General features: G+C 69.3%; 52 protein-coding genes. 26 read left to right on the forward strand and 26 right to left on the reverse strand.

Features of this window, described 5'->3' with window-relative positions:
- The first annotated feature begins 59 nt into the window (after positions 1-59).
- Together CHC08_RS52545 and CHC08_RS33685 are read left to right on the forward strand one after the other, a co-directional pair.
- Positions 60-1,646, forward strand: a complete 1,587-nt coding sequence (locus CHC08_RS52545; protein ID WP_089211429.1) for a sensor histidine kinase — start codon at positions 60-62, stop codon at positions 1,644-1,646.
- 52 nt (positions 1,647-1,698) lie between these two features.
- Positions 1,699-2,175, forward strand: coding sequence for an ATP-binding protein (locus CHC08_RS33685; protein ID WP_179282359.1), 477 nt, complete (start codon positions 1,699-1,701; stop codon positions 2,173-2,175).
- 18 nt (positions 2,176-2,193) lie between these two features.
- Here CHC08_RS33685 and CHC08_RS52550 read toward each other — a convergent pair whose 3' ends face one another.
- The 5 genes from CHC08_RS52550 to CHC08_RS33710 form a co-directional block, all read right to left on the reverse strand.
- Positions 2,194-2,565: a ClpX C4-type zinc finger protein gene (locus CHC08_RS52550; protein ID WP_089211431.1), complete on the reverse strand. Its 372-nt coding sequence runs from the start codon at positions 2,563-2,565 to the stop codon at positions 2,194-2,196.
- 358 nt (positions 2,566-2,923) lie between these two features.
- A complete protein-coding gene (locus tag CHC08_RS33695; protein WP_089211432.1) occupies positions 2,924-4,096 on the reverse strand; it encodes a LysR family transcriptional regulator in 1,173 nt (390 codons plus the stop codon).
- 171 nt (positions 4,097-4,267) lie between these two features.
- Entirely contained in the window at positions 4,268-5,440 is a 1,173-nt protein-coding gene (locus CHC08_RS33700; RefSeq protein ID WP_089211481.1) for a glycine C-acetyltransferase, read from the reverse strand.
- A complete protein-coding gene (tdh, locus tag CHC08_RS33705) occupies positions 5,440-6,468 on the reverse strand; it encodes an L-threonine 3-dehydrogenase (protein WP_089211433.1) in 1,029 nt (342 codons plus the stop codon). Before tdh ends, CHC08_RS33700 begins: the two co-directional genes overlap by 1 nt.
- A 438-nt stretch (positions 6,469-6,906) precedes the next feature.
- Positions 6,907-7,794, reverse strand: coding sequence for a pirin family protein (locus CHC08_RS33710; protein ID WP_089211434.1), 888 nt, complete (start codon positions 7,792-7,794; stop codon positions 6,907-6,909).
- A gap of 75 nt (positions 7,795-7,869) precedes the next feature.
- On the opposite strand from CHC08_RS33710, the gene CHC08_RS48665 reads away from it, so the two are divergent.
- On the forward strand, positions 7,870-8,100 hold the full coding sequence (locus tag CHC08_RS48665; protein ID WP_143653439.1) for a hypothetical protein: 231 nt from the start codon (positions 7,870-7,872) through the stop codon (positions 8,098-8,100).
- A gap of 28 nt (positions 8,101-8,128) precedes the next feature.
- Here CHC08_RS48665 and CHC08_RS33720 read toward each other — a convergent pair whose 3' ends face one another.
- From CHC08_RS33720 to CHC08_RS33755, 6 genes are all read right to left on the reverse strand, one after another.
- Positions 8,129-9,211: an SPFH domain-containing protein gene (locus CHC08_RS33720; protein WP_089211436.1), complete on the reverse strand. Its 1,083-nt coding sequence runs from the start codon at positions 9,209-9,211 to the stop codon at positions 8,129-8,131.
- 4 nt (positions 9,212-9,215) lie between these two features.
- On the reverse strand, positions 9,216-9,650 hold the full coding sequence (locus CHC08_RS33725) for an NfeD family protein (RefSeq protein ID WP_089211437.1): 435 nt from the start codon (positions 9,648-9,650) through the stop codon (positions 9,216-9,218).
- A 318-nt stretch (positions 9,651-9,968) separates the two neighbouring features.
- On the reverse strand, positions 9,969-11,105 hold the full coding sequence (fahA, locus tag CHC08_RS33730; protein WP_089211438.1) for a fumarylacetoacetase: 1,137 nt from the start codon (positions 11,103-11,105) through the stop codon (positions 9,969-9,971).
- On the reverse strand, positions 11,105-12,064 hold the full coding sequence (locus CHC08_RS49930; protein ID WP_179282361.1) for a hypothetical protein: 960 nt from the start codon (positions 12,062-12,064) through the stop codon (positions 11,105-11,107). Before CHC08_RS49930 ends, fahA begins: the two co-directional genes overlap by 1 nt.
- Positions 12,046-13,215, reverse strand: coding sequence for a homogentisate 1,2-dioxygenase (locus CHC08_RS33745; RefSeq protein WP_089211439.1), 1,170 nt, complete (start codon positions 13,213-13,215; stop codon positions 12,046-12,048). The genes CHC08_RS49930 and CHC08_RS33745 overlap by 19 nt, the downstream gene beginning before the upstream one ends.
- 348 nt (positions 13,216-13,563) lie before the next feature.
- Complete coding sequence (locus CHC08_RS33755) at positions 13,564-14,358, reverse strand: alpha/beta fold hydrolase (RefSeq protein ID WP_089211441.1); 795 nt, start codon at positions 14,356-14,358, stop codon at positions 13,564-13,566.
- A gap of 85 nt (positions 14,359-14,443) precedes the next feature.
- On the opposite strand from CHC08_RS33755, the gene CHC08_RS33760 reads away from it, so the two are divergent.
- Complete coding sequence (locus tag CHC08_RS33760) at positions 14,444-15,172, forward strand: TetR/AcrR family transcriptional regulator C-terminal domain-containing protein (RefSeq protein ID WP_089211442.1); 729 nt, start codon at positions 14,444-14,446, stop codon at positions 15,170-15,172.
- Positions 15,173-15,270: 98 nt separating this feature from the next.
- Here the strand turns inward: CHC08_RS33760 and CHC08_RS33765 are convergent, their stop codons facing one another.
- The 4 genes from CHC08_RS33765 to CHC08_RS33780 all read right to left on the reverse strand — a co-directional run bounded on the left by CHC08_RS33765 (position 15,271) and on the right by CHC08_RS33780 (position 19,227).
- Positions 15,271-16,503: a cytochrome P450 gene (locus CHC08_RS33765; protein WP_089211443.1), complete on the reverse strand. Its 1,233-nt coding sequence runs from the start codon at positions 16,501-16,503 to the stop codon at positions 15,271-15,273.
- Between the two features lie 93 nt (positions 16,504-16,596).
- The gene (locus CHC08_RS33770; protein ID WP_089211444.1) at positions 16,597-17,991 is read right to left on the reverse strand and encodes an NAD(P)/FAD-dependent oxidoreductase; all 1,395 of its coding nucleotides are present in this window, start codon (positions 17,989-17,991) and stop codon (positions 16,597-16,599) included.
- Positions 17,981-18,262, reverse strand: a complete 282-nt coding sequence (locus CHC08_RS33775; RefSeq protein WP_245878720.1) for a ferredoxin — start codon at positions 18,260-18,262, stop codon at positions 17,981-17,983. The genes CHC08_RS33770 and CHC08_RS33775 overlap by 11 nt, the downstream gene beginning before the upstream one ends.
- Positions 18,263-18,381: 119 nt before the next feature.
- Complete coding sequence (locus CHC08_RS33780) at positions 18,382-19,227, reverse strand: SAM-dependent methyltransferase (RefSeq protein WP_089211445.1); 846 nt, start codon at positions 19,225-19,227, stop codon at positions 18,382-18,384.
- A gap of 28 nt (positions 19,228-19,255) precedes the next feature.
- On the opposite strand from CHC08_RS33780, the gene CHC08_RS48670 reads away from it, so the two are divergent.
- From CHC08_RS48670 to CHC08_RS33795, 4 genes are all read left to right on the forward strand, one after another.
- Positions 19,256-19,492: a hypothetical protein gene (locus tag CHC08_RS48670; protein ID WP_143653440.1), complete on the forward strand. Its 237-nt coding sequence runs from the start codon at positions 19,256-19,258 to the stop codon at positions 19,490-19,492.
- A 104-nt stretch (positions 19,493-19,596) separates the two neighbouring features.
- Complete coding sequence (locus CHC08_RS33785; protein WP_089211446.1) at positions 19,597-20,502, forward strand: helix-turn-helix domain-containing protein; 906 nt, start codon at positions 19,597-19,599, stop codon at positions 20,500-20,502.
- 277 nt (positions 20,503-20,779) lie between these two features.
- Complete coding sequence (gene sigJ / locus CHC08_RS33790) at positions 20,780-21,724, forward strand: RNA polymerase sigma factor SigJ (RefSeq protein ID WP_089211447.1); 945 nt, start codon at positions 20,780-20,782, stop codon at positions 21,722-21,724.
- A 209-nt stretch (positions 21,725-21,933) separates the two neighbouring features.
- Positions 21,934-22,347 carry a hypothetical protein gene (locus CHC08_RS33795; RefSeq protein WP_218825617.1) on the forward strand — a complete coding sequence of 138 codons (414 nt, stop codon included), beginning with the start codon at positions 21,934-21,936 and terminating at the stop codon, positions 22,345-22,347.
- Positions 22,348-22,400: 53 nt separating this feature from the next.
- Here CHC08_RS33795 and CHC08_RS33800 read toward each other — a convergent pair whose 3' ends face one another.
- Entirely contained in the window at positions 22,401-23,033 is a 633-nt protein-coding gene (locus CHC08_RS33800; RefSeq protein WP_089211448.1) for an IclR family transcriptional regulator, read from the reverse strand.
- A gap of 106 nt (positions 23,034-23,139) precedes the next feature.
- On the opposite strand from CHC08_RS33800, the gene CHC08_RS33805 reads away from it, so the two are divergent.
- The 4 genes from CHC08_RS33805 (at position 23,140) to CHC08_RS33820 (ending at position 28,379) form a co-directional block, all read left to right on the forward strand.
- The gene (locus CHC08_RS33805) at positions 23,140-24,246 is read left to right on the forward strand and encodes an NAD(P)/FAD-dependent oxidoreductase (RefSeq protein WP_089211449.1); all 1,107 of its coding nucleotides are present in this window, start codon (positions 23,140-23,142) and stop codon (positions 24,244-24,246) included.
- A 167-nt stretch (positions 24,247-24,413) separates the two neighbouring features.
- Entirely contained in the window at positions 24,414-25,754 is a 1,341-nt protein-coding gene (locus CHC08_RS33810) for a hypothetical protein (RefSeq protein ID WP_089211450.1), read from the forward strand.
- 621 nt (positions 25,755-26,375) lie between these two features.
- A complete protein-coding gene (locus CHC08_RS33815) occupies positions 26,376-27,491 on the forward strand; it encodes an FAD-dependent oxidoreductase (RefSeq protein ID WP_089211451.1) in 1,116 nt (371 codons plus the stop codon).
- A 171-nt stretch (positions 27,492-27,662) separates the two neighbouring features.
- Positions 27,663-28,379 (forward strand): L,D-transpeptidase family protein, encoded by a 717-nt coding sequence (locus CHC08_RS33820; protein WP_179282362.1) that lies wholly within the window; start codon positions 27,663-27,665, stop codon positions 28,377-28,379.
- 447 nt (positions 28,380-28,826) lie between these two features.
- On the opposite strand, the gene CHC08_RS33825 is transcribed toward CHC08_RS33820, so the two are convergent.
- A complete protein-coding gene (locus CHC08_RS33825) occupies positions 28,827-29,027 on the reverse strand; it encodes an EF-hand domain-containing protein (protein ID WP_089211453.1) in 201 nt (66 codons plus the stop codon).
- 189 nt (positions 29,028-29,216) lie between these two features.
- The gene (gene secD / locus CHC08_RS33830) at positions 29,217-31,487 is read right to left on the reverse strand and encodes a protein translocase subunit SecD (protein ID WP_089211454.1); all 2,271 of its coding nucleotides are present in this window, start codon (positions 31,485-31,487) and stop codon (positions 29,217-29,219) included.
- 134 nt (positions 31,488-31,621) lie between these two features.
- Here secD and CHC08_RS33835 point away from each other — a divergent pair, with 134 nt between their 5' ends.
- Positions 31,622-33,283, forward strand: coding sequence for an alpha-amylase family protein (locus tag CHC08_RS33835; protein WP_089211455.1), 1,662 nt, complete (start codon positions 31,622-31,624; stop codon positions 33,281-33,283).
- Positions 33,284-33,653: 370 nt separating this feature from the next.
- Here the strand turns inward: CHC08_RS33835 and CHC08_RS33840 are convergent, their stop codons facing one another.
- Complete coding sequence (locus CHC08_RS33840) at positions 33,654-35,519, reverse strand: CASTOR/POLLUX-related putative ion channel (RefSeq protein ID WP_089211456.1); 1,866 nt, start codon at positions 35,517-35,519, stop codon at positions 33,654-33,656.
- Positions 35,520-35,897: 378 nt separating this feature from the next.
- Here CHC08_RS33840 and CHC08_RS33845 point away from each other — a divergent pair, with 378 nt between their 5' ends.
- From CHC08_RS33845 to CHC08_RS33875, 7 genes are read left to right on the forward strand one after another with little or no spacing between them, the layout of a single operon-like run.
- The gene (locus tag CHC08_RS33845; RefSeq protein WP_089211457.1) at positions 35,898-36,452 is read left to right on the forward strand and encodes a Rossmann-fold NAD(P)-binding domain-containing protein; all 555 of its coding nucleotides are present in this window, start codon (positions 35,898-35,900) and stop codon (positions 36,450-36,452) included.
- On the forward strand, positions 36,446-37,606 hold the full coding sequence (locus CHC08_RS33850; protein WP_089211458.1) for an adenosylhomocysteinase: 1,161 nt from the start codon (positions 36,446-36,448) through the stop codon (positions 37,604-37,606). The genes CHC08_RS33845 and CHC08_RS33850 overlap by 7 nt, the downstream gene beginning before the upstream one ends.
- Positions 37,603-39,297, forward strand: coding sequence for an ABC transporter ATP-binding protein (locus CHC08_RS33855; RefSeq protein WP_089211459.1), 1,695 nt, complete (start codon positions 37,603-37,605; stop codon positions 39,295-39,297). Before CHC08_RS33850 ends, CHC08_RS33855 begins: the two co-directional genes overlap by 4 nt.
- Positions 39,294-39,860, forward strand: coding sequence for an ECF transporter S component (locus CHC08_RS33860; protein WP_089211460.1), 567 nt, complete (start codon positions 39,294-39,296; stop codon positions 39,858-39,860). The genes CHC08_RS33855 and CHC08_RS33860 overlap by 4 nt, the downstream gene beginning before the upstream one ends.
- A 3-nt stretch (positions 39,861-39,863) precedes the next feature.
- Positions 39,864-40,682, forward strand: coding sequence for an energy-coupling factor transporter transmembrane component T family protein (locus CHC08_RS33865; protein ID WP_089211461.1), 819 nt, complete (start codon positions 39,864-39,866; stop codon positions 40,680-40,682).
- Positions 40,679-41,959 (forward strand): amidohydrolase family protein, encoded by a 1,281-nt coding sequence (locus CHC08_RS33870; RefSeq protein ID WP_089211483.1) that lies wholly within the window; start codon positions 40,679-40,681, stop codon positions 41,957-41,959. Before CHC08_RS33865 ends, CHC08_RS33870 begins: the two co-directional genes overlap by 4 nt.
- Before the next feature lie 18 nt (positions 41,960-41,977).
- Complete coding sequence (locus tag CHC08_RS33875; protein ID WP_089211462.1) at positions 41,978-43,885, forward strand: sensor histidine kinase; 1,908 nt, start codon at positions 41,978-41,980, stop codon at positions 43,883-43,885.
- Here the strand turns inward: CHC08_RS33875 and CHC08_RS33880 are convergent.
- From CHC08_RS33880 to CHC08_RS33890, 3 genes are all read right to left on the reverse strand, one after another.
- Entirely contained in the window at positions 43,842-45,269 is a 1,428-nt protein-coding gene (locus tag CHC08_RS33880; protein ID WP_245878722.1) for a hypothetical protein, read from the reverse strand. The two genes, CHC08_RS33875 and CHC08_RS33880, sit on opposite strands and share 44 nt — an antisense overlap.
- Before the next feature lie 313 nt (positions 45,270-45,582).
- Entirely contained in the window at positions 45,583-46,542 is a 960-nt protein-coding gene (locus tag CHC08_RS33885; protein WP_179282363.1) for a hypothetical protein, read from the reverse strand.
- Complete coding sequence (locus tag CHC08_RS33890) at positions 46,542-47,093, reverse strand: RNA polymerase sigma factor (RefSeq protein ID WP_089211463.1); 552 nt, start codon at positions 47,091-47,093, stop codon at positions 46,542-46,544. Before CHC08_RS33890 ends, CHC08_RS33885 begins: the two co-directional genes overlap by 1 nt.
- A 353-nt stretch (positions 47,094-47,446) precedes the next feature.
- Between CHC08_RS33890 and CHC08_RS33895 the strand changes: the two genes are divergently transcribed.
- Together CHC08_RS33895 and CHC08_RS33900 are read left to right on the forward strand one after the other, a co-directional pair.
- Positions 47,447-47,902: a DUF6220 domain-containing protein gene (locus CHC08_RS33895; protein WP_089211464.1), complete on the forward strand. Its 456-nt coding sequence runs from the start codon at positions 47,447-47,449 to the stop codon at positions 47,900-47,902.
- A 4-nt stretch (positions 47,903-47,906) separates the two neighbouring features.
- On the forward strand, positions 47,907-49,925 hold the full coding sequence (locus tag CHC08_RS33900; RefSeq protein WP_089211465.1) for a multicopper oxidase family protein: 2,019 nt from the start codon (positions 47,907-47,909) through the stop codon (positions 49,923-49,925).
- Positions 49,926-49,974: 49 nt separating this feature from the next.
- Here CHC08_RS33900 and CHC08_RS33905 read toward each other — a convergent pair whose 3' ends face one another.
- Entirely contained in the window at positions 49,975-50,289 is a 315-nt protein-coding gene (locus CHC08_RS33905; protein WP_089211485.1) for an ArsR/SmtB family transcription factor, read from the reverse strand.
- Positions 50,290-50,393: 104 nt separating this feature from the next.
- On the opposite strand from CHC08_RS33905, the gene CHC08_RS33910 reads away from it, so the two are divergent.
- Entirely contained in the window at positions 50,394-51,824 is a 1,431-nt protein-coding gene (locus CHC08_RS33910; RefSeq protein WP_089211486.1) for an MFS transporter, read from the forward strand.
- A gap of 155 nt (positions 51,825-51,979) precedes the next feature.
- On the opposite strand, the gene CHC08_RS33915 is transcribed toward CHC08_RS33910, so the two are convergent.
- Entirely contained in the window at positions 51,980-52,519 is a 540-nt protein-coding gene (locus tag CHC08_RS33915; RefSeq protein ID WP_089211466.1) for a DUF4262 domain-containing protein, read from the reverse strand.
- 233 nt (positions 52,520-52,752) lie between these two features.
- On the opposite strand from CHC08_RS33915, the gene CHC08_RS33920 reads away from it, so the two are divergent.
- Positions 52,753-53,163 carry a DUF3592 domain-containing protein gene (locus CHC08_RS33920; RefSeq protein ID WP_179282364.1) on the forward strand — a complete coding sequence of 137 codons (411 nt, stop codon included), beginning with the start codon at positions 52,753-52,755 and terminating at the stop codon, positions 53,161-53,163.
- A 22-nt stretch (positions 53,164-53,185) separates the two neighbouring features.
- Here the strand turns inward: CHC08_RS33920 and CHC08_RS33925 are convergent, their stop codons facing one another.
- Both CHC08_RS33925 and CHC08_RS33930 read right to left on the reverse strand, forming a co-directional pair.
- The gene (locus CHC08_RS33925) at positions 53,186-53,971 is read right to left on the reverse strand and encodes an oxidoreductase (protein ID WP_089211468.1); all 786 of its coding nucleotides are present in this window, start codon (positions 53,969-53,971) and stop codon (positions 53,186-53,188) included.
- A 63-nt stretch (positions 53,972-54,034) separates the two neighbouring features.
- Entirely contained in the window at positions 54,035-54,787 is a 753-nt protein-coding gene (locus tag CHC08_RS33930; protein ID WP_089211469.1) for an alpha/beta fold hydrolase, read from the reverse strand.
- Between the two features lie 184 nt (positions 54,788-54,971).
- Between CHC08_RS33930 and CHC08_RS33935 the strand changes: the two genes are divergently transcribed.
- A complete protein-coding gene (locus CHC08_RS33935) occupies positions 54,972-55,457 on the forward strand; it encodes a cupin domain-containing protein (RefSeq protein WP_089211470.1) in 486 nt (161 codons plus the stop codon).
- Positions 55,458-55,767: 310 nt separating this feature from the next.
- Positions 55,768-56,808 carry an alpha/beta fold hydrolase gene (locus tag CHC08_RS33940; protein ID WP_089211487.1) on the forward strand — a complete coding sequence of 347 codons (1,041 nt, stop codon included), beginning with the start codon at positions 55,768-55,770 and terminating at the stop codon, positions 56,806-56,808.
- Positions 56,809-56,897 lie beyond the last annotated feature (89 nt).

Raw genomic sequence — 56,897 nt, forward strand, 5'->3', positions numbered from 1 at the left:
GGGCTTCTGCGGCGTGATGGCCCGGTCGTCGGTAGGTACCCATCCTGGAAGGAGACACGGTGAGGTTGGTATCGCGTTTGCGTTCGATCCTGCGCCTGCGTTCGATCCAGGGGCGATACACCACGGCGGCGACGGCGTTGTTGCTGGTGGTGCTGGTCGTGGTGGGGGTGAGCTGCGATCTGGTGATCCGCTATCGCATCGAGGACGACGTGTTCAAAAGCGCCGAGCGGGTGGCCAGCCAGTGGAGTGCGGCGGCTCGAACCGGAGGAATGCCCGAGATGATTCCGGCTTCGGGCGGGGTGGATCTGGTGCAGCTGGTCGACGCCCAGGGGGCGGTGGTACGGGCGAGCCGGCGCGCGCGGGGGCGCGCGCCGTTGAGTGCCATCAGGCCGCCGTCCAACGACCGTTTCCAGCGGTTGCATGACAACGGGTTGTTGTTGATGGCGATCCGGGTCTCGCCGGCCCCGGAGGCGCCGGTGATCTATGCCGGTAGTGCGGAGCCGCGGTTGCTGGGTCGGCATTATCTGGAGTTGTTCTTGGCGGTGGCGGCGTTGGTGTTGCTGGGTTTGGCGGGGTGGTTGACGTGGTGGGTGGTGGGTCGGACGTTGCGGCCGGTGGCGGCGATCCGGGCGCGGATGGCGGAGATCACCGGTAGTGATGTGAGTCTGCGGGTGCCGGTGCCGGCGGGTGAGGATGAGTTCGCGTTGCTGGCGCGCACGGCGAATCAGAGTTTGGAGCGGTTGCAGGAGGTGGTGGAGCAGCAGCGGCAGTTTGCCTCGACGACCTCGCATGAGTTGCGGACTCCGATCGCGGGGTTGCGGATGCAGTTGGAGGAGGCGTTGCTGTATCCCGATGAGGTGGATGCGGTCGACAGTATTCGGGGGGCGCTGTCGGCGACGGGGAGGTTGGAGGCGATTGTCAATGATTTGTTGTTGCTGGCGCGGTTGCGGGTGGCGGAGCCGGCGGCGCGGGAGTTGATTGATCTGGGCAAGTTGGTGACGGAGGAGGCGATGCAGGTTTCGCAGAGTGCGGGGGTGGCGGTGTATGTGCATGCGGCGTCGGGGGTGTGGGTGTCGGGTTCGCAGATCCGGTTGATTCGGGTGGTGGGTAATTTGCTGAGTAATGCTCGCCGGCATGCGGCTGCCAGTGTGGAGGTGTCGGTGGAGGCGATCGATGGTCGGGCGGTGTTGGCGGTGGTCGATGATGGGGCGGGGGTGGCGCCGGCCGATCGGGAGCGGGTGTTTGAGCGGTTTACCCGGTTGGCCGATGGGCGGCGTCGGGATGCGGGGGGCAGTGGTTTGGGGTTGGCTATTTCGCGGGATATCGCTGAGGCGCATCGGGGGAGTTTGCGGATCGAGGATTCGCCGCGGGGGGCGCGTTTTGTGTTGCGGTTGCCGTTGTTGCATGTTCAGGGCGGTGTTGAGGGTTCGGCCTCGACCGATCATTACGGGCCCACGCCAACCGACCACGCCGACCACACCCATCCCCCACCGGCCGGAGCGAGCGACGCCGAACCTCCGGGGATAAACAGCCCCAAAACAGCGAAAACAAGCCACCTTCGCCTGCCGGAAACCCGCGGTCTGGTGGGGGCCTGGTCGGGTTGGGACGGGACCGATCCCAGGCTTTCATGGAACCCCACTGATTGACGTGCATGGACGAATGGGAGCTACCGGGTCAGCCACCTCTGGGGACGAGCCGATGAATCTGGAGACATGCAGAGAGATATTTCTGCCCGGCAATCGCGAGTCCCCTTCGCAGGCGCGCGATGAGATCCGCAAATGGCTGGGCGAGAATCATCCGGCCTACGAGAACGCGCGGCTGGCCGTGTCCGAGCTGGTGACCAATGCCGTACAGCACGCCCGGCACGGTGCCGCCGGATTCGAGGCCGGTGACCCGCTGCTCCTACGGTTGGTGACGTATGACGGGCTGCTGCGCATCGAGGTCGTGGACGCGGGTCTGAGCGCCGGCGAACCCCGTGCCCGAGCAGACCCGGCGATCCCTCTCGCGGAGAGCGGACGGGGATTGGCGATCGTCGGCGTGCTCTCGGACGGGAACTGGGGACACAGCTCAAATGGCCAGGAACCCGGCCGGACCGTCTGGTGCGAGCTTCCCGCGGATCCACAGCACTCGGACGAGCACCTCACCGGGACGTCCGCTCCGCAGGTCTCCAGGTGATCGTCCTTCCAGATCGCGTCACTCCTCGCCGGAGAACCGCTCCCACGCGGACTGGCGGGTGATCCCGAGAGCTTCCCCGATCCTGGCCCAGGTGACGCCGCGCCGCCGCAGCTCCTGCACCCACGAGCGCAGGTCGGCCTCGGCCTGGTCGATGTGCGCGGCGACGCGCGGAATGTGGCCCAGCATCTCCTCGTCGGTCAGTGACTGCCACATGGGCACGGGCGGTCCCGCGGGGCTGCTGTGGCTCCCGTCGATGATCGACGCGGACAGGGCCACGCACTCGTTGCAGATGTAAACGCCGGCGCCGGCGACCAGCTTGTCGACCTCGGTGGACGGCTTGCCGCAGAAGGAACACCGGGCGAGTTCGGTCAGGGTGTCAGGCAGTGTCACAGCGCACTCCTCAGTTGTCAGGGCTTCCCTGACACCTTAGATCGTCAGGGTATCCCTGACAACTCGTATGCGCGTTGCACCGCTGAAACGCCTCGCCGGCAACACTTCGGTCCCGGCTCCGCGACCCGGCCAAATGATCCGCCAGGCCTGTCAGGGTTGTCCGGACCTCTCACCGTCGACCCGCTGGTCTTGCGGTTGGTGGCGTATGTCGGGTTGCCGCGTATCGAGGTCGTGGACGCGGGCCTGGGTGGCCGGCGAACCCCGTGTCCGGACGGACCCGGTGTGTCTCCCTCGGAGGATCTGCGACATGCGCCGTTAGCTCCTCTTCCCCGTTGGAGCGTCCCGCCGGGGGTCTCCGTCACATGGACGGGGCCTGGCGCAGGGCCGTCGCCGCGTCCTGGAGGGCGTGGAGCAGGGGGATGAGCAGGGGGTGGCGTTCCGCGCCTCGCCGTACGGCTGCGAAGACGCGGCGTTTCGGGCCCGGCACCGGGCGGATCACCACGCCGGAAAGGTCGGTGCCGCGCAGGGCGAGCCGGGGCACCATCGCCACCCCGGCCCCGGCGGCGGCCAGCGCGACGACCGCGCTGAAGTCGTCGGAGGAGTGGGCGAACTCCGGGGTGAACCCCGCGTGCTCGCAGGCCAGCGCGATCACGTCGTGGCAGGGGTTACCCGGGTAGGGGCCGATCCAGATCTCGCCGGACAGGTCGGCGACCGACAGTGTCCTGGTGCCGCGCTCGGAGGTCGGCGGCGTGTCGACCGGCAGTGTCCTGGTGTCGCGCTCGGGGGTCGGCGGCGTGTCGACCGGCAGTGTCCTGGTGTCGCGCTCGGGGGTCGGCGGCGTGTCGACCGGCAGCGCCCTCGGGTCGTGTGTGGAGGCCGGTGACGTGTCGACCGGTGCCGTCCTGGCGTCATGTTCCGGGGTCGGTGGCATCTCCGCGTCGCGTTCCGGAGCGGGCGCCGCCTCTCCGTCGTGATCCGGGACGGCCGCCAAGGGGTGGTCCCGGGGAAGCACGATGTCGAACGGCTCGGAGTAGAGGGGGATCCGGAACAGTCGCAGGTCGTCCTCGCCGGGTGCCCCGCGATATTCGACGGCGACGGCGACGTCCACCGCGCCGTCCAGGACCATGGTGAGGCTCTGGTCGCCCTCGGCGTCCAGAACCCGTACCTGAATGCCCGGCTCCTTGTCCCGGAGCGTGTCCATGGCCGGTGCCACGACCAGCCCGATCGCGGTGGCGAAGGAGGCCACCTTCACCTCGCCCGCCGTACCGGCCGTGTAGGCGGCGATGTCGGCTCCGGCCCGCTCAAGCTGGGCGAGGACCTCGTTGGTGTGGCCGAGAAGGATCCGGCCGACGGCGGTCAGCCGCACGCCCCGGCCGTCGCGTTCCAGCAGGCGGTGACCCACCTCGTGCTCCAGCGCGACGAGCTGCTGGGAGACCGCCGAGGGGGTCAGGTGGAGTGCGGCGGCCGCGGCGGTGACCGTCCGATGGTCGGCCACCGCGCGCAGTGTCCTGAGCCGCCGCGTGTCAATCACGCCTCCATTGTCGCGGAGACGGGAAACCACTCGTCGTACGGGTTCCGTGATGCCGTCCGCCGTGCGGGCGGGGTGCCACTCGCCGTACCGGGCGGGGGCCGGTCATAGTACGGGTTCCGTGATGCCGCCCGCCGTACGGGCGCGTGGTCCTCCGCCGTACGGGGCCGGAGGTTACCCGCGTGCGGCGATGAACGCCTCCACGGCCCGGTCCACGTCCTCGGTGGAGTGGGCCGCCGAGAGCTGGACCCGGATCCGGGCCTGGCCGGACGGGACCACGGGGTAGGAGAAGCCGATGACGTAGATGCCCCGCTCCAGCAGGCGCTCGGCCATCGCGGAGGCCTCGGCGGCGTCGCCGATCATCACGGGGACGATGGGGTGGTCACCGGGCAGGATGTCGAACCCGGCCTCGGTCATCTTGGCGCGGAACCGGGCGGTGTTGGCGCGCAGGTGCTCACGGGCCTCGTTGGAACCGCTGATCAGGTCGAGGACGCGCAGGGACGCGGCGGCGATCACGGGCGCGAGCGAGTTCGAGAACAGGTAGGGGCGGGAACGCTGGCGGAGCAGCTCGCAGATCTCCTTGCGTGCCGCCACGTAACCGCCGCTGGCCCCGCCGAGCGCCTTGCCGAGCGTGCCGGTGATGATGTCGACCCGGTCCATCACGCCGTGCAGTTCGGGGGTGCCCCGGCCGCCGTCGCCGACGAAGCCGACCGCGTGCGAGTCGTCGACCATGACCATGGCGCCGTAGCGCTCCGCCAGGTCGCAGATCTCGTCCAGCGGCGTGACGTAGCCGTCCATGGAGAAGACGCCGTCGGTGACGATCAGTTTGCGCCGGGCGTCGGCGGACTCCTTGAGCCTCGCCTCCAGCTCGGCCATGTCGCGGTTGGCGTAGCGCAGGCGGCGCGCCTTGCTCAGGCGGATGCCGTCGATGACGCTCGCGTGGTTGAGGGCGTCGGAGATCACCGCGTCGCGGTCGTCGAGCAGCGTCTCGAACACGCCGCCGTTGGCGTCGAAGCACGAGCTGTACAGGACCGTGTCCTCCTGGCCGAGGAAGTCCGACAGCCGCGCCTCCAGCTCCTTGTGCACCTCCTGGGTGCCACAGATGAAGCGGACCGACGCCATGCCGAAGCCCCAGCGGTCCAGCGCCTCCTTGGCGGCGGCCACGACCTCGGGATGGTCGGCCAGGCCCAGGTAGTTGTTGGCGCAGAAGTTGAGCACCTCCCCGCCGCCGGCGACGGCGATGCCCGCGCGCTGCGGGGTGGTGATGACCCGTTCTGGCTTGAGCAGTCCCGCCGCGGAGATCTCGTCCAGGGTCGCGCGGAAGTCGTCGCGGAGATTGTCGAACATCAGGCGGTCCAATCCAGGATGATCTTGCCGGTCTTACCGCTCGCGGCGGTGTCGAAGGCCGCGTCGAAGTCGCGGTAGGAGAAGCGATCGGTGATCACGGGGGAGAGGTCGAGGCCCTTCTCCAGAAGCACGGACATGGCGTACCACGTCTCGTACATCTCCCGGCCGTAGATGCCCTTGATGGTGATCATCGAGGTCACGATCGTCGCGAAGTCGACGGCGAACTCCTGGGCGGGCAGCCCGAGCATGGCGATCTTTCCGCCGTGCGACAGATTGGCGATCATGTCGCGGAGCGCCTGCGGGTGCCCGGACATCTCCAGGCCCACGTCGAAGCCCTCACGCATGCCCAGCCGGTGCAGGCCTTCCGTGACGGACGTCTCGGCGACGTTCAGCGCCAGGGTGACGCCGAGCTTGCGGGCCAGCTCCAGCCGTTCGGGGCTGACGTCGGTGATGACCACGTTGCGGGCGCCCACGTGCGTGGCCACCGCGGCGGCCATCAGCCCGATCGGCCCGGCGCCCGTGATCAGCACGTCCTCGCCGACCATCGGGAACGACAGGGCGGTGTGTACGGCGTTGCCGAACGGATCGAAGATCGCAGCGACGTCGAGGTCCACCGGCATCCGGTGCACCCAGACGTTGGAGGCCGGAAGCGTCACGTATTCGGCGAAGGCGCCGTCACGATTCACCCCCAGCCCGACCGTGTTGCGGCACAGGTGCCGGCGTCCGGCCATGCAGTTGCGGCACTTTCCGCAGACCAGGTGCCCCTCGCCGCTGACCAGATCGCCGGGTGCGATGTCCTCGACCCCCGGCGCCACCTCGACGACCTCGCCGCAGAACTCGTGTCCGATGATGAGCGGTATCCGCAGCGTCTGCTGCGCCCACGCGTCGAAGCTCCGGATGTGCAGGTCCGTGCCGCAGATCCCGGTGCGCAGCACCTTGATCAGCACTTCTCCCGGCCCGACGACCGGCTCCGGCACGTCCACCAACCACAGGCCGGGTTCGGCCCTCTCCTTGACCAGCGCCTTCATCAAAGATTCCCCCTCGGCTCCGACTTTACGCACTGTGCCCGGTGTGCTCTGAAGGTGTCCATCGCGCTTTTCTTAACCCTGCCCACAGTGCTGCTTCACATTCCGTCTGCTGGGACTCCAGATCCACGTGTGAGGTGGGCGGATCCAAGAGGGCACTGACCACTTGTGGGACGGACCGAGCTGCGGGGACTCCGGATCCGGTGATGAGGAGAGTGGTCTCGATGGCACCCCGGACGGACGGGCGGCGGGACTTCGGATCCGGTTGCGGGGAGGGCGGGTCCGAAGGGGATCCGGTCGGCCGGGGGCAGGCGGAGCCGAAAGGCCCTTCGCGGGAAGGGGAGCCGCCCTCACAGCGGGGCCGGGTGCGGTCACGCGTGCTTCAGGCGTGCGATCACACGTGTTTCAGGTGTGCGGTCACGCGTGTTCCGCGTGCGCCGGTCACGCGTGCTTCAGGCGTGCCTGGCGAGGTACGGCGCCGAACTTGCCGGCGTGGAAGTCCGCGAACGCCTGCGCGATCTCGGTGCGCTTGTTCATCACGAACGGCCCGCCCATGGCGATCGGCTCGGCGATCGGCCGGCCGCTGTAGATCATCAGCTTGGCCTGCTCTCCGCGGTCGGCCGCGGCGAGCCGCAGGGTGCTGTCCTTCTGGCTCCGGCCCAGCGGGTCGGACCAGGCGATCTGCCCCGCCCGGACCACGCGTCCGGCCACGCGGGCCTCGCCGTTGATCATGTACGCGAACGCCCGGTGATGCGCCGGCAGGACGTATTCCAGCGTGGCGCCGGGATCGAGGGTGACCATCGCGCCCTGCACCGGCCAGTGGTTCAGCGCGGGTCCGCTCACGCCGCCGATGGTGCCCGAGATGAGGTCCACGGTTGCCCCGGGGCTGATGATCTGCGGCCGGGCCGCCGCCAGAACGTCCTGGTATCGGGTGTCGACCATCCTGGAGCGCGCGGGCAGGTTCAGCCACAGCTGCAACGTGTGCGCATGCTCGTTGCGGTAGGCCAACTCGCGGTGGATGATCCCTCGTCCGGCGGTCATCCACTGGACGCCACCGGCCTGCAGAGCGCCGACGTTGCCGGCGTTGTCACCGTGTTCGAGGACTCCGTCCAGGACCGTCGTGACGGTCTCCAGCCCGCGGTGCGGATGCCATTCGAAGCCCGGGGAGGAGAACCAGTCCTCGCTCAGGACCAGGAACGGGTCGGTGCGCACGGGGTTGGTCGGCGCGATGATGATCGCCTTGTCGTCGACCTGGGCATCGTGCCCGGTGCGCTGCTTGGTCTCGACCCGGTCGACGGTGCGGCTGTGGGCCTGTGTCTCGATGGTCATTGTCCGTCCTCCGGATCGAGATCGTCCCGACCCGCTGTGTCCGGCGTGATGTTGTTGAAATCTAAACTACATCCTGTGCCCGCCGGTCGCGTCGGGACAACCTGGAACGTGCCGCCGGAGTGTGCCGAGGGCGCTGCCACCATCGAGGGCATGGATCACCGTGAAGTGCTCGAACCCGGTGTCCTGAACGTGCCGCCGGAGTGTGTCGAGGGCGTCGTCATCGCCGAGGGCATGGATCACCGTGAAGTGCTCGAACCCGGTGCCTCCGTCTCGCCGCAAAGGACGGAGACACCGGGTGAGCCATGAAACGCGTCATCGGAACCGCGGGAAGGGATCAGGGGGTGGTGCGGTGGCGGTTCTCCTGCAGGTCGGCGAGAGGGTCGGCGTGGGCGGTGGCCGCGGAACCGAGCTGGCGGAGGCCGGAGTCGGTCTCGGCGGCTTCGGCCACCGCCTCGGCCGCGGCCTTCTCCGCCTCGGCCGACTCCCTGGCGGCCGTCTCACTGATCTCAGGGATCTCACTGGCCTCGCGGGTGGCGGCCGAGCGGGGAAGGACCTCGGTGAAGGCCTTCGAGACGCCCTGCAGAGCGGAGGTGACCTCGCTGGGAATCACCCAGAACGTGTTGCCCGGGCCCTTGGCGAGCTCAGGCAGCATCTGCAGATACTGGTAGGCCAGCAGCTGCGGGTCCGGATCGTTGCGGTGGACCGCCTGGAAGACCTCGTCGATGGCCTGGGACTGACCCTGGGCCTTGAGGATCGCGGCGCTGCGGTCACCCTCGGCGCGCAGGACCGCGCTCTGCTTGTCACCTTCGGCGGTGAGGATCTGGGACTGCCGCTGGCCTTCGGCGTTGAGGATCGCGGCGCGCTTGTCACGCTCGGCGCGCATCTGCTTCTCCATCGCCTCTTTGATGCTCTTGGGCGGGTCGATGGCCTTGATCTCCACCCGGTTCACCCGGATGCCCCACTTGCCGGTCGCCTCGTCCAGCACGCCCCGGAGCTGGCTGTTGATCGTGTCGCGGGAGGTGAGGGTCATCTCCAGGTCCAGCGAGCCGACGACGTTACGCAGGGTGGTGACCGTGAGCTGCTCGACGGCCTGGATGTAGTTCGCGATCTCGTAGGCCGCCGCCCGGGGGTCGGTGACCTGGAAGTAGAGCACGGTGTCGATCTCGACGACCAGGTTGTCCTCGGTGATCACCGGCTGCGGGCGGAAGGAGACCACCTGCTCGCGGAGATCGATCATCGGGTAGACCCGGTCGATATAGGGAATCACGAAGCTCAGGCCAGGCTTGAGCGTGCTGTGGTAACGGCCGAGCCGCTCCACGTTGCGGGCACGGGCCTGGGGGACGATGCGCACCGACCGCACCACCGTCAAAACGGCGAACAAGACGATGAGCAGTCCGACAATCAGGAATGCATCCATAGGGTTACTCCCGGGGATATACGAGCGCGGTGGCGCCTTCGATCTCGATAACGTCGACGACCGCTCCCGCAGGAATCACTAGCGTCTCGTCGTATGCCTTGGCCGACCATTCCTCCCCGCCGATCTGCACCCTGCCTTCCCGGCCGTTCACCTCGCGCAGGACGTAGGCGGTTTTGCCGACGAGGGCCTGGATCCCGAAACGCTTGCTTGAGGGCTGGAGCTTGAGGTGTCGTTTGGCGATGGGCCGCACCACGACCACCCCGGCGGCCAGGGAGGCCGCGAAAACCAGGAGCTGGAGGGGGACCGGCAGGCCGAGAACGGCGGCGACGGAGGTGAGCAGCGCTGCGCCGCCGAGCAGGCCGAGAGCCGTGGTCAAGGTGAAGAGTTCCGCGACGCCCAGTACCACCGCGAAAATCAACCAGATGATCCAGTCATCCATGCTCCGGCCCTCCTACTACTCATTAAACGGGGCGGGCGTCCGAGAGGTTCCTTCCTCTACCGTATGTCGTTATTCGGACGCCCGCCGGAGGTTGCCGTGTCGCGATTGCGAATCGGTTCCCCCACCGTTCCCGGCGGGGTTTTCCGATCCGCCCCGGCTCCGTTTCCCCGTTTCCTCGTTTCCCCGTTTTCCCGGCTCGGTCTCCCGGTCCTCGCCGTCCCGGTTTCGCGGCCGCTCTCGAACCGGCGAAATTCACCGGCAGCCGCCTCCGTTCCGCCTGTCGGTGATCGATCGGGCACGCTGGGTCATGTCGTGGACCTACCTGGCGGGCACGACGGTTCCCGACACCTCGCCCAGAGTGATCACAGCCCCTCCGGGACCGGGGGCGGTCGCGGTGATCGTGACGGTGTCGCCGTCCTCCAGGAAGGCCCTGGCCGAGCCGTCGGGCAGTTTGAGCGGCTCGGTGCCGTTCCAGGTCAGCTCGATCAGCGACCCCCGCTCTCCCGGCTCGGCGCCGGAGACCGTGCCGCTGGCGTACAGGTCGCCGGTGCGCAGGGACGCGCCGTTGACGGTCATGTGGGCGAGCATCTGGTCGGGCGTCCAGTACATGTCCCGGTACGGCGGGCGGGAGACGACCTCGCCGTTGATCGCGACCTCCAGGCTCAGGTCGAGCCCCCACCGCTCCTGACGGCGCAGGTAGTCGTGCGGCTCGGGATCCTGTTCCCTGCCTGCGACGCGGGCCTGCGACAGGGCCGCGAGCGGGGTGATCCACGGTGAGATCGAGGTGGCGAAGGACTTGCCGAGGAAGGGGCCCAGCGGGACGTACTCCCAGGCCTGGATGTCCCTGGCGCTCCAGTCGTTGACCAGCGTGACGCCGAACACGTGGTCCTCGAACCGGCCGGCCCGGTCGCCGAGGGCGGTCGGCGTGCCGACGACAAATCCGACCTCCGCCTCGATGTCCAGCTTGGCCGAGGGCCCGAAGAGCCCCGCACCGCGCTGCCCGGACGGCCTGACGATCGAGGTGCCGGACGCGACGACGGTCCCGGCCCTGCCGTGGTAGCCGACCGGAAGCTGCCGCCAGTTCGGCTTCAGCGGCTCCTCGTTGGGGCGGAACATCCGGCCGAGGTTGGAGGCGTGCTCCAGCGAGCAGTAGAAGTCGACGTAGTCGGCCACCTCGATCGGCAGGTGCAGCGTGACCTGGTCCAGCGGGATCAGGTGCGGCTCGACCGCCGTCTGGTCGGTGCTCAGCTTGTTCTGGATCACGGCCCGGGTGTCCCGCCACGCGGCGGGGCCCCTGGACAGGAAGGCGTTGAGCGAACCGGTGGCGAACACCTCGTCGTGCAGGGCTCCGGCGAGGTCGACCACGTGGTCGCCGTACCGCACGCCGACGCGGGGGATCTCGCTCTCGTTGCGGGAGAAGACCCCGTAGGGAAGGTTCTCCAGGCCCCAGGACATCAGGCGTTCTCCTCTGTGTTGATGCTCGCGTCGGACCTCTGCCGGTCCTGGAGGTCCACGCCCACGGCCTCGGACGGCCACTGAGCGATCAGGCCGAGGGCCACCAGGTCCTCGATCGGGGTTTTTGTGCTGCACGAGCCGTACGACACCAGCAGACTCCTGGCTCGCCCGGCGGTGTCATCCGGTACGGCCTGCGCCAGCCGTACCAGCTCGCCGACGTCGGTCAGCTTCAGCACCAGCACCGGGTCGCGGCCCTCGACGGCCGCGCAGACCGCGAGGACCAGGTTGAGGAAGCCGTGCCTGTCCACACCCAGCGCGGGGTCGAAGTGGCGGACCGCGTTGTGCAGCCCGGCGGTCGCCTTGAACGGGATCCCGTGCTCGACGCAGTGGGTGATGGCGGCGCCCAGGTCATGGGCGGTGGGGAAGGCGTCGGCGGTGAGCCCGCCGCAGCGGAACTTCAGACCGGGCCGGGTGGCGTCGTGGGGCGAGGAACCCGGCAGGGCGGCGGGGGACGGGGAGTCCGGGCTTGGCCGGGTGGCGTCGTGGGGCGAGGAACCCGGCGGAGCGGTGTCGTGGGGCGGGAACGTGTGGTTCCCGGGGGGGACCTCCACGAACAGCCGGGCTCCGCCGGGTAGCAGGGGGTTCAGCCGTTCGGACACGGCGGCGGGTGAATCGCCGGGCGGCTGCCGTACCTCGACGAGCTCGACGGCGACGTCCCCGGGCGATGGGACGTCCGGGGTGTCCAGGATGAGCCCGAGCCGGATCGGGAAGGTCAGGTGGGCACGGAGTTCCGCCAGGCGGCTGGCCGGGCAGAGAAAGCGATGGGTGAGCACCGGGTTGTTCCCGGCCAGATCGGTCCGGTGCCGCTCCAGAGCCTCGGCCATCGGCAGGGAGGTCGGGGGGAACAGCCCGGCATCGTCGACGAGGCCGTGGAAGAGCGTCACCGGGCCCACGTCCACGCGTAGGCGGAGTCCTCCACCGACAGTCCCGCGGGACCCAGGTCCAGCGGGCGGAAGGTGTCGACCATCACGGCCAGCTCGCTCGTCTGCGTGTGCCCCTGCCGTACCGCCTCGATGACCGCCTCGACGGCGCCCGGCTGCGGGCCGTGCGTGAACCCGGCCGGGTGCAGCGAGATCGAGCCGACGTCGATGCCCGAGCCCTTGCGCGCGGTGTAGTCGCCGCCCGCGTAGAACATCAGCTCGTCGGAGTCGACGTTGTGGTGGTTGTAGGGGATGGGGACGGCGTCGGGGTGGAAGTCGAGCGGCCGGGGGCAGAACGAGCAGATCACGAAGTTCGGGCCCTCGAAGGTCTGGTGCACCGGCGGCGGGGCGTGGGTGCGCTTCACGATGGGCTCGAAATCGTTGATGTTGAACGCGTAGGGATAGAGGCAGCCGTCCCAGCCGACCACGTCGAACGGGTGGTTGCGGTAGACCAGCCGGGTCAGCCCGCCGCGCGTGCGGACCAGCACCGGCACCTCCTCGCCCTCGACGATCAGAGGCTCTCCCGGGGAGCGCAGGTCACGCTCGCAGTAGGGCGCGTGCTCCAGGAACTGGCCGTACTTGGACAGGTAGCGCTTGGGCGGCCGGATGTGTCCCGCGGCCTCGATGGTGAAGGCCGTGACGCGGCCCTGGGGAACCCAGCGGTGGATCGTTCCGGTGGGGATGACGACGTAGTCGCCCTCGTCGGCCTCGATCACCCCGTAGGTCGACTCGAACCTGACCCTGCCTGTGGCGATGTAGACGCACTCGTCACCCATGGAGTTGCGGTAGAGCTCGCTGGGGGTCTCGGTCGCGGCGTACGACATGCGGACGTCGGCGTTGCCCGCCAGCAGCCCGCGCCCGGTGACCAGGTCGCCGCCGGTCGGCAGGTCCTGGGTGCGGAGGTGGCGGGGGGAGAGGGGCAGGTTGGGGACCAGCGTGGTGCTCTCGGTGGGCGTGACCGCCTCGGCCTTGATGATCGCGGTGGGGAGATGACGGTGGTAGAGCAGGGACGAGTCGCTGGTGAAGCCCTCCTCGCCCATCAACTCCTCCGCGTACAGGCCGCCGTCGGGCCGCCGAAACTGCACATGTCGCTTGCGGGGAATCTCACCCACGACGCGGTAGTACGGCATCCGCTTCTCCCCAATCTGTCCGTATATAGGACATCAACGTCCTTTATATGAACAACGATCTGTCAAGAGGGAGGAGATGTCAAACGTCCGGCGCCTGCCGGAAGCGGGGCGAGGCGGTTGTCGAGATTCCTGGACAGGTCCGCGGGCCGGCCACCGGGCGACATGATCGCCGGACCGGCCGTTGACACCGCAGCCCGAGGGTCGGTGGCCTGGAAGGAGAGCGAGGTGTCGATCCCGGCGACCAGGTCGTCCTCGGCGATCCTCGGTCGGTATGGCGGGATCTTGGTTGTGTGTTCCATTGAATGTCGGACGGCAGAATTTGAAAGCGGGGATTCTCCGGCGTCCCCTTCAAAGGACCCTGTCGGCGAGGGTTTCGATGATGCGGGCGACCTTGCCGGGGGCCGTCTGGTTGGCGGCATGGCCCTTTCCGTGCATCACCACCTTTTCGGCGTGCGGCAGCCTGCGGGCGAGGGCGTCGAGCCGTTCACCGAGATGGGCGGGGCTGCGGTCGCCGGTGAGCAGGATGATCGGAGTCTCGATCCGGGCGTAGGCGTCAAGGCGGACGCCCAGCTGGTCGAGCGCGTCGCTGTCGTCGAGCTGACGTGGGAGGAGCGCGCGATATCGGGGGCGGACGGCCACGTATGCCCCGCCCAGCCGGGCAAGCCACGGGGGGAGCCGGATGACGTCGCGCAGCCAGATCGCCATCGCCTTGCCCGGTTTGCCGGCGGCGAGCGCCGCCCTGGCCTGCTTGACCGCCTCGCCCCCCAGCGAAGGGCCGATCACGAGGGCCGGCTCGTAGAGGACCGCGCCGGCGAACGTCGACGGCGAGGCCACCAGGGCCTCCAGCGCGACCACCGCGCCGGAGGAGTGACCGACGAGCAGGACGGGCTCGCCGGTCACCTTCGCCACCGCGAGGACGTCGTCGACCTCCTGGGCGATCGAGAACGGTGAGCCGACGGTGAGGTCCAGCCGATACTGGCGGCGGTGCAGGCGCACGACCCGGAAACGCGCCGCCAGCAACCCGGCCACCTTTCCCCATGTCCTCCCGTCGTCGGAGCCGGGGTGGAGGACGAGGACGGCCGGTCCCCGGCCCTCGTCGGCGGCGAGGACGGTGGTGCCGTCGGCCGATGTCGTTGTGATCATTTTGTCGACCTCGGTGTTTTCTCGGTGAGTCCGATGCTTCCTTAGCAGCGCTAAGTTTGACTTAGCACTGCTAAGGTGTCAATCGATGGCAAAGAGCAAACGGGTCGGCCTGACCCGGCAGATGATGATCGAAACGGCGCTGCGGCTGCTCGACGAGGTCGGGCTGGACGGGTTGACGGTGCGACGGCTCGCCACCGAGCTGGGCGTCCAGTCACCCGCGCTCTACTGGCACCTGCGCAACAAGCAGGAACTGCTCGACGGAATGGCCGACGCGATCGTCGTGGCCGCCGGGATGGGCCCGCCCCGCGACGGCGAGTCCTGGCAGGACTGGCTCGCCCGCCGGGCCCGTGCGTACCGGGAGTCCCTGCTCGCTCACCGCGACGGCGCCCGGATCGTCGCCAACGCCGCCCGGCTGAGCCCGGCGACGTTGAGGACGTTCGATGAGGAGCTGACCGCGATGGTCGGCCACGGGTTCACCCCGTTGCTGGCGCTGCGCACGATCACGGCCCTCACCCACTACACCAACGGAGCCGTCCTGCAGGAGCAGGCCACCCGTCAGGAACGGATCGAGGGTCAGGAGTCCGCCGACGGACCGGCGGATCGGACCGAGGGTCAGGAGTCCGCCGACGGGCCGCAGGACCGGATCGCGGCGCTGGCCGAAATGCTCGACGGGGGCATGGAGGCGACCCTGCTCGTGGCCTTTCGCGAGGGCGGCGGTTCGTTCGGAGAGGAGACCTTCGAGTACGGCCTCCGGGCGCTGATCGACGGCACGGCCGCCGCTCTCGCCCTTCAACGCCCCGGCCGACCGGCCTGATCCGTCGGCCGTCGCGGAAGTCCGCCGACCACGGTCTTCCCGGCCGGGCCCGGCGTACCACCGACCCCGTTCAACGCCGCGCTCGGCGGCCTCCAGATCTATGCGGAGAGATCGTCGAAGGCGATCGGGAGGTGGCGTGGGCCGCGCAGGACCGGGTTCTGCCGGTACGGAGGCGGGTCGTTCACCAGCCGGGGGTTGCCGAGACGGCGGGCGAGCTCGGTCAGTGCGAGTTGCGCCTCCAGCCGCGCGAGAGGCGCACCGAAGCAGTAGTGGATGCCGCTGCCGAAGCCGAGGTGCTGGTTGTCCTGGCGTTCGGGCTCGAACCGGTCGGGATCGCTGAAGCGCTGGGGATCCCGGTTGCCGGAGGCCAGGACGAGCCAGATGGGCGCGCCCCTGGGGATGGTGGTGCCCGCGATGTCGATGTCGGCGAGGGCGGTGCGCTGCGGCAGGAGCTGCACCGGGGGCTCGTAGCGCAGGAGCTCCTCGACGAGCGGGACGGCCAGGCCGGGATCGTCCCGCAGCCTCTTGAGGACGTCGGGGTAGCGCAGCAGCGTGAGCATTCCGTTGGTGATGAGGTTGACGGTGGTCTCGTGGCCGGCGATCAGCAGCAGGACCCCGGTGGCGATCAGCTCCACCGACGTCATCTGCCCGTCGGGGCCGTGGTCGAGGGCCAGCGCGGAGAGCAGGTCCTCGCCGGGCGTGCGGCGGTGCTCCTCGATGAGCTCGGCGAGATACAGGCCCAGCTCGGATCGGGCCTGGTCGGAGGCGCGCTGCCGTTCGGCGGGACCCTCGGCCGGGTTGGGATCGAGGGCGGCGACGATCGCCTCGGCCCAGACGTGGAAGCGCGGCTCGTCCTGGCGGGGCACTCCAAGGAGCTTGCAGATCACCGTCACGGGGAAGGGATAGGCGAAGTCCTCGACGAGGTCGACCTGGTTTCTGCCCTGGAAGCCGTCGATCAGCTCGGAGATCATCTGCGCGAGCTCGCCGCGCATGTTGAAGATCCGCCGGGGGGTTTTCGGCGGTCCGAACGGGCGCGTCGCCAGGCGGCGCAGCCGGTCGTGCTCGGGTGGATCGAGCCTGATGAAGCTGACGGGCAGTCCCGGGTCCTCCTCCACGGGAAGGGCGCAGCCCGGCTGGGGAGTGCGGTTGCGCAGATCGGAGCTGAGCCGCGGGTCGTGCAGCAGGGAGAGGATCTCCCAGTAGGTGCTGACGGTGTAGACGCCGTCCTCCTGCCGCGCCACCGGCGTTTTACGGAGCTCGGCGTAGAGCGGATAGGGATCGGCGCGGTTGGCGTAGTCGGTGATCTGCCGCAGTAGGGTGCCCGAAGTCATGGAAGTCCTTGAATATCCGGTCGGGACGCTCATCGTCGCGAATGTTCGGTCGGGACGCTCACCGTCGTGAAGGTCCGGTCGGGAAGCTCGTCGTCACGCATGGGCCGGGGTGAACGTGACCCGCCGGTCGCTGGGCGAGTAGCCGCTCAGGGTGACGGTGGGCCCGTGAGAGGGCAGGGAGGGATCCGGGAACTCGGCCGGGACCGGCCGCAGCCCTTCGGGGCGCCGGTCCACGTTGGCGAAGTCGAGCGGGAACGGCGCGGCCGACTCGATCAGTTTGCGGTAGAAGTCCAGCCATCTGGCCTGGTCGAAGGTGACGGCGGCGATGACGCGGCCCTGGAAGCCGTAGGCGGCGGCGAAGCGGTGCTCGGCGAGCGACCCCTGGGTGATCATGAGTTTGTCACCCATGGTCGGTACGCCGGTGGACTTGATGTTGACGCCGAACTGGGCGGACCAGAAGGCCGGAACCCACAGGTGCGGGAGGCGGTCGGGTCCGGAAGCGATCATGTTGTGGGCCGCGATCTCGGCCTGCGCGACCGCGTTGCCCCAGTGCTCCAGCGAGAGGAACTGGTACGCGAAGAGCGGGTGGGGCGAACGGGCGACGTCCCCGGCGACGAAGATGTCGTCGGTGACGATGCCGTGGACGTCGAAGGCCCGGCACCCGGCGTCACAGGCGATTCCCCGCGGGCCGGCGGCCACTCCGGATCCCGCGAGCCACTCGGTGTTGCGCATCGCGCCGAGCGCGACCACCGCCACGTCCACGTCCAGCGCGGTGCCGTCGGACAGATGGGCGCGCGTGAGCCGTCCGGCCGGGTCGCCTTCGAGCGCGGTGACCGTGATGCCGCAGCGCAGATCGACGCCGTGCGCGCGCTGCAGCTCCGCCGCGACCGCGCCGATGACGCCGCCGAGCGCTCCCACCAGAGGGGCGGGGCCGCGCTCGGCCACCGTGACCTCCAGCCCCCGCTCACGGCAGGCGGAGGCGATCTCGGAGCCGGTGAACCCGGCGCCGATGATGAGCACCCGCCGAGGTCTGGCGGTCAGCCGCCGGTTCAGCAGGACCGCGTCCCCGCTGGTACGCAGGACGAAGACCCCGTCCAGGTCGGCCTCGGCCTCCTTCACCCACGGCCGGGCGCGGGTGCCGGTCGCGATCAGCAGGCGGTCGAACGCGACCTCCTCGCCGTCGGCCATCCGCACCCGCTTGCCGACCAGGTCCAGCCCCGTGGCGGCGACCCCGAGCCGCCACTGCGCGTCGATGGCGCATCGCCGGGGAAGGGGAGCGCCGTCCGCCGGCATGCGGCCCAGTAGGACCTGCTTGGAGAGCGGCGGCCGGTCGTAGGGCTCCTGAGGCTCGTCGCCGATCATGGTCAGCGACCCCGTGAAACCCTCCTTGCGCAGGGTCTCCGCGGCGCGCAGGCCCGCCAGCGAGGCACCCACGATGACGATGCGGCCGTGCCGTTTGAACGCCTGCGAGGGTCCGTCAACCGACATGGACGTCCGCCTCCCTCGCCACGGTCGGCTCGTCGGCCCGCTGGTCGGCCCACTGGTCGACCAGGATGGCCTGGACCGGACAGGCGGCCGCGGCCCTCACGACGTGCTCGCGTTGCGCGTCATCGGCGTGAGGGGTGTACATCAGCGCTTCTTCACCGTGCATGGTGAACACATCCGGTGCGAGGAACGCGCACTGCGCGTATCCCTCGCACCGGTTGAGGTCGACGACGATCCTCATGAGGACCTGTTTCCCTTCAACGGGGTTGGCCATCGGGATGATGCCCACCGTAAGCCGCCGACCAGGGAAAAGGTCATCCGGAATCGCCGCGTTGCGCCTTTTGGGTCACCCTTTGCAGGACTCGTCCCAAAGGGAGGGCGATGGACGGCGCGTCAGGGTTTCCGGCCGACGGCGCAGAACTCGTCCACTTCGTGACCGATGTCGAGACCGCCGGGTTCGGGCCGCCACAGCGGGCACGAGACCACTCCGGGTTCCACCAATTCCAGGCCGTCGAGGAACCGGGAGATCTGCTCCGGCTTGCGGAGGAAGTACGGAGTCGAACCGGCGTCGTTCCAGATGGCGATCGCCTCGTCGAACTCCTTGCCGCGGATGACGTTGGTGCCGTCGGCGATCGCCAGGTAGCTGCCCAAGGGCAGGGCGTCCAGCAGGTGGCTGACGATCGGCCGCACCTCGGCGTCGGGGATGTGTCCCAGGATGTTCATCAGCATGAGCGCGACCGGCTGGGTGAGGTCCAGGGTGTTCTGGGCGGCGACCAGGATCTTCTCCGGGTCGCGCAGGTCGGCGTCGATGTATTCGGTGCTGCCCTCCGGGGTGCTGACGAGCAGGGCGCGGGCGTGCGCCAGGACCAGAGGGTCGTTGTCGACGTAGACGATGCGGGAATCCGGAGCCACGCGCTGGGCGACCTCGTGGGTGTTGTCGACGGTCGGCAGGCCGGTGCCGATGTCGAGGAACTGGCGGATGCCCGCCTCTCCTGCCAGATACTGGACGGCGCGAGCGAGGAACGCCCGAGAGGACCGGGAGATGTCAACGATGTCCGGAAAGACCTCACGGAACTGGTCGCCGATCTCGCGGTCGACGGCGTAGTTGTCCTTGCCGCCCAGCCAGTAATTCCAGATCCGGGCCGAGTGCGCCACGCCGGTGTCGATCTCGTTCGGCGATTCCTGGTCGGGATCCGGTGGCTCCTGGCCGAGAGGGCGAGGGGAAAAGTCGTCGGGCAAGGGGAGGCTCTTTCCTTCGGTACCGGCGGTGGAGAAGACCTTTATGTTGCTATCTTGCCGGTTTGCCACTTTTCCGGGAGCCGTTTATCGCTCACTCTCCGCGTTTCCCGGAACCGTCAACATCGCGCAAAAAGGTACAATTAGGACAAAAGTGCAGTTGCCGACGAAGGCCATCGTCTCGGGTGCGGAGCGTTTCCGGCAACATTGCGGCAAGTCTCCGGTGATGCCCTGGAAATCCCTCCCACAACGCCCTGAAAAATGGTGAGAATGCCATGTCAGGGAACCCGTCTTCTCGTACCGGGCCGGGAACGTGGAAGGCTTGGGGCGGCGAGGTATCGGAAATACACAGCTTCTCGACAAAGAGGGAGTATGGCGGCTATTCAGGACGCAAGTGATTTGTCCGACGATCGTGTCCTGGACTGCGAGCATGCGGGGCCGACGGTGCTGCGGATGATGGTGGGCCTGCAGCTGCGCCGGCTGCGCGAGAGCGGCGGGATAACGTGCGAGAGCGCCGGAGAGTCGATCCGGGCGTCACACTCCAAGATCAGTCGCATGGAGATGGGCCGGACCGGATTCAAGCCGCGCGACGTGGCCGACCTCCTGACCCTCTACGGCGTCGGCGACGGCGCCGTCCGGGAGAACCTGCTCGCCATGGCCAAGAAGTCCAACGCGCCGGGCTGGTGGCACGCCTACGGTGATGTGCTGCCCGGCTGGTTCGAGGCCTACGTCGGGCTGGAGCAGGCGGCCTCGATCATCCGCAGCTATGAGGTCCAGTTCGTTCCCGGCCTGCTGCAGACCGAGGACTACGCGCGCGCCACCATCCGGCTCGGCCACCAGAACGCCCCGAGTGCGGAGATGGAGCGGCGTGTCGGCCTGCGGATGCGCCGTCAGCGGATCCTCACCCGGCCTGACCCGCCCATGCTGTGGGCCGTACTGGACGAGGCGGCGCTGCGCCGTCCGATCGGTGGCGCCGTGACGATGCGCGCCCAGATCCAGCACCTCATCAAGCTCGCCGAGCTTCCTCACGTCACCATCCAGGTGATGCCGTTCAGCGCGGGCGGCCACGCCGCGGCAGGGGGACCGGTCACCATCCTGCGTTTTCCCGAGAACGAGCTCCCCGACGTGGTGTATCTCGAACAGCTCACCAGCGCTCTCTATCCCGACAGGGAGGCCGACATCGAGGGCTACTGGCACGTCATGAACCGCCTGGTCGTCGAGGCCGAACCGCCGACCGAGACCTCGGCGCTTCTCCAGCGGGTTCTCAAGGAGACCTGAGGCGCGCGGGCGGGTTCCCGGAAGGCCCGGCGGGCGTCGTACGGCGCCGGAAGCCGGTGACGTCCCCGCCGGGGCCGATCACGTTCTTCCCTGCGGGCTTTCAGCGGCGATCCGCATACCGGCCGAGGGTAACCGGGCTTTTCTGTGTGCTGGATGGTGTCTCAGTAGTTCGACGACACGACCGCGGGATGCGAGGTGACGCGTCAACCTCACATTCCGGAGGGTTGCGTCGTCGGTCTGGTGAGGACAGACGCGACCAAGGAAAGTCGGCGACACCGTGACCACCCCATCCGAGCCAGGAGACGACCGGCTCGATCCGAGCCTGAGCACGATCATGAGCGAACGGCGTCAGCTGATCAATCTCGCGTATCGGCTCCTCGGTTCCCTGGCCGACGCCGAGGACGTCGTCCAGGAGACCTACGCCCGCTGGTACGCCATGCCCGGGCAGCAACGGGAGGCCATCGAATCCCCCGGCGCCTGGCTGACGACCGTCGCCGGTCGCATCTGCTTCGATCTGCTCGGCTCGGCGCGGGCCCGGCGGGAGCGCTACGTGGGCGAATGGATCCCCGAGCCGCTGCCCGACCGTACGGAGTGGATCAGCAGGCGGTCGGATGACACCACGGCCGACCCGGCCGACCGGGTCACCCTGGATGAGTCGATCACCATGGCCTTCCTCGTCGTGCTCGACGCGATGACCCCGGCCGAGCGCGTCGCGCTCATCCTGCACGACGTCTTCCGCTACTCCTTCGCCGAGGTGGCCGACATCGTCGGCCGCACCCCCGCGGCCTGCCGCCAGCTGGCCTCCTCGGCCCGCCGCCGCATCCGCGACTCACAGGCTCCCGCGACCACGGCAGCCCGGCAGGCCGACATCGTCAGGGACTTCAAGCACGCGTGGGAGGCCAAGGACATCGACGCCCTCATCGGCCTTCTCGACCCCGGCGCCACGGCGATCGCCGACGGTGGCGGCCTGGTCAGCGCCGTGCTCCGCCCGGTCGAAGGCGCCGAGCAGGTCGTGCGCTACGCCGTCGAGATCGCCGGCAGGGTGCCCGACATGACGCTCCTGGAGCGTACGGTCAACGGCCGGCCCGGTCTGGTGGCCCAGCGAGACGGCGTCACCGTGATGGTGGTGGCGTTCGACGTCGCGGGCGACCGGATCAAGCACATCTGGGCCGTGCGCAACCCCGACAAGCTCCGGCCGTGGACGACGGGGCCACAGCACTAGACCCACCCGGACGCGGGGCCGTCGAAGCACCTCGGCCGTCAGGGTGGGGCGCTTTCCTCGGTCGCGGCCGTCCTCGCCGGAGCGACGACACACCCCCGGAATGTGAGATGGGCGCGTCGCCTCACATTCCCCGCGGTTGTGTCGTCGGACTACTGGGACACCGTCCAGCATGCGGATCACCCCGTCCCCCAGTCGTCAAGGAGTCACCCGTGTTGTTGCGTGCCGTGATCACTCTGCAAACCTTGGTCCTCTTCTCCGCGCCGATCACCGCCGGACTTTTGCTCTCCTCATCCGGCGGACGGGCGTTGCACAGTGTTTCGGCGTACGGGGTGTTCACCGTGGCGGTGCTGCACCTGGTCACCGCGATCCTGGTGTGGCGGCCGGGCGGCGGTTCGCCCAGGCCCATCCTGTACGCGGCCGTGTTCATGGGGCTCACGCTGGCGCAGATAGCGCTGGGCATCGCGCACGTGAAGACCCTGCACGTCCCATTGGGCGTGCTGATGTTCGGCATGAGCGTCCTTCAGCTCAGCCGGGTCTGGACCGACCGCCGCGCTCAGGTGGCCGCCGCGGGCCGGAGGGGTGGCGACGTTCACGCGGTGCCCGCCCCTGTCGATCACCTGTGAGCCGGCCGCGATGACAGCACGTCCATCGTGACCAAGCAGTCTCAAATGCCCTCTCAGGTCAGGGAGCGGGCGAGTTCGGCGGCGGCGCCGGCCACCCGGGGGCCGATGGTGCCGGGATCCAGGGGGGTGAAGGCGATCACGCCCACGGAGGCTTCGAGCCAGGGCAGGCCGGGAACGGGGGCGGCTATGCCGCGGGCGCCTTCCTGGAGCTGGCCCTCGGTGATCAGATAGCCGGTACGGCCCTCACGCAGGGCGAGGATGGCGAGCCCGGCGGCGCCCCGGGCGAGGGGGTGGCGGGAGCCCTCGCGGTAGGCGACGTGCATGTTCGTCCAGGAGGGCTCGACCACCGCCACCGCCAGGCCGTCGTCTCCCTCGGCCACGGTGAGGTGCGCGGTCGCGCCGACCTCCTCCGCGAGCCTGCGCAGGGTGGGCAGGGCGCCGTCACGCAGCAGCGGTTGCACGGCGCGCGCCAGGACGAGGACGCCGAAGCCGAGGTGGACGCGGCCGTTGCCGTCGCGGCGGACGAAGCCCTCACTCTGGAGGGTGGTGAGCAGGCGGTAGACCGCCGGGCGGCTCAGCTCCAGCTCGGCCGCGAGCTCGGTGGGAGTGCGGCCGCGGCGGCCGTCCGCGAGCAGGCGGAGCAGGCGGAGGCCGCGTTCGAGGGTCTGCGACGCTTCGGCCGCCATCAGAGCACCCGCTGGGCTGAGAGCATGCCCTCGATTATCGCCGGTGCTTGCGGTCGTGAGCCGACGTGGCCCACGGTGGAGGTGTGGTCTGGGGAAGGGGACGCCGATGAGGTCCGTCGTCATTGTCGGAGCGGGTATCTGGGGAACGTCGCTGGCGCTGCGGCTGGCGGAGTCGGGGTGGCGGGTCACGCTGGTCGAGCAGTACCAGCCGGGGCACCTGCGGCAGGCGAGCGCAGGGGAGACGCGGCTGCTGCGGTCCGCGCACGGCACCGACGAATGGTATGCCCGGCTGGCGCGGCGGGCCCGTGAGCTGTGGCGGGAGCTCGGTGACCGGGTCGGCGAGGAGCTGTACGCGGAGATGGGAATGCTCTGGTTCGCCCGGCGGGCGCGGGGGTGGGAACACTCCAGCGCCTCGGTTCTGGAACGGCTCGGCATTCCGCATGAGATCTGGGACCCGGCCAGGGCGGGGGCCGCCTTCCCCGACTTCCGCGGCGACGACCTGGAATTCGCGCTCTGGGAGCCCGAGGCCGGAGTGGTCAGGGCCAGGCGGGCCACGCAGGTGACGGCCAGGCTCGCCCTCGCCGCCGGGGTCGAGTTGGTCAGGGGGCGGGCGGAGCCGTACGGCGGGTCGGTGCGGGTCGGCGGGGAGGTGCTGCGCGCGGATCGGGTGGTCTGGGCGTGCGGGGCCTGGCTGCCCCGGCTGTTTCCCGGGCTCGTGGACCTCCAGGTCACCAAGCAGGACACGCTGCACTTCGCGGTGCCGGGCGGGTGGGACACCCCGGCGTGGGTCGACTACGACGCGTCGATCTACGGGCACGGGGACATCGACGGGCTCGGGATGAAGGTGTCGTCGGACGCCGAGGGCGAGCCGTACGACGCGGAGACCGGGGACCGCAGGATCTCGGCGGCGAGCGAGGACGTCTCGCGGGCCTACCTCCGGCGCAGGTTCCCGAGTCTGGTGGGGGCGCCCGTGCTGTTCAGCCAGGTCTGCCAGTACACCTTCACGCACGACAGCGAGTGGATCATCGCCCAGCCGGAGGACGGCGTCTGGCTGCTCGGCGGCGAGTCGGGACACGGTTTCAAGCACGCCCCGGCCCTGGCCGAGTACGTTGCGGAGATCCTTGAGGGCGGCCGCAAGCCCGAGCCCCGCTTCGGTCTTCACGAGCGGATTCCCGCCCGTGGCCTGCGCACGAGCGGCCAGACCGATCGGTGATCGGTGGTCACGACCGCGCACCGGACGGCCTCCGGAACGTGGAGATTTCGATGTTTTCGTGACCGGAGTTGTTTTCCTGACCGGGGTTGTTGGGGTGATCTCGTCTGGCTAGAGTGCAAACAAATTGTTTTGATGCTTTTGACCGGCTTTACCGGGGAGTTCTGTACATGCGATTTTCTCTGCGCCGGGCTCTCGCCATCGGCGCCACGCTCGCGGTCGTCGGTGTCATGACGCCGGGGGCCGCCTACTCGCAGGCTGACGACCCTCGTAGCTGCAACGATCTGATGGGTGCCGACACCCCCGCGTACGTCGTCTGCGTGTGGCTTGCGAAGCCGGAGGAGGCCCTTGACGTCGCGTTGTTCTGGGGGGCCAACGACTCGGCCAACCTCAAGGAGGCCACTCCCCAGGACGGGAAGTTCCTCGACTGCTCCTCTCCGGGGGACGTCTGCCCCACGCCGGAGGGCGAGGAGATCTCGGGCGACGAGAACTCACCCGTCCCCGAGGGCGCCGAGGACGGCGGGGTGCCCGAGTGCGAAGCGGGCCAGGAGTGCGCGATCGGCGGGTATGAGGCCGGTGGCGACGGGACGGTGAGCGGATCGGAGCTGGGCGGCTCCAAGCTCCCCGTCGGCGCCGCGACGACCAAGAACGTGACCCTGCAGGACACCGCCGCTGTCGCCGCCGCCGCCCAGACCCCCACCGGCCAGGCGATCACCGCCGCCAAGGCCGACGGATTCAGGGTCTGGATCGACACCGAGCTGGCCGACGACTGGAAGGCGGGCACGACGACCTTCGCCGCGGCCGTCAAGCGCATCGGCGCACTGGCCGCGCGGCCGGAGGTGGCCGGGATCCGCTTCACCTCCCAGCTGGGCTACAACAAGAACTTCAAGACGGCGGAGGAGATCAACACCTTCGTCACCGCCGCGTCCACGGCCCTGCGCCAGGCCGCGCCCGGTAAGCGGCTGGGCGTGCACACGGTCGTGCCCGAGTTCGCCTGTGGCGCGAACGCCGCCTGCAAGACGGAGATGCGCAAGCAGTACCCGCTGCTCGTCCCCGAGCAGTTGGAGGCATCCCTGACCGCCGGGGGCATCGACCAGATCTCCCTGGACACCGGCCTGCTGTACGGCGGTTACACGCCCTGGAAGATCAGCGCCGAGCAGGCGCAGCGCAACCAGTGGATCCAGGTCCGCGCCAGCTCGTGGGACGTCCTGGCCCAGGTCGCCGCAGAGGAGACCGGTCTCGTCGGTGAGGTCACCGCCGAGCAGGTCGCCTCCCGGGTGTCCAAGCCCGTCATGGACGGTGCCGCTCAGCAGGTGAACCTCTGGACCCGCGTCCAGAACGCCCAGGGCACGGCGAGCCGGCTGACCGCCTGGGACGAGTTGAAGAAGCTCACTCCGATCCAGCGCCGCATGGCCGCCGTCTACGACCTGACCACCCCCGAGGTGGACGTGGCCACCGACCTCAAGAAGCTCTCCGAGGTCTTCGGCCAGATCTATCTGACCACCGCCTGACACTCCCTTTTCACCGTTCACCGAAGGCCTGAGGCGACCCACGCCTCAGGCCTTCGGCATGTCCCGGGACGTCTCCACCACCGTCTGACGACGCCGCCGTGACGGCCGTCCGGCCCGCTCGGTGAACGTGATGACGGTCCGGCCCGTCCGGTGGACACGACGGCTGCCTGCCCTCCGATCCGTGCCGTCGAAGCCGCGCTCGGTGCTGCCAATAGGGGCATATAGGCGAGCCCAAATATTAACGCAGGCAATCCAGCCCCCCGAGGCCCTTATCGGCCCGTCGTAACCGCTGGGGATCGGCTAAAAATATGTCAATATTGGCCCCCGTCGATCGATGGATTGATTGCGAAAATCCAGCTCGCCACCAAACGCTCGCCATCGGAGGATTCAGGTCCGGTGCGGCTTTGCCACCATTCGATCCGGATCGTTGCCTTTACCGGTAACGGTTTCCCATCGACTCGCGGTTGCTCTTCTCCTGCGATAGGCCTTCCTCGGCTCCCGGGTTCGGCGGTATCCCGATTTACCCTGGAAGGGTTTCAGCATTCGTCATGGCGGCCTCCCGTGGTCGACCGTGCCGAAAAGTGATCGAGCTGGATGAATTCAGGAAGAAGGCGTTCTTAGGTGCGCGCGAGTTCAAGGAAGATACTTGTCGTCGGGGCAGGCGTGAGCGGACTGACGACTGCGCTCTGTCTGGCCAGGGAAGGATTCCGCGTCACCGTGATCGCGGACAAATTCGCACCCGACATTGTCTCGGTCGTCGCGGGCGCGCTGTGGGAGTGGCCGCCCGCGGTGTGCGGTTACCACCACGATCAGATCTCACTCGCTCGCTCCAAGAAGTGGTGCGTCACCTCGTACGGAATGTTCGAGGAGCTGGCCCGGGCCAAAGTCCCCGGGGTGGCCATGCGGAGATCCAACTTCTATTTCCGGCATCCCGTCGAGGAGAATCCGCAGGACCTGCACAAGATGCAGGAGCTCGCGGGGAAGGTGCGCGGCTTCGTCCGCGACCGGTCACTCGCGGAACGCAATGGCATCAGTCCCGATTACGGCGTGGTCGACGCGTACTCCCACATGGCGCCCATGATCGACACCGACCAGTACATGATGTGGCTGATGCGGCAGGTCAAGGTTCACGGCGTGCAGGTCGAGCAGTACCGAGTCGAGGGTTTGCTGACCGACCGGAGAGCCGAGCTCCTCGACCGGTTCGACGCCGAGGCGATCGTGTGCTGCGCGGGTCTCGGCACCGCCCAGCTCCGCGGCATCGACATGTATCCGCTCCGTGGCGCGCTGGTACGGGTCCGCAACGACGGGATTCGCGGATGCCGGATCAACGAGGCCCACTGCGTCTCCCACACCGAGGGGAAAGACGAACAGGACATCGTCTTCATCGTGCCGCGTAGCCAGAGAATCCTTGTTCTCGGAGGACTGGCGGAAAAGGACGAATGGGGTACGGATATCAACCTGGAGAATCATGGTCCGGTGCGGGAGATGTATGAACGCTGCCTGGCGTTCATGCCCGCACTGCGACGTGCCGAGCTGGATCCCGATGAGCCGGTCCGGGTTGGGTTGCGGCCTTTCCGGCGGGAGAACGTCTGCCTGGAATGGGATGAAGAAGGGCAGATCATTTACAATTTCGCACACGGTGGGGCCGGGTTCAGTTTCTCCTGGGGATGCGCCCAGGAGGCCGTCGGTCTGGTGCGTTCGGCCGTAGAGGATCGCACGTACTCGTATTCCTTCTGACTGGTTTCGCCGGAGAGCGGATGGGCGTGAAATATGCGAAGAACCGTCAAGTGTTTTCTGGTCGCGAACACGATCCTCACGTTGACCGCGTGCCTGCCGATCGGCAGTGCGCATATTGGTATCGGTCCACCGGGACATCCGGGGGCGCCCAGGCCTCATGCCGGCTCCTCCGTGCCCCAGACCGGGAGCGTCGCGGCGTCGGGGTTCACCACCCTGCGCGTCGGAGACAGCGGGGCCCAGGTCCAGCAGGTCCAGAGGCGGCTCGACCGGCTGGGGTTCGCCTCGGGGTCTCCCAGCCCCGAATACCGTCCCGCCCTGCGCGCGGCCGTATGGGCCTTCCAGAAGGCGAACGAACTGCCTCCCGCCGACGAGGTCGACCTGACGACCTGGCGGGCGCTCTCCCACCCGGCGCGGTTCAGGCCGCTGGTGCGCGCCGCGGAGCCCACGAGGGTGGAGATCGACCTGCGGCGCCAGCTCCTCACGGCCTGGAAGGACGGCAAGCCCGCGCTGGTCACCCACATCTCGACGGGCAACGGCGAGCACTACTGCGAGAAGGGCCGCTGCGGGGTCGCCGTCACGCCCGTCGGTGACTTCCGCGCCTGGTTCCGGACGCCCGGATGGACCAAGGGGCCCCTGGGCGAGCAGTTCTACACCGTCTATTTCAATGGGGAGGTCGGCTTCCACGGCTCCGAACGGGTCCCCCTGCGTCCCGCGTCCCACGGATGCATCCGCGTCCCGCTCCACAACGCCAGACCCCTCTACGACATGATCCCGACGGGGACCCCGGTCTACGTCCGCCGCTCCGAGGCTCCCGAACGCCCCGGGGGTTCCGGGCGTCCCGGGCGTCCCGGGCAGAACGCGGAGCAGGAGAAGACCGAACGGAGCTGACCGGAGCCGGGGCTTCTCGTACCTCACCTGGCCGCGGGCCGTACGGGAGGGCGGGGCGATCATCGGGCGCGCATACCGAACGGAGTCGATCGGAGCCGGGACCTTCTCGCCGCACCTGGCCAGATGCCGTACGGGAGGGTGAGGCGGTCACCGTGCGCGCATGCCGAAACCGGCGGCAGGTGTCGAGACCGCGCCGGCGGGGAATGGATCTGATCCACGCTCGGCCCGCGACTGGCTCATCGCGGCCGGTAGGGGGGATTCACGGGTCGAGCGTGGGCGAACCGTCGGGAGTGCCGCCAGGTCAGCGGTTGCCAGAGGTGCCATGAGGTCGGTATGCCGACCTCTGGCCTCGCCGAGGGCCTCGGGGTCGAGGACCACGCGCTCGGGGACAGCGGCGCATCGGCGAGGGCCGGATCGAGGTCTGTTCGGGACGTCTCCTCTTCGGGCCTACTTGAGGTAGTTGCCGAACTCCTCCAGGGACATGAGACCGTTGCCATCGTGGTCGATCTTGGCGATGGCCTCGGTGGCAGCCTCGATGGTGATCGGCTGGCCGAGCACCTCCATGAGCTGCGTCAGCTCGTTGGCCGAGATGAAGCCGTCGTTATCGACATCGACAATCTTGAAAGTCATCGCGTAGTCGTCCGCCATGAGGGCATCCGCCTTCCAGAGCAGGGGAATCAGACGCGAAGCACATTAGCGGGATATCGCTAGGTTGAGGACATTCTTGCTTTCTTACTCGACCTCCTTGACGTTCCCCCTCCCCTGACGGGTCACGGGGGAGGGGTTCTCCGCGGGCTCATGGAGGGCGGGAGCCGCCCTCCATGAGCCTCGGTGCGGTCAGAGCACGGCGCCCGACCCCTCGGGGGCGGCGACCTTCCCCCTGCGCTTGGGCTGCGGCGGCGGTGTGGAGCTGCGCTTCTCGAGCTCGATCGCCAGCGGCACCGCGACCAGCGCCGAGGAGAGCGTGCCGGCGATGATGCCGATCAGCAGCGCCACCGCGAAGTTCGTCAGCGAGTCGCCACCGAGCATGGCCAGCGCCGCCAGGATGAACAGCGCCCCCAGGCCCGTGTTCACCGTACGGGGCACGGTCTGCAGGATCGCGGTGTTCGCCACCTCCTCGAACGAGACCTTGCGCTGCGCTCCCCACAGTTCGCGGATGCGGTCGAAGACCACGACCTTGTCGTTGACCGAGTAGCCGATCACGGTGAGCATCGCCGCCAGGAAGACCCCGTCCACCGGCTTGTTCAACCACGCGAACGTGCCGATCACGATCGCCGCGTCGGCGACCAGGGCCAGCACCGCCGCGAGCCCGAACGTCCACCGGAACCGGAACACGAGGTAGGCGAGCTGCGCGGCGAGCGCGACGCACAGCGCGATGAGCGCGTTGCGGCGCAGCTCGTCCCCGAGGCTCGGGCCGATGAGCTCGTCGCGTTCCTTGGTGACCTGGCCTCCCCTGCTCTCCAGCGCGGTCTCGATCTTCGCCACCTCGGCGTTGCCGATCTGACCGGTTCGTACGGAGATGTCATCGCCCGACGACTGCACCACCGCGTTCGGGTAGCCCACGCCGCTGACCAGCTCGCGAGCGGCGTCGGCGGTCATCGGGGTGCTCGTGGAGTACTCCACGAGCCTGCCTCCGGTGAACTCCACGCCGTAGTTGAGCCCTCGGACCATCAGGCCGCCCACCGCGACGCCCACCAGCGCGCAGGTGACCGCGAGATAGAGCGCACGGCGGCGCATCAGGTCGGGCCTGCGCGCGTTCAGCCAGGTCCGGACGCGCCCGATGTCGGACAGTCCGGTCAGCTTCGGCCGATCCAGCACGCTCCTGCGGCTCATCGCCCACTGTGTCATGACGCGGGTGATGACCATCGCGGTGATCAGTGAGGCGACCACGCCGATGCTCAGCGTGACGCCGAACCCGCGCACCGGCCCCGAGGCCAGGAAGAACAGCAGTCCCGCGGCGAGAAGCGTGGTGATGTTGGAGTCGGCCACCGCGCTCCAGGCGTTGCGGAAGCCCTTCTCCAGCGCGGTCTTGAAGTTCGGTTCGAGGGCGTACTCCTCCCGGGCGCGTTCGAAGACCAGCACGTTGGCGTCGACCGCCATGCCGATCGCCAGCACGAAGCCCGCGAGGCCGGGCAGGGTGAGCGTGGCGCCGAGTCCCACCAGCGCCGCGTAGGAGATGAGCGCGTAACAGATCAGGGCGATCGCGGCGATGAAGCCCACGAGCCGGTAGGTCACGATGATGAACAGCGCGGTGAGTATCACGCCGATGACCGCGGCCTGGGCACTGGCCGCGATCGCGGCGGCGCCGAGCGTCGGGCCGACGGTCCGCTGCTCGACGATCTCGACGGGCACCGGCAGGGAACCGCCCTTGATCAGCGTGGCCAGGTCCCTGGCCTCATCCGCGGTGAAGTTGCCGGTGATCTGCGTCGAGCCGCTGGGCAGACCCACCCTGCAGGCCACGTCCGAGTTCATCTGCGGCGAGACGACGACCTTGGAGTCGAGGACGATGGCGACCCTGCGCTTCGGGTCGCCCACCGGGTTGCAGGCGGCCGCGCCGGTCAGCTTGGCCCACGCCTCACGACCCTGCTCGCGGAAGTCGACGGCGACGTACCAGCCGCCGCCCAGCTGGGCGTCGTTCCCTGCCCCGGCGTCGCTGACACCGTCGCCGGTGAGCTGGGCCGGTCCGAGGAGCAGCTTGGCGCCGTACTCATCGTTCATGATCTGCTCCCCCTTCCGCGCCTTGGCCGTGGCGTCGGGCACGGCGAGGACGGGGTGGAAGGTGAGCTGGGCGGTCTTGCCGATGATCGCGGCGGCCTTGGCCGGGTCCTGCACGCCGGGCAGTTCCACGATGATGCGCCGCTCGCCGGAACGGGCCAGCGGCGCGTCCGCCACCCCCAGGGAGTCGGCCCGGCGGCGGAGCACCTCAAGGGTGCGGTCGGTGGCCTCGGCGTTGGCCTTGACGGTCGGGGAGTCTCTCGTCTCCAGCACGATCTGGGTGCCGCCGCGCAGGTCGAGACCCAGGCGCGGGGACATGGTCAGGGCGATGAACAATGAGGTCGCGATGACGGCTAACGCCGCCATCGCACGCACCACAGGGGCACGCGTCATAGAAGCCTCCACAACTGGGGGGAGGTTTCGGATATGGCAAGGCACCCGGAGTGATTCCGGGATATTTCATCGGGGGCTTTCAGCTCATACCCGCCGTATCTCATAAACGTGCCATGCGGGGGTAGTGCGCATGCATGCGACTGACCTACACAGCTGACCTATGGTGGAAGAACGCGGTCGTCTACTGCCTCGACGTCGAGACCTACAAGGACGGCAACGGCGACGGCATCGGAGACTTCCGCGGTCTCACCCAGCAGGTCGACCACCTGGACCGGCTCGGCGTGACCTGCATCTGGTTGATGCCGTTCTTCCCGAGCCCCAGCCGCGACGACGGCTACGACATCGACGACTTCTACTCCGTTGATCCCCGTCTGGGCACCCTGGGCGACTTCGTGGAGTTCATGCGCACCGCCAGGGACCGGGGTATGCGCGTGATCGCCGACCTCGTGGTCAACCACACCTCCGACGAGCACCCCTGGTTCAAGGAGGCGCGCTCCAGCCGGGACTCGCCCAAACGGGACTGGTACATCTGGCAGGACAAGCCCGATCCCGTCGATCCCAAGGCCATCGTCTTCCCCGACAAGGAGGACAGCCTCTGGGAGCTCGACAAGAAGACCGGCCAGTACTACTACCACAGCTTCTACAAGTTCCAGCCCGACCTGAACACGGCCAATCCGGAGGTCCGCGACGAGATCGCGCGCATCCTCGGCTTCTGGATGGAGCTCGGGCTGTCCGGGTTCCGGGTGGACGCCGTGCCCTTCCTGATCGAGGGCATCGGCGGCGACCCGCACGAGTTCCTCGCCGACCTGCGCTCCTTCATGAACCGCCGCGACGGCACCTCGATCCTGCTGGGCGAGGTCAACCTGCCCTACCCGGACCTGATGGAATACTTCGGCGACGCCGACAACGGCGACGAGGTCACCATGTGTTTCGACTTCATCGCCATGCAGCGGTTCCACCTGTCGATGGCCCGCCAGAACCCGGAGCTCCTCGCCGACGCCCTGCGCGAGCGGCCCGAGCCGCCCGACGACTCCCAGTGGGCGATGTTCGTCCGCAACCACGACGAGCTGACCCTCGACAAGCTCACCGAGTCGCAGAAGCAGGAGGTCTTCGACGCCTTCGGTCCCGACAAGGACATGCAGGTCTACGATCGGGGCCTCCGCCGTCGCCTGCCGCCGATGCTCGACGGCGACCTGCGACGGATGAAGCTCGCCTACAGCGTGCTGTTCTCGCTGCCGGGTACGCCGGTGCTCTTCTACGGCGAGGAGATCGGCCTCGGCGAGAACCTCAAGGGCGAGGGTCGGATGGCCGTCCGGGTCCCGATGCAGTGGTCCGCGAGCGGCGGGTTCTCACCCAACCCCAAGACCCTCGTGCCGTCTCCCACGGGGAAGTTCGGCCCGAAGAACGTCAACGTGAACGACCAGCGCCGCGACCCGGACTCGATGCTCCGATGGATCATGCTGCTGATCGAGCGCTACCGGGAGTCGCCCGAGCTGGCCTGGGGCGCCTACGAGGTGCTGGACGCCGGGGACGAGGCCGTGCTGGCCCACCGGGCCGACGCCGAGGGCGGCACCGTGGTCGCCGTCCACAACTTCGCCGACCGCGAGGCGAAGGTGGAGCTCACGCTCGAAAAGCTCGGCCACTGCGACGTGCTGACCGACCTGCTGGTGGACGGCACGCTCAAACTGCCCCGCAGCGGCCGGGTCAAGTTCACGCTGGAGCCGTACGGCACCCGCTGGTTCCGCGCCTCCATCCCCGACGCACCCCTGGAGGACAGCTCGGCCAAGAGCGGGTGACCCTCCTTCAGGGCGCACCCCGGGTGAGCCCGGCCGGGTGGACGCGTGCCGGATGGGCCGAGCGGTCCGGCCGGGGGGCGCGTGCCGGAACCGCATCGCCGCGGCCGGTGCGGGGGAGGGGCGCGCCCGAGTACGGAGAGGTCTCCCGATGCGCATATGCTGCGCATCGTCGTTTTCGTGGATTTAGCAGGACATAGAGGGAGAAGCTCGCCGTGTACAAGGAGTTCGCAGTTGAGGCCGTGGTGTGGCTGATCCCCGTCGCCGTTCTGCTCGGACTGGCTTTCATGATCACTGCCTGATCCGGGCGGAGCAGGGGAGCCCGAGACGCCGCCGGAGACCTGGGCGGCGTCCGGCCAGGACGGTCACGGGGTCAGCGTTCGGCCAGGACGATCACCGAGTCGTCGGGGCCGAGGTCGAGCGGTCGTGACTTGCTGGGATTGAGGACGACGCCGAAGTGCGGAGCCTCGTTCACCCGGTCCGCCAGGCGGTAGCCGATCGCGGTCTCGCCGCGACGGCGGGCCGCCTCGATCACCGAGGCGAAGCCGACCGGGGCTCCCGGGCGGACATAGAGGTTCGCCGGGCGAGGATAGATCTCCGAGCCGCGGGAGTCGAAGAGGTAGCCGAACACCTCGGCCAGATGCTGGTTCTCGGCGAGCTGGGCCAGGAGCAGGCCGATGACCGTGTCACTGATCACGATGTCGTCGGCCTGGGTGACCTCGGCCAGGCTCCGGTTGTTCTCGTCGTGCATCTCGCTCACGATCGAGTAGCGCTCGCCGAGTGACGTCTGCATGTCCCGCAGCTGCAGGAGGGTCATCAGGGTCCGGGTGTCGGCGTGGTCGGTGCCGTAGCGGTCGTCGGAGAGCACGATCACGTGCTGGTAGACGCCCAGGCCCAGGGACTCCAGCGCGTAGCGGTCGGAGGTGTCGCAGTCCTTGGCGTTCACCGTGAGGTTGACCAGCCCCTCGAAGCCGAACGCGGCGTCGGGGTGGTCGGAGGCGATGTCCAGGACGGAGCCGGGGGCGACGTATCCGTCGAGGTAGCGGACGATCTGGCGGCCCCTGCTGTTCCAGTTGAGGATCAGGGTCCGCTCCGTGCCCGGCTTGACGTGCTCGGCCGAGACGATCGCGTCCTCCTCGGCCCCGGGCGTGCCGGCGGCCAGATGGATCAGCGAGTCGTCATGCGCGATCACGATGATCTCGTCCGAGGGGGAGATCACGGTGTCCATGGGCGGGTTCAGCATGACCCCGCTGGCGCGGCGCAGGCCGATGACCGTGGCGGTCTGGTAGGCCGGGAGCGCCTCGCCGTACGTCATGCCGGTGAGGTCCGGGTCCGAGCGCAGGTAGATCTCGCCGTCGGTGAAGTTGAGCAGGTCCATGCAGACCACGGACATGCCCGACTGCCGGGAGGACTGGACGATGAGCCGGGAGGCGGTGTCGTCGGAGTCGACCAGGTGGACGTCCGGGCCGCCGGCGAGGCGGGCGGCCGCCATGTTGGCGGTCGCGGCGATCGCGGCCACCACCGGCGGGCGGTCGCCGGACCGCTTGGCCAGCGCGAGCAGCGTCTTGATGACGTGCGCGTCGGGGTCGTCGCCCTGCGGCGACAGGACGACCACGGAACGGGCGCCGTCCAGGTTCATCAGCTTGAGGTCGGCCGGCTCGGTGGGCCGCCCGGTCCGGCAGACCAGCTTGGTCCTGCCGGTGTCGCCCACGTGCTGCCGGATGTCGTCCTCCATGGCGAGCTTGTCCTTGTCGGCCAGGATCGCGATGACCGACCCGCGGTCGCTCGCGTGTGCCTGGACCAGCTCGGTGACGATCGTGAAAACCTGCTCCGACCAGCCCAGGATCACGATGTGCCCGGTCTCGATGATCCGGGACTTGCCCTTGCGCAGCTGCTCGAACTTGCTCTTCAGCCCGTTGGAGAGCACACCGACGAGCGCGCTCACGATGAAGATCCCGCCCAGTGAGGCGGCGAACATCAACGCGATGAACGGGGCGCTCCCCGTGTCACTGGCGATCTTGCTCGGACTCAGCGTCCGCATCAGGGCCACCCACATCATGCCCATGACGCCGTGGTTCTTCGCCGCCTCGGACGGTGTCAGCCAGAGGCTCAGCAGCGTGACCATCAGGATCAGACCCAGTGAGACCAGGGCGAGCCAGCCGATCAGCGCCACCGTGCCTCGCGACATCGTGTTGTCGAACCAGTAGCGCAGTCGTTCTCGGAACGTCGCCCTTGACACCGAACACCTCCTGTAAGTGAACCTAGATCAACAATCTCACAAAAACGGCATGTCGATCTGGTGTTCGCACACCGGGGAGGCCCGTCGACCGGAGCGGCGGGGAGCGCGGCGGAGACCCGTCCGGAGGTGTGGCGGGACGGGGAGGGGTCCGGGCCTGCGGCGGGGCGGAGCTGGGCGGATCTTCGGCCGGCGGCGGAGCGGGACGGGCGGGTCCTCGGCCGGCGGCGGGAGGGTCACATCGGACATCCCTTATGTGTCATTACGTGAACGAACATTGTCATGAGCCATGGCTCTCCCCTTTAATCGGACCTTGCGAAGATCGGATTAGAGACCATGAGCGACGGACACCGTCGGGCACAGACCGTTATCCAGAATATTTTGCGCCTCACCAACCTGCTGATGGCGGGCAAGCGGGTGGCCGTCCTCGGGCACGAACCCGAGCTGGCCGCCCGCCTCCGTGCCATGGGCGCGCAGACCCTCGTGACCGACCCGGCGGGCGCGCTCCACGGCCACCGGGTGCTGCCGGCCGAGAGGGCGCTGCCGGTCGCCGATCTGGTGGTCGGGGCGAAGAGAGAGCACCTGGGCCTCCTGCGGGACGGCGCGATCCTGGCGACCGCGGAACCGTCCGCCGATCTGTTCGCCGTGCCCGCGGGGACGACCGCGGAGCCCTCCGCCGAGCTGCTCGCCGTGCCTGCGGAGCCGTTCGCGGGGCCGGTGGGGACGAGGGTCCGTGACGGGATCACCGCGTACAGGCTGGACGCCGACCGCGAGGTGTTCGTGCTGGACGGCGCGTACGGGCCGAACCACGGTCACGAGGCCTCCGTGCCGGACGGTGCGTACGGGCCGGACCACGGTCACGAGGTCTCCGTGCCGGACGGTGCGTACGGGCCGGAGCACGGCCGCGAGGCGTCCGTGCTGGACCGCGCGTGTTAGCCGGAATCAGGGATCCCTCGCTCCGGGCGCGCGGACTGGAGAAGATCTCCTGGGCGCGGCGCTTCATGCCGGTGCTCGACACGATCGCCGGGCAGCTCGACCTGACCGGGCGCAGGGTCGGCCTGGTGCTCATGCTGGAGCCCAAGACCGCGAACCTCGCGCTGACGCTCAGGGACGCCGGGGCAGACGTGATCGTGACCTGCCCGGCGAGCGAGGTCGCCGACGACGTGGCCGCCGCCCTCGCGCACGCGGGCGTCACCGTGCTCGCCCGCTCCGACGCCTCGCCCGCCGACGACAGGGACTTCGCGCTGCGCATGCTCCGCGAGGGGCTGGACGTGCTGGTCGACGACGGGTCCAGGGTCGTACGGCTGGCGCACGCGGAGAATCTCCTGGACGGGCTCGTCGGAGCCGCGGAGGAGACGACCAGCGGGCTGCGTCCCCTGCGGGTGATGGAGGACCGGGGCGAGCTGCGGATCCCGGTGCTGGCCGTCAACGACGCCCGCTCGAAATACCTGTTCGACAACGTGCACGGGACCGGCCAGTCCTGCGTGATGGCCGCACTCGACCTCACCGGCCTCCAGCTCGCCGGCGAGGTCTGCGTGGTCGCGGGCTACGGGTACGTGGGCCAGGGGGTGGCCCGCTACGCCAGGGCGCTCGGCGCCCGGGTCGTCGTGAGCGAGGTGGAGCCGTTCGCCGCGCTCCGCGCCCACCACGAGGGGTACGAGGTCCTGCCGCTCCTCGACGCCTGCCCGGAGGCGGGCCTGGTGTTCTCCGCGACCGGCGTCGCGCACACGATCACCGGCGAGCACCTGCGGGCCATGAGGCCCGGTGCCGTGGTGGCCGTCGCCGGAGGCGTGCCGGACGAGGTCGAGACCGGCGACGTGCCGCCGGGCGTCACCGTACTGGCCGAGGGGGAGTGCGTGAACTGCGCCGCGGCCGAGGGGAACCCGATCGAGATCATGGATCTCTCGCTGGCCGTGCAGGCGCTCGCGGTGGAGCACCTCGTCCGGCGGGGCCACGCGATGGCGCACGCGGTCCACCTCATGCCCGCGGAGCTGGACGAGCGGGTCGCCCGGCTCAAGCTGCGCGCGCTGGGGATCGGCCTCGACACACCGTCCGCACGGCAGCGAGAGTTCCTGGGAAGTGGCCTGTGACCATCAAGCTCCGCGGCGCCTCGGTCCGCTACCACTCCACCGGCCGGCAGGTGCTCGCAGGGGTGGACCTCGCCGTGGGTCCCGGGGACCTCGCGCTGGTCAGCGGGCCCTCCGGCGGCGGCAAGAGCACCCTGCTCCGGCTGCTCAACGGGCTCATCCCGCACGCCTACCGCGCCGAGGTGACCGGTGAGGTCCTGGTCGGCGGGCGGCCGGTGGCCGAGCAGACCATCAGGGAGCTGTCCACCGTCGTCGGCACGCTGCTCCAGGATCCCAGCAAGCAGATCGTCGGCACCACCGTCGACACCGAGCTGGCCTTCGGCCCGGAGAACCTGGGGCTGACCCGCGCGGAGATCCGCCGCCGGATCGGCGAGGTGGTCGAGCGGGTGGGCATCCGGCACCTGCTCGGCCGGGCCACCGCCCAGCTGAGCGGCGGCGAGCTGCAGATGGTCGCATTCGCCGGCGTGCTGGTGATGCGGCCCCGGATCGTCGTGGTGGACGAGCCGCTCGCGAACCTCGACCTGGAGGCGAGCCTGCGCCTCATGCGGGAGCTGCGCCGGTTCGTCGACGAGGGCGGGGCGGCCGTGGTCGTCGAGCACCGGGTCGAGGAGATCCTGGAGTTCGCACCCACGCAGGTCCTCTATGTGGAGGGCGGGCGGAGCAGCTACGCGGGGGACGTGGACGGTTTCCTCGCGACCGCGCCCGTGGCCCACGTGAAGCTCCCGTTCGGGACGCTCGTGGCCAGGGCCGCGGAGCTGCCCCCCGCCCCCGGCCTGCCCCGTGGAGAGATCACGCCCGCCTCCGGCGGCACGCCTCCCGCGAAGGGACCCGCCTCCGCACGGCCGGACCCGCGGCTGGACTACCGGCGGGTCACGCTGGGGTACGGCGAGCGGAACGTGCTGGAGGACGTGGACCTGGCGCTCGGAACCCACCAGCGGGTCGCGATCCTCGGAAGGAACGGGGCGGGGAAGTCCACCCTGCTGCGTGCCGCCGTACGGCTCCTCGAACCTCTGCGCGGCACGGTCCACGTGGACGGAGCGCCGATCGTCGAGCGCTCGACCCGGGATCTGGCCACCACCTTCGGATACGTCTTCCAGAACCCCGGCCAGGCGCTGTTCTGCGCGACGGTCGCCGATGAGCTGGCCTTCGGGCCCCGCAATCTCCGCTGGTCCGCCGCCGAGATCGAGCGGGTGTCGGGGGAGGTGCTGCGCGCGATGCTCCTCGACGACGAGGACGACATCATGAACCGTTCGCCACGCACGCTCTCCTTCGGCCAGCAGCGCCGGCTCACCGTCGCCCTGGCCCTGGCCATGCGGCCTCGCACGCTCATCCTCGACGAGCCCACCGCGGGTCAGGACCTGCACACCACGACCCTGTTCATGCGGCAGGTCCTGGCCGCCACCGAGAGCGTCTACTTCATCACCCACGACGTCGACCTGGCGCTGACCTCCGCCGACCGGATCGTCGTCGTCGACGGAGGCCGGATCGTCGCCGACATGTCGCCTGCCGAGCTCGCCGGCAGCGCGGACGTGTGGACGCGCGCCGGGCTCCGTCAGACCAGCCTGGTCCGGGCCATCCGCGACCACCTGCACGGCCGTAACGGCCTTCACGGCGCGGGAGGGATTCCCCACCCGTTCGACCTCGCGCGCTTCGTCTCCCACCAGTCCCACCAGGAAGGAAACCCCCCATCATGAGCACCGGGGCCTTATCGCAGCAGCACTCCCCATGGTCGATCAACTCTAGGACGGTGGTGTTCGGCGCCGTCGGCGCCGCGCTCTACGCGGTGCTCGGCCTGTTCAGCTTCCTCATCCCCGGCACCCAGAGCGTCACGGTCCGGCCCGCGTTCGCGATCGTGCCGTTCTTCGGCAAGCGCTTCGGCGTCATCGCGGGCTTCTTCGTCGGCTTCGTCGGCAACGTCATCATCGACCTCCTCCAGGGCTCCGGCCTGCAGTACTGGAACTGGAGCGTGGCCAACGGACTGGTCGGCGCCATCGCCGCGCTGATCTTCGCCGCGATCCCGCCCATCTCCAACGAGGCGGTGCGTCACATCGTCACCGCGCTCGGCGCCCTCGTCGCGACCGCGCTCGGGCTCCTCTTTGTCATCACCGACATCTGGTTCCAGGAGGGCGTCGACTTCAACGTCTTCCTGACCCTGAACTATCTCCCCGCGCTGCTGGCCAACGGCATCGCGGTCGTCATCCTCGTCCCGGTGCTGGACGCGGCCTGGGAGCCTCTCGCCAAGCGGGCGGGCCTGTAAGCGATGGACATCACGCCACGGTATCTGGGTTCGGGGTCCTTTCTCGGGCGCCGTGACCCACGGCTGCTCCTGCTGGTCCCGGTGCTCTATCTCGTGGCGGTGGCGAACGTGGCCGACGTCCGCGGCATGCTGCTCTGCACCGCGGTCGCCTGGCTGTACTACCTCGCCGCGGGCATTCCGTGGCGCGAGGTCAGGGCGAACTGGGCACTGCTGCTCACCTTCACCCTGATCCTGGTCGTGGTGAACAGCGTCGTCACCGGAGCGGACACCCGCGCGGGAACCGGTCCGGCGCTGTTCACCATCCCGGTCACCGGGACCGAGATGACCTGGACCACGCTGTCGTACGCGGTGACCACGCTGCTCCGCTACATCTCGCTCAGCATGGTCAGCTTCCCCGTGGCCTTCAACATCGCGCCCAGCGACCTCGGGACCGCCCTCGCCCGCCTGCGCCTGTCGCAGCGCCTCGCCTACGGCGTGGACCTGACCTTCAGGTTCCTGCCGTCCACCGCCGCCGCGCTGCGCGAGACCGTCGACGCCCAGCGGGTCCGCGGCTACGAGCACAGCCGCAGCCGCAACCCGTTCAGGAAGCTCCTCTCGCTGAGACCCGTCGTGGTCCCGGTGACGGTGAACGCGCTGATCGACGCCGAGGACACCGTCAACGCCATGGACCTGCGCGGCTTCGGCGCCAAGCACCGCACCTGGATGCGCGAACTCGCCTTCGGCCGTACGGACTACCTGGTCCTGGCAGGCTTCGCGGTGCTCGCCGGGGCGATGACCGCGACCAAGATCCTCGGCCCGTTCGGAGAGGTGTGGACGCCGTGATCCACTCCGCACCGCTGATCCTTCCGGTCAGCGCCCCCTTCATCCGCGACGGCGCCCTGGTCGTACGGCACGGCCGGGTCATCGCGGCCGGCCCGCGCAGGGAGATCATGGCCGAGTGGCAGGGGGAGGAGGAGACCCGCTGGGACGGGGTGATGGTCGCCGGTCTGGTCAACGCCCACACGCACCTGCAGTACACGTACATGGCCAAGGTGGGCCGGCAGCGCTACGCCTCCCTGGAGGAGTGGTCCACGGCCTTCGACGAGGTCTACTTCGGCGCCCCGATCGACTGGGCGGCCAGTGCCCGGGACGGCGCCCGGCAGGCGTTGCGGTACGGGACGACCTCGGCCGCCGACGTCGTCACCGACCTCGAGGCCCTGGGCGCGCTGCGGGACGCCGGCCTCGGCGGCCTGCCGTACCTGGAGGTGCTCGGCGACACCGACGAGAGCTGGGCCGCGTCGGGGCGGGAACGGTTCGCCGCCCTGCTACGGGATGCCGGGCAGCCGGTGGGGATCTCGCCGCACGCGCCGTACACCCTGGACACCGGGGTGCTCGGGGACGTCACCGGGCTCGCCCACGAACTGGGTCTGCGCCTGCACGTCCACCTCGCGGAGGGCGAGCACGAGCGGGAGTACACGGTCTCGGGGACCGGACCGCTGGCCCTGCTGGTCAGGGAGCTGGGATTCGACTTCGCCGTCCTGCGCGAGGGGGGCACCGGTCTCGGCCCGACGGCGCTCCTCGGCAAGCTGGGCATGCTGGGGCCCGGGTGCCACGTCGCGCACGGCGTCCACCTCGACGCCGACGACCGGGCTCTGCTCCGCGCGCGGGACACCGTCGTCGCGCTCTGCCCCCGCTCCAACCAGACGCTCGGCATGGAGGGCCCCGACGTGGCCGCGCTGCTCACCGAGGGCAACCTCGTCGCGGTCGGCACGGACTCGCTCTCCTCCTCCCCGTCGCTGGACGTGCTGGCGGACGTGGCGGTGCTGCGCGATCTCGCAGTACGGCAGGGCTACCTGGCCGCGGACCTGGACCGCAGACTGGTCGAGGCCGCGACGCTGGGCGGGGCCCACGCCCTGGGAATCGAAGGAGGTCTCGGACCCGGCGGGCCCGCCGATTTCGCGATCTTCGACGTTCCGGTGGGGGTGGAGCCGTACCGGACCCTGATCGAGGAGGGGCCCGGACGGTGCCTCGCGACGATCATCGGCGGAGAAGTGATCTGGGATTCCCGGACGCCACCCGCTACTGACTGTTATTCTGCGATCTTTCGCGATATTTACTGATATTGCAGGCACGGAGATATGGCATCCCGGACCATTCGCTTCAAGCTCTACGCGTTGCTCAGTCTCCCGATCGTGGCGCTCGTCGCACTCTGGGCGTTCGTCACCGGCTACGTCGTCGGGGACTTCTTCGAGCTGCGCCAAGCCAGCACCCTGTACGAACAGGTGTCGGCACCCGCCACCGCGCTGGCCATCGAGGTTCAGCAAGAGCGCAGGTTCTCGGCCATCCAGCTCAGCAGCGCCACCGACCAGGTCGACGGGCTGCCCGAGGCGCGCGGACGGACGGACAAGGCGGTCACCGAATTCGTCCGGCACACCACCGCACTGGAGACCACGTCGGTGCTCGACCCGGCACTGGGCGCCGCGATCTCCGAGGTCTCCCTCCAGGCGGAGAAACTGCGCACGATCCGAGGGGACGTCGACGGGCGCACGGTCAACCGGCTCCAGGCGGTCGAGGCGTTCAGTGACATCACCGACGCGGTCTACCGGCTCCAGGACCAGGTCGTCACCGTCTCGGAGATCGGGCTCTACCAGCAGGCCGTCGGGCTCCAGCGGATCTCCCACGCGCAGGACCTGCTCTCCAGGGAGAACGCGCTGATCTCCGGCGCGACCCTGGCCGGTCAGCTGACCCACGCGGAGTACGAGGCGATCGAGGTGCTCGCGCCGAACCGGCGGCTGCTGCTCTCCGAGGGCGTCGCGGCGCTGGACGACGAGCTCAGCGGTCCTTTCAAGACGCTCGTCGTCTCTCCCGGCTACCGAGGGCTGGTCGCCCTGGAGGTCGAGATCGTCGAGGAGTCGAAGCTTCCCTTCGACAAGAGGGCCTGGCAGCCCATCGCCGACGCCTTCAGCTCGACCACGGACAAGTTCCTGACCAGCCGGGGCGCGCTGCTGAACGAACGCACCGACGCCACCGCGGGCGGCATCATCGCGCAGATCATCATCGCGGGCGGCCTCGGGCTGGCCGCGATCCTGGGCGCGGTGATCCTGTCGGCCAAGCTCGGCAGGAGGCTCGCCGAGGAGCTGGGCCACCTGCGCATGACGGCCCTGGAACTGGCCGAGGTGCGGTTGCCCCAGGTCGTCGAGCGGCTCAGACGAGGGGAGTCCGTGGACGTGAAGGCCGACGCGCCGCCCATTCCCACGACCGGCACCACACTGGAGATCACCGATGTGGCCCGCGCCTTCTCCACCGTCCAGAGCACGGCCGTCGAGGCCGCCGTGGGCGAGGCCAGACTTCGCCACGGCTTCAACCGGGTCTTCCGCAACCTCGCCCGGCGCAACCAGTCGCTGGTCCACCGCCAGCTCACCCAGCTCGACTCCATGCAGCGCAAGACCTCCGAACCCGAGGTGCTTGAGGACCTCTACCGGCTGGACCACCTCACCACCCGCATGCGGCGGCAGTCGGAGGGCCTGATCATCCTCTCCGGCGCCACGGCGGGCCGTACCTGGCGCAACCCCGTGCCCCTCCTGGACGTGGTCCGCGCGGCTGTGGCCGAGGTCGAGGACTACAAGCGGATCAACGTGCTTCCCATGCCGGACGCCAAGCTGACCGGCACCGCCACCGCCGACGTCACCCACCTGCTGGCCGAGCTCCTGGAGAACGCGACGGTCTTCTCTCCGCCCACCACCCCGGTGAGCGTCCGAGGGGGGATCGCCGGGCGCGGCTTCGTGGTGGAGGTGGAGGACCGAGGGCTCGGCCTGCAGGTCAGGGAGTGCGAGGCGATCAACGAGCGACTCGCCAGCCCGCCCGCGTTCGACGTGGCCGACAGCGAGCAGCTCGGCCTGTTCGTGGTCAGCCAGCTGGCCGCCCGGCACGGCATCAAGGTCACCCTGAACCGTTCCCCCTTCGGGGGCACCACGGCGGTGGTGTTCATCCCGCAGACGGTGCTCACGGCCGCCGAGGAGGTATCGGCCGCGACGGCCTACGAATAGCCGGCACGGCCAGCGCGGCGGCGAGGCAGGCGAACGGGATCACCGGCAGGACGTAGCGGTGGTCGAAGTCGAGCACCGCCACCGGTCCCACCAGCAGCGCCGCCGCCACCCCCCAGGGCAGCAGCGCCGTCCGCCGCCGCAGCACCGCGCCCAGCCCGCCGACCGCCAGGATCACGCCGAGCAGCGGGCCGCGCAGGTAGGCGGGGTACTGGTAGGCCACGAGGAAGCTCGCGTACGGCTCGACCGAGTACAGGCCGCGGATGTCCGTGTCGTACTGCTCGCGCACCTTGTCGATCAGTGGGAAGCCGGGCAGCGGCCGGCTCCCGCGCCCGAAGCCGAAGGCCGGGGTCGTTCGGGCGGGGTGGGCCACGGGGGTCCAGGCGAAGGTGAGCCAGGTGTCCCTCACCACCTCGCGGAGATAGTCGAACGGCTGGGCCGCGATGGCGCGCAGGGCGAAGGAGCGAGCCAGGTCGTTGTGGGAGAACCTGTCACCGGGAAGCCGGTTGAGCGAGGCCCCGGGGGCCCACACGTACTCCGACGCCGCGTCCACGACCGTGCCGTTCGGGCACAGTTTCGCCTCCTCCGGCGGCGGCTCGATCACCGCGCAGTCGGCGAAGGTCATCGTGCGCGCCCACAGCGCGACCCCGTCGGCGCCGCTGAGGGCGAACCTGCCGTGATAGTGGTCGTACCAGCCCGCGTAGGCGGCGAGCGGGAGGGTCCCGGCGATCGCCATGGCCGCCAGAGGCCGCCATCCGGCGCGCCGTACGGCCAGCAGGACCAGCACCACGACCAGCAGGGGCAGCGCGATCGTCCTGGTCAGCGCGGCAGTCGCGAACAACAGGCCCGCCCCCGTGGCGGCCCGTGCCGACAGCTCCGGTGACCACATCAGGGTGACGAGCCCGGCGACGACGAGGAAGACGAACTGCGTGTCCGACAGGACGGCGTGTTCGAGCCGCAGGAAGGAGGCGTCGAACAGGACGGGCACAGTGGCCAGGGTCGCACCCCAGGCGGGCAGCGACTTCCGGCGGAGCAGGACGTAGATCATCAGCCCGATCCCGAGGCCCATGGTGTGCTGGACGGCCGCGATCACCTCCACGCTGTGGAAGGGCCACAGGGCCCTCAGCAGGAGCGGGTAGCCGATCGGATGGAACGCGGCCGACGGTCTGAGGTGGACGGCGGCGTCCAGGTAGGAGAAGGAGTCGTACCAGTAGAGCTGGGCGGGCCGGTAGCCGAGCATCGTGACCACGCGCAGGGCCGCGGCCATCATGAGGACCGCGGCGAAGAGGCGGTGGGTCGCGAGCGCACGGCGGGCCTGAGGAATCGCCACCGGGCGGAGGTCTGTGAGCACGCCGAATCCGATCGTCGTCGTGGGGAGCCGGCGCATGCGAAAGAGAGCGCACGGCGGAAGAAGAACGTGAATGAGCCGGGGCGGGCGGGAGCGAGTCGGGAGCGGCGGTCAGCCCGCCGCGGTCAGGGGCTCTCCACGGGAGAGCGGTTCGACTCGCACCTTGGAGAGACGCCGGGCAGGGCGTTCCGCTGCTTCACCCGGCGCACGATTTCCATCCGGACACGGCCTCATCCCATCGCCCGGTCGTGTCCCGGCCTGCGACCCGCCTCGACCCGGAGATGTCACGGCCCCTGACCGCGAACGCGCTGCTGGGCGGGGGAGTGCGCGATCGCGATTTTCCCGTGGACGTCTAACGCGAGATCATGACTCCCCCCGGGATGTCCCTGGCCTCCTCCGGGACGTTTTCCGCGGCCGTGTCCGAGGTGAGGTCGCCGGACGCTCGGGGGCCCTGCTCGCACCGGTTCTCCGGAGCGAAGGGGGCGTCCTCGGGTGAGGCCGGGGTCTTCTTGGTGGGTGAGACCATCACGATCGCCGAGTCCGAGGATTCCAGGACGGCGTCCAGGACGTACCACGATCCGGGCGCAGAGTCCCGCATTCCCTCCTGGTTGTAGAAGGCGAACTTCGGAGCGATGCCGCGCTCCTCCAGCAGCGGCCGCACCTCGTCGAGGGTCCTGTTGACGAAGTCGACGCAGTGGAGCGACTCGCCGGGCGCCGCGAGGCTGATCCGCCAGTTGTACTTCTCACCCGGGCGGCCCTTACGCGCGAGGGAGACGAAGGCCCGTCCCGTGAAGGTGATGGGGACCTTGAGCTCGATCGGGCATCCCGCTTCGAAGCGGCAGACTCCCGGGCGGTCGATCGTCGAGATGAGGTCCTTCCTGCTCTTCCGTTCCGCGTCGGACAGGCCGTCGGCCTGCCAGTCCATCACCATGATCCGGCCGTCGAGGCTCGGCGGTGCCGATGCGACGTTGAGTGTGATCTTGAGGCCGCGGGCCCGGAGCTCGGACTCGTACATCTTCGGACTGGCGTAGAGATCCTTGACCGTGATGACGTAGTAGCCGCCCTCCGGCTTGATGTCGAGGGCTGCGGAGGCCGGGGTCGTGCCGAAGCCGGTGGGAAGCACCCAGCTCAGCACCATGGTCGCGGCGACGAGTCCGGCGACGATCGGCACCGCGAACCGCCAGGGCCGCCGCTGGGCGGGCCCGAGGGCCGGGGCTGTGGTGATCTCATCGAACAGCTCCCTGGCACCCGGGGTCATGCCGGGGCCGGGGTCGGCTGCGATTCCCGCGACGAGGCGGTCGATGGTGTTCATCACAGCTGTCCTTTCGCCAGCGCGACCGCGCGCGAGCCGTATCTGGCCATGTCGAGTCCCGCGGAGTTCAGCTCCCTGGCGAGCCGTTTTCTGGCCCGATGCAGCCGCAGGCGCACCGCGCCGTGGGAGCAGTCCAGCACCTTCGCGATCTCCTCGCAGCTCAGGCCCTCCCAGCTGATCAGAGAGAGCAGTTCCCGGTCGTCGGGACGCAGGCGCATGAAGGCCCGACGGATCCCGTCGGGGTCGTCCTCGACGACGTTCTCGGACCAGACGGTCAGTTCGGCGCGGAGCCGTACGGCCAGCGCGGTCCGCCGGGTCTCGTCCCTGTGCTTGTTGGCCAGGGTCCGGCGGGCCACGCCGTAGAGCCAGAGCCTGGCCTCGTCGCCCTCCGGGATGTCGCCCACCCTGCGCCAGGCCGTGGTGAACGTCTCGGCGAGAGCGTCGGCGGCGTCGTCGGGGGAGCCGGTGCGCCGCCGTACGTAGGCGAGCAGATCCGGATAGTGCGCGTCATAGATCTCTTCGAAGCGCTGCTTGGGTTCAGGGGGGCCCACGCTGCTTCCTTTCGACGGAGACTCTTCGACTCCACATGTCCGGATATAGAGATGTGTTTCATCTCTAACGGGACCTTTTCAATTCACTTCCGCGACTGAGTCGGGTGATCGAGGTGTTCAGGGCGGCAGTCCGGGCTGGTGAATGAGGCGAAACATGTGAAAACGACCCCACCGGTCCGTGCCGGGAGCCCCGGGCACCCATGATCGCGCACTGTTATGGCTCCGCTGCGATAAGCGATACATCGGCTGCCAAGCCGTTTGCAAATCGACCCGTTCACAGTGTGACCACAAGCCTGTTCGCGAGACGGAAGCCGCGCGGACCGGGCGCGTCGCACGACCTGAGAGGAGCCCCCATGCGCAAGGTTTTCCTGGTCTTCGCCGGTCTACTGCTCGTCGCGGTCATCGCGCAGTTCTACCTGGCGACCTTCGGCGCCTTCGAGCGGCCGCTGCCCGAGCCCGGGACCGGGGCCATCGTCCCGCACGCCATGAACGGCACCACGGTGATCCCGATCCTCTCGCTGCTCACCACGATCATCGCCGCCGTCGCCCGGGCGGGCCGCAGGCTGATCGTGCTGAGCGCCGTGCCGCTGGTGGTCGTCATCGGCCAGCTGTTTGTCATCTTCCCCCTGGTCGAGCTGACCGGCAGCACCATGGAACGGACGAACACCGGGGGCCACATCGTCTTCGGCTTCCACGCGATCCTCGGGGTGCTGATGCTGGGGGCGGTCGTGACCCTCTTCCAGGAGGCCCGGGCGCTCGCCAGGGCCGGGACGGTGGCGCCCGTCGCCGAACCGCACACCGGGGTCTGATCTCGTGACCACCGCTCAGCTCCTGGCTCTCGACACCATCGTGCTCGCCCTCGTCGCGGGCTGCTGGCTGGGCGGCGGTGTGGCGGCGGTGCTGGCGGGGCGGGACCGTTCGCCCCGCACCGCGAGGATCGCGGCGGGGCTGGTCGTCGCCGCCCTGGTGTGCACGGCTCTGCGCGTCGCGCTGACCGTCGGGCTGGCCGGCGCGGGCTGGTGGTTCGCCGCGGACAAGCTGCTGCTCGCCCTGCCGCTGGTGGTCGTGCCCGGACTGGTCGCCGCGGTGATCAGCCTTCCCCGCCTGGTACGGCTCGCGCCCGGCGGGGCCGCGGTCGCGGGCCCGATCCTGATCGCGGGCTACGGCGGCCTGGGCGGTGTGGCGGCGGCGCTGACCGTCTCGTATCCGGTGAGTCCCGTCGCGGCCGGGGTGATCACAGGACTTGTCGCCGGCGCGTCCGTGCCGACCTGGAGGACGCTGTCCGGTCACCCGCCGAGCCGGCGGTGGAGCGCGGCGGGCGGAACCGCCGTGCTCTGCTTCGCCGTCGTCTGGGCGGGCGGGGCGGTGTGGTCGAGCCGCCTGCCCGACCGTCTCAACCTGGGCGCCCACCATGGAAGCGGCGCGGTCGCCGTACCCGGCCACAGTGGCACGGGCGCTCCACCTGGCCGCCAGGTGTCGGTGACCGATCTCCGGGAGTCCGCCGCCACCGAGCGTCCGGCGCGGAGCTTCACGCTCACCGCGCGGCCCGCGGACATCACGCTCGCCTCCGGGCGGGTCGTGCGGGCCTGGACGTTCGACGGGCGGGTCCCCGGTCCCACCGTCCGGGTCCGGCAGGGAGAGCTCGTGGAGGTACGGCTGCGCAATCAGATGCCCGATCTCGCCGTGACCCTCCACTGGCACGGCTACCACGTGCCCGCAGGGGATGACGGGGTCGCGGGCGTCACCCAGGACGCCGTACGGCCCGGCGGCGAGTTCGTCTACCGGTTCCGCGCCACCGATCCCGGCAGCTACTGGTACCACAGCCACGACATGGCCAATCCGGCGGTGCGGATGGGGTTGTTCGGCATGTTCGTCGTCGATCCCGTCGATCCCGTCGATCCCGTCGATCCGGCGGGCACCGGCGGAGCGGCCGGTGACAAGGACGCGACCGGCCGGACCGCCCTGTCGGACCACACGGTGGTGCTGCACACGCTGGGCGTCGCCGGCACCGTGGCCGTGGACGACCAGGCCCCCGCCGACGGCCTCGCCCGGCTCCGGGTCGCGCCCGGCACACCGGTGCGGCTGCGCGTCGCCGCCACCGACAACGTCCCCCGCACCCTCGGACTCAGCGGCGTGCCGTACCGGCTGACCGCCGTGGACGGCCGTGACCTCACGCGACCCGGCCGGCTCGACGACCGGCGGTTGCGCCTGGCGGCCGGAGGCCGGTACGACCTGACGTTCACGATGCCGTCGCGGCCCGTGCTGCTCTCGGTGGACGGCCGGGACGACCTGGGCCTGCTGATGACCGGCGGCGAGGGCGCCGCGCCGCCGCCGGCCCGGGGACCGGTGCTCGACATCACCTCGTACGGCCAGGCCGCGCCGCCCTCGACCGGCCCCTTCGACAGGGAGATCACCTGGGTTCTCGACCGGAGGTTCGCCCTGCTCGACGGGGTGCCCATGCTCGCGCACACGGTCAACGGACGGGTATGGCCCGACATCGAGACGCCGGTCGTCCGCGAGGGTCAACTCATCAAGATCACCGTGGTGAACCGGGGCAGGGACACCCATCCGATGCATCCTCACGGCCACCACGTGCTGGTGCTCTCCCGCAACGGACGGCCCGTCACCACGGGCCCGCTGTGGATGGACACCCTCGACGTCGGGCCCGGCGAGGTGTGGGAGGTGGCGCTCCGCGCGGACAACCCCGGCATCTGGATGTCGCACTGCCACGATCTCAGCCACGCGTCCCTGGGAATGACCTTCCACCTCGCCTACGAGGGCGTCACCACCCCGTTCGACGCGGGCCGCGCCTCGGGCAACCATCCCGAGTGAGTCACGGCCGGGGGACTCGGGGCCGTCCCGACGTCGAGGCCGTTTTTGATCAGGCGGCCTGCCCGAAGGATTCCTCGGACAGGACGAGGTCGAGGAGACCGGGAAAACGGGCGTCGAGGTCGCCCCGGCGGAGGGTGATGTAGAGCTTGCGCCCGGACGGACGCTGGTAGATGACGCCGCTCTCGCGGAGCACCCGCCAGTGGTTGGTGAGGGTCGACTTCGGGACGCCGGGCACGATCGCACCGCAGAACATCTCCTCGCCGGGGGCGAGCGCCCGGACGATCGCGGCCCGGACCGGGTGGCCGAACGCGGCGAGAACCTCTTCCAGCCTGAACTGCTCGGGTGACGGGTGAAGCGGTGTCATGGAGCGATTGTACGGAAAAAGCGAACTTGACGGCATGGCCTCAATTGTACGAGGATCCCGAACAGTCGAACTGTTCGTTTTTTCCGAACAATCTGAAGGAAACCATGTCGCCTCCCTCTCCGCTCCGGCGCCGTCACCTCGGCTGGACCCTGGCTCTGCTGGCCTTCGCCCAGCTGATCACCTCGCTCGACTTCAACATCGTCTTCGTCGCCCTTCCCCGGATCGGCGAGGACCTGGGCTTCTCCGGCCACACCTTGCAGTGGGTGACCAGCGCCTACGCCGTCACCTACGGAGGCTTCCTGCTGCTCGGCGGGCGCGCGGCCGACCTGCTCGGGCGCCGTCGCCTGTTCGTCCTGGCTCTGCTGGTGTACGCGCTGTCCTCGCTGGTCGGCGGGCTCGCCGAGAGCTCGGGCCTGCTGGTCGCCGCCCGCGCGGTGCAGGGCCTGGGCGGGGCGCTGCTCTTCCCGGCCACCCTGTCGCTGGTCAACACCCTCTTCGCCGAGGGACCCGAGCGGAACCGGGCACTGGCGGTCTGGAGCGGCGCCGGGGCCGGCGGCCTGTGCCTGGGATCGCTGCTGGGCGGTCTGCTCACGGGGGCCTTCGGGTGGGAGTCGGTGTTCTACGTCAACGTCCCGCTCGCCGGGGGCGCGGCACTGCTCGCCTTCGCCCTCATCCCCGCGGACGGCGTGCGGCGGCGGGGCCGCAGCTTCGACCTGCCCGGCGCGGTGACCGTCACCGCCGGGGTCACCCTGCTCGCCTTCGCGCTCATCCAGGGCCCCGAGTCCGGCTGGACCGCACCGGTCATCCTGGTGAGTTTCGCCCTCGCCGCCGTGCTGCTCGCCGGCTTCCTCACCATCGAGGCTCGCAGCCGCGACCCTCTCATGCCACTCCGCCTCATGGCCAACCGCAGCCTGAGCGGATCGATGGCCGTCACCCTGATCTTCGGGGCCACGTTCAACGCCCTTCCGTACTTCCTCACGCTCTACTTCCAGGTCGTTCACGGCTACAGCGCCCTGATGACCGGAGCGGCCTTCCTGGTGCCGTGCCTCCTGATCGCCGCAGGAACTCAGGTCGGCGAGCGGATGGCGACCCGGGCCGGGATGCGCCTCACCCTGCTCGCCGGCATCGTCACCGGTGCCGCCGGCACCGCCCTGCTCGCGATCGGCATGACCACCGGCGGTTCATACTGGAGTGTGCTTCCCGGCATCGTCGTCATGGGGCTCGGCCAGGGCCTGACCTGGACCGGCATGTGGATCGCCGCCGCCTCCGGGGTCGCCCCGGAGGAGCAGGGAGTCGCCTCCGGCATGGCGTCCACCGCCCTGCAGGTCGGAACCGCGCTCGGCCTGGCCGTGCTCATCGCGATCGCCACCGGGGACGTCACCGGGCTGACCGGCGAGACCCTGCGCGGCGAGGTCGCGGACGGCCTTCGGGCCGCGGTCCTCGTCGCCGCCGCGGGCATCCTGCTGAGCGCCCTCATCGCCCTGACCTTCGGGCGACGCCGGGCCGAGGCCGAGCGGGTCCACGCCGATGCCTGAGGAGACCTTTCACGCCGTGGAGGCCGAAGCCTCCGTGGCCGGCGCTCTGACGAGGTCGCGGGCCTTGCCCAGGACGCCGACCGTGTCCCGCCGGACCGTGGACGGCCCGGCGGGACCGTACGAGTGACCGCCCGTTACGTGGTCGGCGCCGCGCCTCAGGGGAGCTTGGTCCAGGGGCCCGGGGCGTGGTCGTCCTTCGGGATCCACAGGGCGGGCTGGAGCTCTCGAAGCCGCAGCGCGCAGCCCTCGTTCCAGGGGAAGCGGCCGCCGGCGTCGGGCCAGACGACCTCCATGAAGGACAGCGGGGGCCGCTGGTAGAAATGCAGCGCCATGCCGAACAGCGACCGGTACCAGCTCGTGTCCACCTTCTTGATCGCGACGGAGTAGTTCCTGATGACGTCGTCCCGCTCCTGGTCGGCGACGAGGTGCCGACCGGCCGCGATCTCGTTGGCCAGGGTTTTCAGGCAGTTGTTCATCACGTCGACGCGGAGCCCGAACATGGCGACCTCGGGCGAGCGGAACGTGTGCCACAGCCCGACGGTGAACGCCCAACCCGGTCCGTCCGCGTCCTCGGGGATCATGATGACCGCCCAGCCGCGCTCCTGAACGGTCCGCATCGCGCTGCGGTCGGTCTCGTCGAGCTCCACCTCGTGTTCGACACAGAGAAGACAGTGGCATACAGGCTGGTCGGGCATAGTGCCGAGCGTAGTGGTCTATATGGGATTAGTCCGTCAAGTCAATACACGCCCTTGCCCTGCGGGCCGAGCGGGGGGAGAAGATCGGTGAAGCCGGAATCGGCCGGCAGGCCCTCGTCAATTCGTCATCGACATAACAGACAGGCGGCTGCAAGCTGCGATCAAGTGCTCCGCCATACCGTCGGAGAGTGTCAGACAATGGCGATGTCGCCCTCATTTGCGGAACGATCGGTGTGATCCTGACTTTCCTCGGGGGCGCAGTGATCCTCAACACTCGTGACTTCCGCGGGCGGGCGCGGCGCGGATGGGGTCAGGTGATCCGGCTGCGGATGAACCAGACCGGCGGGTCCCGGAGAGAGAGGCGCGACAGCGCCGTCTACCACCCGGTCCTGCGCTTCACGACGGTGGACGGACAGACGGTCGAGGCGGAGTCTCCCGTCGGCGGCAACCCGCCGCTCGCCAGGCCCGGCGAGCGGGTCGCGATCATGTATGACCCGGGCGATCCGATGCGGGTGCGCATCGACAGCCCGATGGGCGGCGGGACACTCGTCGGGGCTGTTTTCATGGGCGTCGGCCTGCTGCTCCTCGTGATCGGAGTGCGTCTCGGCGTCCCGTTCCTGATGGGCAACCTGTTTTCGGCCTGAGATCCCGCGGGCCGTGCCGGGTTCACAGCGTTTTGATGAGACCTCCGTCGATGACGAAGTCGGCGCCGGTGACGTTGGCGGCCCGGTCGCCGGAGAGCAGTAGCACGAGGTCGGCGATCTCCCGGGGATGGGTGAACCTGCCGGTCTCCGCCTGGGCGGCGGCCTGCTCGGCCACCGTGGCGGCGTCGCCGCCACCGGCGCGGGAGACGGTCGCGGCGACGCCGTTCTCGCCGAGCCACAGGTCCGTGGTGACCGGGCCGGGGCTGATCGTGTTGACGCGGATGCCGTGTGGGCCGACCTCTTTCGACAGCGACTTGGAGAAGTTCGTCAGGGCCGCCTTGGCGGCGCTGTAGTCGATCACGGTCGGGTCCGGCAGGAAGGCGTTGACCGAGCTGACGGTCACGATGTTCCCGTGTCCCGCCGCGAGCATCGTGGGCAGCACGGCTCGGGTGGTGCGCACGGCCGCCATCAGGTTGAGGGTCAGGGAGTTGAGCCACTCCTCGTCGGTGACGTCGAGGAACCCGGTCAGCCTCGGCGTGACGGCGCCCACGTTGTTGACCAGGATGTCGAGCCTGCCGCGTTCCACGGCGGCCTCGACGAGCCGGGTGGGCCCGGTCGCGGTGGACAGGTCGACCTCGACCACCTCGACCTGTCCCGCCTCGGCCAGCGCCTTCAGCTCAGCCGTCGCCTTGCGTGCTCCGGCGACGACGTGCACGCCCTCCTCGACCAGCGCCTGAGTGATCGCCAGGCCGATTCCCTTGCTGGCGCCGGTCACCACCGCGACCTTGCCGCGCAGTCCCAGATCCATGACATCCCCCTCGTGGTAACAAAATGCTGTTGAGTCTCAGGCTTACACCGGTCGGCGAATGGTTCACGGCCTGGGGGCACGTGTCGCCGCGGCGGCGGTACGGATGTGCCCGGCGACGGCGGCGGGCTGCGACAGCGCGATCGCGTGTGAGGCGTCGACCTCGATCGTGACGGCGCCGGCGCGCTTGGCCATGAATCGCTGGGCGTCGGGGTGGATGGCCTGGTCGGCCGTCGCGACGACGTACCAGGACGGCAGTGTCTTCCAGGCCGCGGCCGGTGAGCTCTCCGCGAAAGCGGCGGCCGCGACCGGGCGCTGCGACACGGCGGCCACCGAGGTGACGTGCTCGGGCAGGTCGGCGGCGAACACGGCGGCGAAGTGGTCGGTCTTCAGATACAGCTCCACACCCGGCTCGCCCGCGCCGTCGCGGAAGGTGGCCGGACGCAGCGCCGGTCCGAGAAGGCTGTCGGGGAACTGGCCGTTGAGGTCCAGCGGGGTCTCCCCCTCGTCGAGGGCGAAGGCGGCGACGTAGACCAGCCCGGCGATGTTGCCCACCTGGGCGCTGGCTCCGTTGATGACCACGCCGCCGTAGGAGTGGCCCACCAGCAGGACCGGGCCGTCGATCTCGGCGGCGACGCTCGCGACGTACGTGGCGTCGACGGCCAGGCCGCGCAGCGGGTTGGCCACCGCGGTCACGGGAATTCCGACAGCCTGCAGTTCGGCGATCACACCTGCCCAGCTCGACACGTCCGCGAACGCGCCGTGCACCAGAAGGACGGTCGGTGTGCTGCCGTTCCTGAAAGACGTCCGTGAGTTCATGGTCCGACCGTAGGGAGCGTCCCGCGCGCGTCGCGAGCGTCACGTGACTGTCCCGTCAAGCGGTGGTTGACTGCGGAACGGCGCATCCGCCTTCGACGCGTCACACATCACGTCACCTCTCGCCCGGCGGCACAGTCGTTTGACGCTCGCGAGACGTTCGAGCCGCTCCGTACGGTCGTGCCCCATGACGGAGAACCTCTCAGCCACAATCCCATCCGATGACGGTGCCGGACGGGACCCCTTCTGGTTCCTCGGCGGCCGTGTCCGGCTCCTGGTGCCGGGCGCGTCGACCGGCGGCGCCCTGAGCGTCATGGAGTTCAACGACACCAAGGGGCACGCGACACCGTTGCACGTTCACGACGGGGAGGACGAGGTCTGGATCGTGCTCGACGGTGAGATCAGCTTTTTTGTCGGGGACAAGCGCTACGACCTGGGTGCCGGTGCGGTCGCGCACGGTCCTCGCGGTGTTCCGCACGGCTACCTGGTCCGCTCCCCGCAATCACGCATGGCCGTCGCCTTCGGGCCGTCGGGAATCGAGAACTGGTTCACCTCCAACGGCTCCCCGGTGTCCCACGTGGACGACGCGCCCGCCGCCTTCGACCTCGGGACCATCGTCGCGTCGGCGGAGGCGTACCGCCTGCGAGTGGCGGGACCCCCGCCGACGGAGTAGAGGCGCGTCACGCGTCGCCCGGCGGCGCAGTCATGTGACGCTCGCGAGATGTCCGGGCCGCTCCGTACGGTCAGTTCGTGGATGTACAGCCGTTATTCGAGAACGGCCGCGAACAACAGCCCGGACGGCACAGAAAAAAAATCGTCGACGAAGCTCCGGCCGGTCCGGTCGAGCAGTCGGAAAAGGCCGAAGGCCCTGTGCCGCGGTCAGCCGGAGAGCGTCCGTGAAAAGTCACCGGCGCCCGGGCTCGCCATTGACGACGAATTTTTCAGCGCCCTCCAATACGTGATCGAATCAGAAGGAAATGTTCATGGAAAGCGTTCGTTCCATACGTGGTCTGAAAGTGCGTGGTCGCTTTCTCCTGTCACTCGCGGCGATCGGCGTCATCGGGCTCACCGGTACGGTCGCCTCTCCGCAGGCCAGCGCGCAGGTGAGCACGGCGTCGGCCCGGACGGCGGCCACCGCGACCGCCCCGTCGGCCGCCGACGACCGGCGCGTGCCGGCGGGCTTCACCGAGCAGAAGACGAAGGTCGGCGACGTCGCCATCAACTACGTGCGCGGCGGACACGGTAAGACGCTGGTCCTGCTGCACGGATACCCGCAGACCTGGTACACGTGGCGCGAGGTCCTGCCGGAGCTCGCCAAGCACTACACCGTCATCGCGCCCGACCTTCGCGGGGCGGGGAAGAGCGACGCCCCGGCGGGCGGCTACGACAAGAAGACCCTCGCCGCGGATGTGTACGGGCTCCTGGGCAAGCTCGGCCTGCAGCATGACATCAGGATCGTCGGCCACGACATCGGCACGATGGTCTCCTACGCCTACGCGGCGGCCCACCCCGGCGACGTCAAAAAACTGGTGCTGAGCGAGGCGCCGATCCCCGACAAGAGCCTCTACACGTTCCCCTCCCTCACCCCGAAGGGAGCGGGTTTCTGGAACTTCGGCTACTTCAACGTCACCAACGGTCTCCCCGAGAGCATGGTGAACGGCAACGAAGAGCTCTGGGTGAAGGGTTTCATCGATTCACTCGAAGTCCAGAAGAACGGCGTCAGCAATAAGCAGATCCGGGAGTACGCCCGTTTCCTGCGGGACGACGCTCACCTGCGCGCCAGTTTCGAATGGTTCCGCGCATTCCCGAAGGACGTCGCCGACAACGCCAAATACATCAAGAAGAAGCTCCGCATGCCGGTTCTCGCGATCGGCGCCGCCGGCAGCCTCGGGGACTTCGTTCCCACCCAGGTCCGCAAGTACGCGAGCAACGTGACGGGCGCCGTCATCGCGAACTCCGGCCACTGGATCTTCGAGGAGCAGCCCAAGGAGCTCACCCAGCGGGTCCTCAAGTTCCTCAAATAGAGCGGTTCCTCAGGGAGAACCGATCCGAACCGTCATCGCGCTCCCCGGCCACGACGGTGGTCGCCGGCGTCCCTCGGGGATGCCGGCGC

Origin of the sequence: Streptosporangium subroseum, from assembly GCF_900188345.1 — a bacterium.
Taxonomy (GTDB): Bacteria; Actinomycetota; Actinomycetes; order Streptosporangiales; family Streptosporangiaceae; genus Streptosporangium; species Streptosporangium subroseum.

What these genes read in the sequence shown, in the direction of transcription:
- CHC08_RS33940 (WP_089211487.1), top strand. Translation starts at nt 55,768, where the DNA reads ATGGAAAGCGTTCGTTCCATACGTGGTCTGAAAGTGCGTGGTCGCTTT.
- CHC08_RS33915 (WP_089211466.1), bottom strand. Translation starts at nt 52,519, where the DNA reads ATGCCCGACCAGCCTGTATGCCACTGTCTTCTCTGTGTCGAACACGAG.
- CHC08_RS33895 (WP_089211464.1), top strand. Translation starts at nt 47,447, where the DNA reads ATGCGCAAGGTTTTCCTGGTCTTCGCCGGTCTACTGCTCGTCGCGGTC.
- CHC08_RS33875 (WP_089211462.1), top strand. Translation starts at nt 41,978, where the DNA reads ATGGCATCCCGGACCATTCGCTTCAAGCTCTACGCGTTGCTCAGTCTC.
- CHC08_RS33930 (WP_089211469.1), bottom strand. Translation starts at nt 54,787, where the DNA reads ATGAACTCACGGACGTCTTTCAGGAACGGCAGCACACCGACCGTCCTT.
- CHC08_RS33880 (WP_245878722.1), bottom strand. Translation starts at nt 45,269, where the DNA reads ATGCGCCGGCTCCCCACGACGACGATCGGATTCGGCGTGCTCACAGAC.
- CHC08_RS33825 (WP_089211453.1), bottom strand. Translation starts at nt 29,027, where the DNA reads ATGGCGGACGACTACGCGATGACTTTCAAGATTGTCGATGTCGATAAC.
- CHC08_RS33760 (WP_089211442.1), top strand. Translation starts at nt 14,444, where the DNA reads ATGGCAAAGAGCAAACGGGTCGGCCTGACCCGGCAGATGATGATCGAA.
- CHC08_RS33700 (WP_089211481.1), bottom strand. Translation starts at nt 5,440, where the DNA reads ATGTTCGACAATCTCCGCGACGACTTCCGCGCGACCCTGGACGAGATC.
- CHC08_RS33755 (WP_089211441.1), bottom strand. Translation starts at nt 14,358, where the DNA reads ATGATCACAACGACATCGGCCGACGGCACCACCGTCCTCGCCGCCGAC.
- CHC08_RS33725 (WP_089211437.1), bottom strand. Translation starts at nt 9,650, where the DNA reads ATGGATGACTGGATCATCTGGTTGATTTTCGCGGTGGTACTGGGCGTC.
- CHC08_RS33800 (WP_089211448.1), bottom strand. Translation starts at nt 23,033, where the DNA reads ATGGCGGCCGAAGCGTCGCAGACCCTCGAACGCGGCCTCCGCCTGCTC.
- CHC08_RS33720 (WP_089211436.1), bottom strand. Translation starts at nt 9,211, where the DNA reads ATGGATGCATTCCTGATTGTCGGACTGCTCATCGTCTTGTTCGCCGTT.
- CHC08_RS33805 (WP_089211449.1), top strand. Translation starts at nt 23,140, where the DNA reads ATGAGGTCCGTCGTCATTGTCGGAGCGGGTATCTGGGGAACGTCGCTG.
- CHC08_RS33810 (WP_089211450.1), top strand. Translation starts at nt 24,414, where the DNA reads ATGCGATTTTCTCTGCGCCGGGCTCTCGCCATCGGCGCCACGCTCGCG.
- CHC08_RS33860 (WP_089211460.1), top strand. Translation starts at nt 39,294, where the DNA reads ATGAGCACCGGGGCCTTATCGCAGCAGCACTCCCCATGGTCGATCAAC.
- CHC08_RS33765 (WP_089211443.1), bottom strand. Translation starts at nt 16,503, where the DNA reads ATGACTTCGGGCACCCTACTGCGGCAGATCACCGACTACGCCAACCGC.
- CHC08_RS33710 (WP_089211434.1), bottom strand. Translation starts at nt 7,794, where the DNA reads ATGACCATCGAGACACAGGCCCACAGCCGCACCGTCGACCGGGTCGAG.
- CHC08_RS33935 (WP_089211470.1), top strand. Translation starts at nt 54,972, where the DNA reads ATGACGGAGAACCTCTCAGCCACAATCCCATCCGATGACGGTGCCGGA.
- CHC08_RS33685 (WP_179282359.1), top strand. Translation starts at nt 1,699, where the DNA reads ATGAATCTGGAGACATGCAGAGAGATATTTCTGCCCGGCAATCGCGAG.
- CHC08_RS33905 (WP_089211485.1), bottom strand. Translation starts at nt 50,289, where the DNA reads ATGACACCGCTTCACCCGTCACCCGAGCAGTTCAGGCTGGAAGAGGTT.
- fahA (WP_089211438.1), bottom strand. Translation starts at nt 11,105, where the DNA reads ATGTCCTGGGGCCTGGAGAACCTTCCCTACGGGGTCTTCTCCCGCAAC.
- CHC08_RS33925 (WP_089211468.1), bottom strand. Translation starts at nt 53,971, where the DNA reads ATGGATCTGGGACTGCGCGGCAAGGTCGCGGTGGTGACCGGCGCCAGC.
- CHC08_RS33835 (WP_089211455.1), top strand. Translation starts at nt 31,622, where the DNA reads ATGCGACTGACCTACACAGCTGACCTATGGTGGAAGAACGCGGTCGTC.
- CHC08_RS33910 (WP_089211486.1), top strand. Translation starts at nt 50,394, where the DNA reads ATGTCGCCTCCCTCTCCGCTCCGGCGCCGTCACCTCGGCTGGACCCTG.
- CHC08_RS33865 (WP_089211461.1), top strand. Translation starts at nt 39,864, where the DNA reads ATGGACATCACGCCACGGTATCTGGGTTCGGGGTCCTTTCTCGGGCGC.
- CHC08_RS33770 (WP_089211444.1), bottom strand. Translation starts at nt 17,991, where the DNA reads ATGTCGGTTGACGGACCCTCGCAGGCGTTCAAACGGCACGGCCGCATC.
- CHC08_RS33785 (WP_089211446.1), top strand. Translation starts at nt 19,597, where the DNA reads ATGGCGGCTATTCAGGACGCAAGTGATTTGTCCGACGATCGTGTCCTG.
- CHC08_RS33745 (WP_089211439.1), bottom strand. Translation starts at nt 13,215, where the DNA reads ATGCCGTACTACCGCGTCGTGGGTGAGATTCCCCGCAAGCGACATGTG.
- CHC08_RS33885 (WP_179282363.1), bottom strand. Translation starts at nt 46,542, where the DNA reads ATGAACACCATCGACCGCCTCGTCGCGGGAATCGCAGCCGACCCCGGC.
- CHC08_RS33775 (WP_245878720.1), bottom strand. Translation starts at nt 18,262, where the DNA reads ATGGCCAACCCCGTTGAAGGGAAACAGGTCCTCATGAGGATCGTCGTC.
- tdh (WP_089211433.1), bottom strand. Translation starts at nt 6,468, where the DNA reads ATGAAGGCGCTGGTCAAGGAGAGGGCCGAACCCGGCCTGTGGTTGGTG.
- secD (WP_089211454.1), bottom strand. Translation starts at nt 31,487, where the DNA reads ATGACGCGTGCCCCTGTGGTGCGTGCGATGGCGGCGTTAGCCGTCATC.